Origin of the sequence: Brytella acorum, from assembly GCF_029309905.1 — a bacterium.
Classification (GTDB): Bacteria; Pseudomonadota; Alphaproteobacteria; order Acetobacterales; family Acetobacteraceae; genus Brytella; species Brytella acorum.
On sequence record NZ_JARBJP010000002.1, the window covers coordinates 632,259 to 676,945 of the forward strand.

42 protein-coding genes and 1 tRNA gene (1 of these 43 only partly in view) are annotated in these 44,687 nt (G+C 61.3%); 29 read left to right on the forward strand and 14 right to left on the reverse strand.

What is annotated here, in order from left to right:
* Both PWM43_RS06225 and PWM43_RS06230 read right to left on the reverse strand, forming a co-directional pair.
* Positions 1-1,210: the 5' portion of a pyridoxal phosphate-dependent decarboxylase family protein gene (locus PWM43_RS06225; protein ID WP_289841679.1), read on the reverse strand. Its footprint begins 215 nt before the window's first position; 1,210 of the gene's 1,425 nt are visible here — the first part of the coding sequence; its start codon is at positions 1,208-1,210; its stop codon lies off the left edge, out of view.
* A gap of 36 nt (positions 1,211-1,246) precedes the next feature.
* Positions 1,247-2,065, reverse strand: a complete 819-nt coding sequence (locus PWM43_RS06230) for a DUF1217 domain-containing protein (protein WP_289841680.1) — start codon at positions 2,063-2,065, stop codon at positions 1,247-1,249.
* 181 nt (positions 2,066-2,246) lie between these two features.
* On the opposite strand from PWM43_RS06230, the gene PWM43_RS06235 reads away from it, so the two are divergent.
* From PWM43_RS06235 to PWM43_RS06245, 3 genes are all read left to right on the forward strand, one after another.
* On the forward strand, positions 2,247-3,713 hold the full coding sequence (locus tag PWM43_RS06235; protein WP_289841681.1) for a circularly permuted type 2 ATP-grasp protein: 1,467 nt from the start codon (positions 2,247-2,249) through the stop codon (positions 3,711-3,713).
* A gap of 14 nt (positions 3,714-3,727) precedes the next feature.
* Entirely contained in the window at positions 3,728-4,684 is a 957-nt protein-coding gene (locus PWM43_RS06240; RefSeq protein ID WP_289841682.1) for an alpha-E domain-containing protein, read from the forward strand.
* A 123-nt stretch (positions 4,685-4,807) separates the two neighbouring features.
* On the forward strand, positions 4,808-5,656 hold the full coding sequence (locus PWM43_RS06245) for a hypothetical protein (protein WP_289841683.1): 849 nt from the start codon (positions 4,808-4,810) through the stop codon (positions 5,654-5,656).
* 66 nt (positions 5,657-5,722) lie between these two features.
* Here PWM43_RS06245 and mfd read toward each other — a convergent pair whose 3' ends face one another.
* Positions 5,723-9,184: a transcription-repair coupling factor gene (gene mfd / locus PWM43_RS06250; RefSeq protein WP_289841684.1), complete on the reverse strand. Its 3,462-nt coding sequence runs from the start codon at positions 9,182-9,184 to the stop codon at positions 5,723-5,725.
* 180 nt (positions 9,185-9,364) lie between these two features.
* Here mfd and recG point away from each other — a divergent pair, with 180 nt between their 5' ends.
* The gene (gene recG, locus PWM43_RS06255) at positions 9,365-11,476 is read left to right on the forward strand and encodes an ATP-dependent DNA helicase RecG (RefSeq protein ID WP_289841685.1); all 2,112 of its coding nucleotides are present in this window, start codon (positions 9,365-9,367) and stop codon (positions 11,474-11,476) included.
* A 191-nt stretch (positions 11,477-11,667) separates the two neighbouring features.
* Complete coding sequence (locus PWM43_RS06260; protein WP_289841686.1) at positions 11,668-13,353, forward strand: putative bifunctional diguanylate cyclase/phosphodiesterase; 1,686 nt, start codon at positions 11,668-11,670, stop codon at positions 13,351-13,353.
* 31 nt (positions 13,354-13,384) lie between these two features.
* On the opposite strand, the gene PWM43_RS06265 is transcribed toward PWM43_RS06260, so the two are convergent.
* Entirely contained in the window at positions 13,385-14,356 is a 972-nt protein-coding gene (locus tag PWM43_RS06265; RefSeq protein ID WP_289841761.1) for a lipid A deacylase LpxR family protein, read from the reverse strand.
* Positions 14,357-14,834: 478 nt separating this feature from the next.
* On the opposite strand from PWM43_RS06265, the gene PWM43_RS06270 reads away from it, so the two are divergent.
* On the forward strand, positions 14,835-15,515 hold the full coding sequence (locus PWM43_RS06270; protein WP_289841687.1) for a cold-shock protein: 681 nt from the start codon (positions 14,835-14,837) through the stop codon (positions 15,513-15,515).
* A gap of 63 nt (positions 15,516-15,578) precedes the next feature.
* Here the strand turns inward: PWM43_RS06270 and smpB are convergent, their stop codons facing one another.
* The 4 genes from smpB to PWM43_RS06290 form a co-directional block, all read right to left on the reverse strand.
* Positions 15,579-16,070: an SsrA-binding protein SmpB gene (gene smpB / locus PWM43_RS06275; RefSeq protein WP_289841688.1), complete on the reverse strand. Its 492-nt coding sequence runs from the start codon at positions 16,068-16,070 to the stop codon at positions 15,579-15,581.
* Positions 16,071-16,075: 5 nt separating this feature from the next.
* Positions 16,076-16,969, reverse strand: coding sequence for a 4-hydroxy-tetrahydrodipicolinate synthase (gene dapA, locus PWM43_RS06280; RefSeq protein WP_289841689.1), 894 nt, complete (start codon positions 16,967-16,969; stop codon positions 16,076-16,078).
* Positions 16,970-17,050: 81 nt separating this feature from the next.
* Positions 17,051-17,890: a prephenate dehydratase gene (locus PWM43_RS06285; protein WP_289841690.1), complete on the reverse strand. Its 840-nt coding sequence runs from the start codon at positions 17,888-17,890 to the stop codon at positions 17,051-17,053.
* Positions 17,881-18,636: a 3-deoxy-manno-octulosonate cytidylyltransferase gene (locus PWM43_RS06290; RefSeq protein ID WP_289841691.1), complete on the reverse strand. Its 756-nt coding sequence runs from the start codon at positions 18,634-18,636 to the stop codon at positions 17,881-17,883. The genes PWM43_RS06285 and PWM43_RS06290 overlap by 10 nt, the downstream gene beginning before the upstream one ends.
* A gap of 171 nt (positions 18,637-18,807) precedes the next feature.
* On the opposite strand from PWM43_RS06290, the gene PWM43_RS06295 reads away from it, so the two are divergent.
* Genes PWM43_RS06295 through PWM43_RS06305 form a run of 3 tightly spaced genes read left to right on the forward strand, consistent with a single transcriptional unit; the run spans position 18,808 to position 22,465 of the window.
* Positions 18,808-19,614 (forward strand): inositol monophosphatase family protein, encoded by an 807-nt coding sequence (locus PWM43_RS06295; protein ID WP_289841692.1) that lies wholly within the window; start codon positions 18,808-18,810, stop codon positions 19,612-19,614.
* 39 nt (positions 19,615-19,653) lie between these two features.
* Positions 19,654-20,907: a phosphoglycerate dehydrogenase gene (gene serA, locus PWM43_RS06300; RefSeq protein WP_289841693.1), complete on the forward strand. Its 1,254-nt coding sequence runs from the start codon at positions 19,654-19,656 to the stop codon at positions 20,905-20,907.
* A 49-nt stretch (positions 20,908-20,956) separates the two neighbouring features.
* On the forward strand, positions 20,957-22,465 hold the full coding sequence (locus PWM43_RS06305; RefSeq protein WP_289841694.1) for a YifB family Mg chelatase-like AAA ATPase: 1,509 nt from the start codon (positions 20,957-20,959) through the stop codon (positions 22,463-22,465).
* A 12-nt stretch (positions 22,466-22,477) separates the two neighbouring features.
* Here the strand turns inward: PWM43_RS06305 and metC are convergent, their stop codons facing one another.
* Positions 22,478-23,722 carry a cystathionine beta-lyase gene (gene metC / locus PWM43_RS06310; RefSeq protein ID WP_289841695.1) on the reverse strand — a complete coding sequence of 415 codons (1,245 nt, stop codon included), beginning with the start codon at positions 23,720-23,722 and terminating at the stop codon, positions 22,478-22,480.
* Positions 23,723-23,744: 22 nt separating this feature from the next.
* On the reverse strand, positions 23,745-24,590 hold the full coding sequence (locus PWM43_RS06315) for a sulfurtransferase (RefSeq protein ID WP_289841696.1): 846 nt from the start codon (positions 24,588-24,590) through the stop codon (positions 23,745-23,747).
* A gap of 142 nt (positions 24,591-24,732) precedes the next feature.
* On the opposite strand from PWM43_RS06315, the gene PWM43_RS06320 reads away from it, so the two are divergent.
* The gene (locus PWM43_RS06320; RefSeq protein ID WP_289841697.1) at positions 24,733-25,836 is read left to right on the forward strand and encodes an AI-2E family transporter; all 1,104 of its coding nucleotides are present in this window, start codon (positions 24,733-24,735) and stop codon (positions 25,834-25,836) included.
* Positions 25,833-26,552 carry an endonuclease/exonuclease/phosphatase family protein gene (locus tag PWM43_RS06325; RefSeq protein ID WP_289841698.1) on the forward strand — a complete coding sequence of 240 codons (720 nt, stop codon included), beginning with the start codon at positions 25,833-25,835 and terminating at the stop codon, positions 26,550-26,552. Before PWM43_RS06320 ends, PWM43_RS06325 begins: the two co-directional genes overlap by 4 nt.
* Here the strand turns inward: PWM43_RS06325 and PWM43_RS06330 are convergent.
* A complete protein-coding gene (locus tag PWM43_RS06330) occupies positions 26,536-27,954 on the reverse strand; it encodes a phospholipase D-like domain-containing protein (RefSeq protein WP_289841699.1) in 1,419 nt (472 codons plus the stop codon). The two genes, PWM43_RS06325 and PWM43_RS06330, sit on opposite strands and share 17 nt — an antisense overlap.
* Positions 27,955-28,069: 115 nt before the next feature.
* On the opposite strand from PWM43_RS06330, the gene PWM43_RS06335 reads away from it, so the two are divergent.
* The 7 genes from PWM43_RS06335 (at position 28,070) to PWM43_RS06365 (ending at position 33,488) form a co-directional block, all read left to right on the forward strand.
* Complete coding sequence (locus tag PWM43_RS06335; protein ID WP_289841700.1) at positions 28,070-28,801, forward strand: arginyltransferase; 732 nt, start codon at positions 28,070-28,072, stop codon at positions 28,799-28,801.
* Between the two features lie 89 nt (positions 28,802-28,890).
* Positions 28,891-30,405: an L-piperidine-6-carboxylate dehydrogenase gene (amaB, locus tag PWM43_RS06340; protein WP_289841701.1), complete on the forward strand. Its 1,515-nt coding sequence runs from the start codon at positions 28,891-28,893 to the stop codon at positions 30,403-30,405.
* A 69-nt stretch (positions 30,406-30,474) separates the two neighbouring features.
* The gene (locus PWM43_RS06345) at positions 30,475-30,828 is read left to right on the forward strand and encodes a hypothetical protein (protein WP_289841702.1); all 354 of its coding nucleotides are present in this window, start codon (positions 30,475-30,477) and stop codon (positions 30,826-30,828) included.
* 102 nt (positions 30,829-30,930) lie between these two features.
* On the forward strand, positions 30,931-31,572 hold the full coding sequence (gene queE, locus PWM43_RS06350; RefSeq protein ID WP_289841703.1) for a 7-carboxy-7-deazaguanine synthase: 642 nt from the start codon (positions 30,931-30,933) through the stop codon (positions 31,570-31,572).
* Positions 31,572-32,276: a 7-cyano-7-deazaguanine synthase QueC gene (queC, locus tag PWM43_RS06355; protein WP_289841704.1), complete on the forward strand. Its 705-nt coding sequence runs from the start codon at positions 31,572-31,574 to the stop codon at positions 32,274-32,276. The genes queE and queC overlap by 1 nt, the downstream gene beginning before the upstream one ends.
* Complete coding sequence (locus PWM43_RS06360) at positions 32,263-32,844, forward strand: 6-pyruvoyl trahydropterin synthase family protein (RefSeq protein ID WP_289841705.1); 582 nt, start codon at positions 32,263-32,265, stop codon at positions 32,842-32,844. The genes queC and PWM43_RS06360 overlap by 14 nt, the downstream gene beginning before the upstream one ends.
* Positions 32,841-33,488 carry a class I SAM-dependent methyltransferase gene (locus PWM43_RS06365; RefSeq protein ID WP_289841706.1) on the forward strand — a complete coding sequence of 216 codons (648 nt, stop codon included), beginning with the start codon at positions 32,841-32,843 and terminating at the stop codon, positions 33,486-33,488. The genes PWM43_RS06360 and PWM43_RS06365 overlap by 4 nt, the downstream gene beginning before the upstream one ends.
* 35 nt (positions 33,489-33,523) lie before the next feature.
* Here PWM43_RS06365 and PWM43_RS06370 read toward each other — a convergent pair whose 3' ends face one another.
* Positions 33,524-33,991: a hypothetical protein gene (locus PWM43_RS06370; RefSeq protein WP_289841707.1), complete on the reverse strand. Its 468-nt coding sequence runs from the start codon at positions 33,989-33,991 to the stop codon at positions 33,524-33,526.
* Between the two features lie 191 nt (positions 33,992-34,182).
* Here PWM43_RS06370 and gap point away from each other — a divergent pair, with 191 nt between their 5' ends.
* The 4 genes from gap to PWM43_RS06390 all read left to right on the forward strand — a co-directional run bounded on the left by gap (position 34,183) and on the right by PWM43_RS06390 (position 38,355).
* Positions 34,183-35,205, forward strand: a complete 1,023-nt coding sequence (gap, locus tag PWM43_RS06375; RefSeq protein ID WP_289841708.1) for a type I glyceraldehyde-3-phosphate dehydrogenase — start codon at positions 34,183-34,185, stop codon at positions 35,203-35,205.
* A gap of 14 nt (positions 35,206-35,219) precedes the next feature.
* The gene (locus PWM43_RS06380; RefSeq protein ID WP_289841709.1) at positions 35,220-36,437 is read left to right on the forward strand and encodes a phosphoglycerate kinase; all 1,218 of its coding nucleotides are present in this window, start codon (positions 35,220-35,222) and stop codon (positions 36,435-36,437) included.
* A gap of 182 nt (positions 36,438-36,619) precedes the next feature.
* Complete coding sequence (locus PWM43_RS06385) at positions 36,620-37,096, forward strand: hypothetical protein (RefSeq protein ID WP_289841710.1); 477 nt, start codon at positions 36,620-36,622, stop codon at positions 37,094-37,096.
* 179 nt (positions 37,097-37,275) lie between these two features.
* Positions 37,276-38,355: an aromatic ring-hydroxylating oxygenase subunit alpha gene (locus PWM43_RS06390; protein ID WP_289841711.1), complete on the forward strand. Its 1,080-nt coding sequence runs from the start codon at positions 37,276-37,278 to the stop codon at positions 38,353-38,355.
* Here the strand turns inward: PWM43_RS06390 and ubiM are convergent.
* Positions 38,341-39,543, reverse strand: coding sequence for a 5-demethoxyubiquinol-8 5-hydroxylase UbiM (gene ubiM / locus PWM43_RS06395; protein ID WP_289841712.1), 1,203 nt, complete (start codon positions 39,541-39,543; stop codon positions 38,341-38,343). The two genes, PWM43_RS06390 and ubiM, sit on opposite strands and share 15 nt — an antisense overlap.
* The gene (locus PWM43_RS06400; protein ID WP_289841713.1) at positions 39,540-40,151 is read right to left on the reverse strand and encodes a nitroreductase family protein; all 612 of its coding nucleotides are present in this window, start codon (positions 40,149-40,151) and stop codon (positions 39,540-39,542) included. Before PWM43_RS06400 ends, ubiM begins: the two co-directional genes overlap by 4 nt.
* Before the next feature lie 118 nt (positions 40,152-40,269).
* Between PWM43_RS06400 and hisB the strand changes: the two genes are divergently transcribed.
* The 7 genes from hisB to PWM43_RS06435 all read left to right on the forward strand — a co-directional run bounded on the left by hisB (position 40,270) and on the right by PWM43_RS06435 (position 44,643).
* Complete coding sequence (gene hisB / locus PWM43_RS06405; RefSeq protein ID WP_289841714.1) at positions 40,270-40,866, forward strand: imidazoleglycerol-phosphate dehydratase HisB; 597 nt, start codon at positions 40,270-40,272, stop codon at positions 40,864-40,866.
* Positions 40,863-41,531, forward strand: coding sequence for an imidazole glycerol phosphate synthase subunit HisH (hisH, locus tag PWM43_RS06410; protein WP_289841715.1), 669 nt, complete (start codon positions 40,863-40,865; stop codon positions 41,529-41,531). The genes hisB and hisH overlap by 4 nt, the downstream gene beginning before the upstream one ends.
* Positions 41,528-42,856, forward strand: a complete 1,329-nt coding sequence (hisA, locus tag PWM43_RS06415) for a 1-(5-phosphoribosyl)-5-[(5-phosphoribosylamino)methylideneamino]imidazole-4-carboxamide isomerase (protein ID WP_289841716.1) — start codon at positions 41,528-41,530, stop codon at positions 42,854-42,856. The genes hisH and hisA overlap by 4 nt, the downstream gene beginning before the upstream one ends.
* The gene (gene hisF, locus PWM43_RS06420) at positions 42,856-43,617 is read left to right on the forward strand and encodes an imidazole glycerol phosphate synthase subunit HisF (protein ID WP_289841717.1); all 762 of its coding nucleotides are present in this window, start codon (positions 42,856-42,858) and stop codon (positions 43,615-43,617) included. The genes hisA and hisF overlap by 1 nt, the downstream gene beginning before the upstream one ends.
* 156 nt (positions 43,618-43,773) lie before the next feature.
* Positions 43,774-44,136, forward strand: coding sequence for a phosphoribosyl-ATP diphosphatase (locus tag PWM43_RS06425; RefSeq protein ID WP_289841762.1), 363 nt, complete (start codon positions 43,774-43,776; stop codon positions 44,134-44,136).
* A 15-nt stretch (positions 44,137-44,151) separates the two neighbouring features.
* Positions 44,152-44,517, forward strand: a complete 366-nt coding sequence (locus PWM43_RS06430) for a histidine triad nucleotide-binding protein (RefSeq protein ID WP_289841718.1) — start codon at positions 44,152-44,154, stop codon at positions 44,515-44,517.
* Positions 44,518-44,567: 50 nt separating this feature from the next.
* Positions 44,568-44,643 (forward strand) — tRNA-Glu (locus PWM43_RS06435).
* Positions 44,644-44,687: the final 44 nt, after the last annotated feature.

Here is a 44,687-nt window from a genome sequence, read left to right on the forward strand (position 1 = left end):
AACATACGATGTTCAGACCGACCGGCGCGAGGAGTACGAACCGGCTGTCCTGCTCGACGCGCTCGGCAAGATAGGCCGCGACAGCACATGTGTTGTCGATCATGGCGCCCAGACGCTCGGTCCCATAATGAGCCAGCGTCATCCAAACTTTGAGCGCACGAAAGCCGCGGGAAAGATCGGGACCAAAGTCACAGAACCATGGTGCGTTGGCTGCCATTCCCCGGTCTTCGCGCTTGAGATAGTCGAGGCTCTGGGCAAACGCCTGAGCATGCAGATGGGGATGACGGACGATCGCGCAGCCAGCATCGTAAGGAACCTGTCCCCATTTGTGAAAGTCCACAGCTAGGCTATCGGCGCGCTCCATGCCGACGAGCAGCGGGTTCAGGCCTTTGCTGAGGCGGCCGAGCGCTCCGAACGCTCCGTCCACGTGAAACCAGAGACTTTCGCGCTGCGTCAGATCGGCAATGGCCGTGAGATCGTCAATGGCACCGCAATCCACTGTGCCGGCGGTTCCGACGACGAGAAAGGGCTGCATACCGCCTGCCCGGTCTTGCGAGATCTGTGCGGCAAGAAGGTCGACGCGCATGCGATGTTCGTCATCTGTCGGAATAAGGCGCAGGGCGTCGCTCCCCAGCCCAGCAAGATCAAACGCGCGGGAAACGCATCCATGGGCGCCCCTGGAGGCATATCCCACAAGCCGCCGTGAGCCGACGCCTTCGCGACGAAGGGCAAGCTTGTAGGCACGACTCGCTGTAATCACCCCGATGAAATTTGCCAGAGAGGAGCCTGTGACAAGCACGCCGGATGCTGTCGTCGGGAAGCCGACGATGTCCGCGGTCCAGCGAATGACCTGCCGCTCGACTTCGACAGCGGCATGATCCCGGCCGCCACAGTTATCGTTGATCCCGGCCGCCATCAGTTCCGCAAGAATACCGATCGGCGTTCCTGCTCCCTGAACCCATCCCATGAAGCCCGGATGCTGATTGCCGTTGTGATAAGGCAGAATTGATGACTGGAAGCGCTCGTAGAGCGCGCGGGCATCCGTTCCCTCTGATCCCAGGTCACCGGAGAACCGGGCACGTTCGGCTTCCGGCATTGGCCGCCATACGGGTCCCTCTCCCATATGTTCGGCACGGTCAAAGATATCATCGATGATCCGGTGCCCTAACGCCCTCAGATCTGAAAAGTCTTTAGGGTCCAGTCCCGCCATGCCTGCGCCTCCATTGCGAAGGCTGCGGATATTGCGTCAGGTCAACGCCGAGAACAATGATCCTGTCGACGAAGTGCTCGAAGATGTGAAAAGGCTGAGGATGCCCTGATTTTCGCCGTTCGCGCCGTAGAGGGACAGGAGCGTCGCGGGCTTCGTGGTGGTGTCGGGATGAATCTGCAACGTGGCGAGGTAGCGCTCCGCATACCGCTTGATCCCGTCCGCCGTCGAAAAATCTTTTAGATCGACTTTTGGCTGCAGCAGCCGGACCTGCTGATCATAATCGAGCGCTCCGAATTGCGTCGGATCAAAACCTGAGACCGTCTCGACCACCTTCAACAGCTTTGGATCCGACATGATGCCCGCAAGCGATGTTTTGGATGTCATGGACCGGGTGAAATAAAGAGCGGTGCCAAGACCTGGCGTTTCGTCGTCCGCATGAGTCTCGAACTGGCTGGTCAGATACGAGGTCGACATCGTATTGACGGTATCGGACGAAGACAGGGGCGATGGTGACCAACTGGAAAATGCGGTCGCGAGCTTGAGCCACGAGGCGTTGCCGGAACTTTTTGCCAGAGATTTGGGGGATGTCGGGTCCTGTGTCAGGAGTTGTTTGACGACAGCTTTCTGATCGATCAGCGAGGATAGTCCGAACGATCCCAGAACGACTTTGAGAGAGCCGTAATTGTTCAGAAGATCCTGTGCGGAGTTGATCGACCGCGCGGACTTCTGGAATGCGGCGATCTCGCGCTGAACGGTTGGCGTTTCCTTGACGTAGTTATCGACCGATGTGGTTTCGTCACGAACCATCGTCAGATACTGCGGTACCGCAGCCGACGCTATTCCGCTGATAGACATGGTCAGACCTCTCAAAACCCGATGCTACGAATACCATCATGCATCCAAAACCTTAATGTTACGTTAAACCCTCATAACCGGTTGACGCGTCTGATGCGTCGGCCCAGTCTTCGTTTCATCATCACAACATCAGGCGCTTGTGCTGACAGGAATTTGCGGGCGTTGGGGAGAACGTTGACGGATGAAAACAGATAAAGGTTCAGATACGGTCCCCTTGTTCGACGGCTACAGGCACGGCGGCTTTTTCTGTGAACTGACGAATGATCACGGAGCGAAAGATAACGATGCCGCAACCGTCATAAGGGACCGGCTGGCCGGGATGACATCCGGCGTCCTCACCGAGCGCGCGCGCTCCGCTGAAGCTGAACTCTATAATCTCGGCATTACCTTTACCGTCTATACCGAGCGGACCTCGATCGATCGTATCCTGCCCTTCGATCTTATCCCCCGTGTCATTTCGAATCCAGAATGGGTCTGCCTGGAACTCGGGTTACGACAGAGGGTTACGGCCCTCAACCGGTTTCTCTCTGATATCTATCAGGATCAGGAAATCATTCGCGACGGCGTTATCCCGGCGGATCTGGTTCTGAAAAATCCCAACTTCTGTCGCGCCATGATCGGTTTTCGACCGGCAAGCGGCACTTACATCCATATTTGCGGGACGGATATCGTCCGCGACGACAGTGGCCGCTTTCTAGTGCTCGAAGACAATGCGCGCACGCCGTCAGGCGTCAGTTACGTCATCGAGAACCGCCGCATGATGCGACGATGCATGCCCGATCTGATCGCGGATCTGGATGTCGCTCCTGTTGAGGAATACGGGGGCAATCTGCGCCGCATCCTGGCTGAAGTCGCGCCTGAGGGGATATCTGCCCCCCAGATCGTTCTCCTTTCCCCGGGGACATATAATTCGGCTTACTTCGAACATGTATTTCTCGCCCGGGAAATGGGCGTGCCTCTGGTGGAAGGACGCGATCTGCGCGTTCTGAACGACCGTGTCTATATGCGGACGACGGCAGGCCTGCAGCCCGTCCATACGATCTACCGCCGCATTGACGACGCGTTTCTCGACCCCGAGGCCTTCCGTCCTGAAAGCATGCTGGGTGTTCCGGGTCTCATGCGCGCCTATCAGGCCGGACACGTGACACTGGCGAACGCGGTCGGAACAGGCGTGGCGGACGACAAGGCGATCTACGCGTATGTGCCGCGCATGATCCGTTATTATCTCGGCGAGGAACCGGTTCTCGAGAACGTGGAAACGCATATCTGCGCGGAGCCGGAAGCGCTTGCGTTCACGCTCGACAATATTGAAAATCTCGTTGTCAAACCTGTCGGAGAGTCTGGCGGATACGGCATGATCATCGGGCCGCACGCCACAGCCGCCGAGAGAGACGCCTTTCGCGACAAGCTACGTGACGATCCGGCCAATTACATCAGCCAGCCTGTTCTGCGGCTCTCGACGAGCCCGACGCTCTGCGGTTCCAGAGTCGAAGCGCGGCATGTGGATCTGCGCCCGTTTACCCTGACCGGGAAGTCGAGCTGGGTTCTCCCCGGCGCCCTGTCGCGTGTCGCCATCCGGGAAGGATCGCTCGTGGTCAATTCCTCGCAGGGCGGCGGCTCCAAGGATACGTGGGTCATGGCATCATGAGCGGAGGCGAAACGATGAACGGACCCGTCCTGCTCTCACGCTATGCCGAGAACATGCTCTGGCTGGCCCGATACATGGAGCGGATTGAAAATCTGGCCCGGCTGATCGACGTGAACGAAACCTTCGTTCGCCTGCGGACCGTCATGAACGGGTGGCAGTGTATTCTCGACATCAATACGGATTCGGACACCTATTTCCTGCGGCATGAGAAGATCAACGGAAGAGAAGTTCTGTCGTTCTACGTTCTGGATCGTGACAATCCCAATTCCATCATCAGCATGGCGTTGGCGGCCCGCGAGAACGCCCGCGCGCTTCGGCCGATCATCCCGACGGAGATGTGGACGCATCTCAACGTTTTCACCAACTTCGTCCGCGACCTGACACTCGCCGATATCGCGATCAATCATGTCTCCTCCCTGTGCGCCCGTATCAAGGAAGGATGCCAGACCCATGCGGGGATCATGGAAGGCACGCTCTTCCGGGACCAAGCATGGCTCTTCCATCAGATCGGCAAACATATTGAGCGTGGGGACCAGATCACACGCCTCATCGATATCAAATATCAGGCGCTCCTGCCCGAACCCGCGATGACCGGTTCTGAAATCGATGCAAGCCAATGGACCGCCGTTCTGCGCTCGGCCGCCGGCTATCACGCTTTTCGGCGCCTTTTCCCCAACGATCTAACCCCGGCGAGCGTGGTCGGCTTTCTGCTCAAGAGCCACGGCTTTCCCCGCTCTCTCGCCACATCGCTGCGTCAGGCGCATCACGCGGTGCATCTGCTGCGCAGCGACTATGGTTTCCGGGACGCAAGCGAGGGGCTGGAGCACGTCGAAAACCTCCGGAATCTCGTCACGGGCGTACCCACGGAAGAGATCATCCTCGCGGGTCTTCATGAATTTCTCGATGGCGTGCAGGACGGTCTCGCCTCGACATATAACGCCATCGCCAGGACCTTCTGGCCATTCGACTGATCGAGATTGCAGTCGATCCTGAGAAGTCCCATCTTCACTGGCATGAAACGCGCATTTCTCATCAGTCCGATTCTTTTTGCCTCGTCTCTCTGTTTCTCCTTCGGGGCGCAAGGCGCCACCACTTTGCCGGAGTCATGCCTGACGAGTGCCGCCGGGCTTGAAACCGCAAGGCACGGCGCTCTGACGCTTGAGAATTATGCGGCTCGACTAAGCGCCGACGGATCGCAACTGAACGTCACCGACGCGACCCTGACGGACGGCAGGAAGATTCTCGACAACGCGGCTCTCAATGACGCCAATGCTTTCGGGGCTCTCGGCGCCCTCGTTCTGCTTCGCGGCAAAACGCCCGCCGCGTGCGACACAGACGGCTCACACGCGGCGCTTCGCTCCATTGCGAAGGAAATCGCGCATGGGGCGCAGCCCGAACTTGTCTGGCATGGCGCGAAACTGGCCCGAAGCGGACACGGCTATCTGGCCAAAACCGTTCACGTCCGCTTTGCCTCCGTCAGCGGGAAACCGGATCGCATCCGTATCACGATGGACGCTTCCGGTATCTCCGCGCTGGACGGAACTGCGGCCCCGCAGGATGCCTCCGCAGATATTGACCTGCCGCTTCGGGCGCTGTCCGACGCGGCTTCGGGTGCGACGAACGTGCCGCTCGTGGCGTCCGGAGAGACACTGACCGTCAACAAGGTGCATGCTGCTTACGGACAAAGCAGCCTGGACGGTCACGGTTATATCCAGTCCGGGTCGAGCTGGCGCGACTCCGTCAGTCGCATGCATCTCGAAATCGGACATATGGCCGATCTGTTATCCGCTGTCCGCGCCCATACCTCAGCCGGAGTGACGACGGCGCTGGCCATGGCCCAGTTCATGGCTCATCGGGATGGAGACAAGGTGAGCTGGGACGTCGGATTGAACAACGGCGTCGTGGACGTCAATAACGTTCCTCTGCCCGTGACCCTGCCCTGACCGCATGGGCGCTCGCCCGCCAATCCGCGAGCGGAAAACTTCACGAGCGCGGATGGTAGCCCCTCCTCAGTCGGCCGGGGTCTCCACCTTGTCGACGAGCTTTTTCAGAGCGCCCACGACCTTGCGCGCCATGGTGATGCGCTGCGCGTTCGTCATTTCGCGCACGACTGCCATCTTGTGATCAGGACGCAGCTTCACGCCCTGCTCCCGATGGCGCGCGACCCATGCGATCAGCCCTTCCGGATTGCGGAAAGCCCGGTTGCGGAACTGGACCACCATGCCCTTCGGCCCGGCTTCGAGCCGCTCCACACCCGCGGCGCGGCACAAACGCTTGATGATGACGACGTCCAGCAGATTTTCGACTTCGGCGGGAAGCGAGCCGAAGCGATCCACGAGTTCGGCGCGCATCGCATCGACTTCCGCTTCGTTTTCCAGCGCGGCGATACGGCGATACAGGCCGAGCCTGACGGGCAGATCCTGGACATACTTCTCGGGAATGAGGACCGGCAGCCCGAGGACGATATTCGGCGTCCAGTTTTCGTCCGCCGCGCGGCGCCTGCCCTTTTCGGCACGCAGATCGGCGACGGCGTCCTCGAGCATCTGCTGGTAAAGCTCGATGCCGACCTCCTTGATGTGACCGGACTGCTCGTCTCCCAGCAGATTGCCCGCCCCGCGCAGATCGAGATCATGCGACGCCAGCGTGAAGCCTGCGCCCAGCGTGTCGAGGGTCTGCATGATTTCCAGCCGTTTCTGCGAGGCCGCAGAAAGCACGCGCGTCTGCGGCCAGGTCAGATAGGCGTAGCCACGCTGCTTGCCGCGCCCGACCCGGCCGCGAAGCTGGTAGAGCTGCCCGAGGCCGAACATGTCGGCGCGATGGATGATCAGCGTATTGACGGCGGGCATATCGAGGCCGCTTTCGACGATATTGGTCGAGAGCAGGATATCGTATTTCCCATCGGAGAATTCGGTCATGACGCGTTCGAGTTCGGCGGGCGCCAGACGCCCATGGGCCTGCACGGTTTTCGCGTCCGGCACGATCTCGCGCAGACGGTCCGCCATCCTGTCCATGTCCTCGATGCGAGGCACGACGCAGAAGACCTGCCCGCCCCGGAATCGCTCCCGCTGGATGGCTTCGCGGATCATGACGCTGTCGAACGGCGTGATGAACGTGCGAACCGCGAGACGATCGGTCGGTGGGGTGGCGATCAGGCTCATTTCGCGCAGGCCGGAGAGCGAAAGCTGAAGGGTGCGGGGCAGCGGCGTGGCCGACAGCGTCAGCACATGCACGTCCTCGCGCAGCCCCTTGAGGCGTTCCTTATGTCCGACGCCGAAATGCTGTTCCTCATCGATAATGAGCAGTCCGAGATCCGAAAAGGCAACGCCCTTGGCCAGCAGGGCATGGGTGCCGATGACGATATCGACTTTGCCTTCCGCAAGTTCGCGCCGGGTTTCCGCGGCCTGCTTGGCGGTTACCAGCCGCGACAGCTGGGCCACGCGGACCGGAAAACCCTCGAAGCGGGTCATGAACCCGCGATAATGCTGGCGCGCCAGTAGCGTGGTCGGCACGACGACCGCGACCTGCACACCCGAGAGCGCCGCGACGAAGGCCGCCCGCAATGCGACTTCCGTTTTTCCGAAGCCCACGTCGCCGCAGACAAGCCGATCCATCGGACGACCGGCGCTCATATCTTCCAGCACATCCTCGATCGCACGGGACTGGTCTTCCGTTTCCACGAAGGGAAAACGCGCGCAGAACTCGTCCCATAGCCCTTCCGCCGGAGCGAGGGTGGGCGCTTCCTTGAGCGCGCGCCCGGCGGCGGTGCGGATCAGCTCGCCCGCCATGTCCCGGATGCGGGACTTCATCTTGGATTTGCGGACCTGCCAGGCCTGACCGCCGAGCTTGTCGAGCGCGACGCCCGCCTGCTCGGAACCAAAACGGCTCAGAAGTTCGATGTTCTCGACAGGCAGGAAGAGTTTCTGCGCGCCGTCATAGCCGAGACGCAGGCAGTCATGCGGCGCCACGCCATCGCTGACCGTTTCCAGCCCTTCGTAACGCCCGATGCCATAATCGGCATGGACCACGAGATCGCCTTCCGCAATCTCGGACGCTTCCGAAATGAATTGTTCCGCACGTTTTTTGCGACGGGGCGGTCTGGCTATGCGTTCTCCGAGCAGATCCTGCTCGGAGACGAGCGCCATGCGGTCCAGCACGAAGCCACGCTCGAGCCCCAGCGTGATGAGGCCGACGACTCCTTTCGCAATGCCCGCCGCCGTCGACCAGTCATCATGCTGCTCGGCGGCGATCCCATGTTCCCTGAGCAACGTGGCGATCCGCTCGCGCGAACCACGCGTCCATGCCGTGACATAGGTGCGTCGGCCGGCCCTGGTCCAGGTTTCAACCTGCTCGCGGAAGGCATCGAACACGCCGTCCCGGCCGCCCTCGGCGCTTTTCGCAAAGAGCGGCCCGGGGCGACCACCCATATCGATCCCATGGGCGAGATCGGGTTTGGCGAAGGGGCTGAGCATCGCGCATGGGACGCGACCGAGCATTGCGTCCCATGCGTGAAGATCGAGATAGAGACGATGCGGCGGCAACGGGCGGTAGATAAGTTCGCCCTCGCGCGAGGGCGCCCGACGCGCGTCGTAATGATCGGCGATCATATCCAGGCGGGCGCGCAGGATGTCCGGGACCTGATGGTCGAGACTGACGGACGCGTCGAGCATGTAGTCGATCAGCGTGTCCATACTCTCGTGAAAGAGCGGCACATAATGATCGAGGCCGGGATAGCGCCGCCCGTCGGACACGTTTTCGTAGATCGTATCGGAGGTGGCTGACGGGCCGAAGAGATCGCGCCATCCCGTGCGAAAGCGGCTGATGGCATCGGGGCCGAGGGCGTATTCCGAAACCGGTCGCAGATCGAACTGCCTGAGTTCGCCGGTCGAGCGCTGCGTGGCGACGTCGAAACGGCGGATGTTTTCGACCTCGTCTCCGAAGAGATCGAGTCGGATGGGCTCGCTTTCAGCAGCGGGATAGAGGTCGAAAATGCCGCCGCGCGTTGCGAATTCTCCGGCCTCCATGACCGTGTCGGTCCGGGTGTAGCCGCTGGCGACGAGCAGTTCGACCAACATGGCCGGATCGAGCGATTCGCCCGTCCGGATGCTGAGCGCCTGTCCCTCGAATGATGCGCGGGGCGGCACGCGCTGCAACAGGGCGTGCGCCGTCGTCAGGACGACGCGGCGGGATTTCGACTTTTCGAGCAGTCGGGTCAGCGTGCTGGCCCGCTCCGCGACGATGGCGGCGTTGGGAGACACCCGGTCGTAAGGAAGGCAATCCCATGCCGGGAAACGCAGTACGTCCACTTCGGGCATCATGTAAGCCATGACATCCGCGAGAGCGGCGACCGCGGCGTCGTCGCGCGCCACGTGCAGAAGCGGTCCGTCATGCTCGGCGAGACGGCTCCGGAGCAGGAAGGCGGTGGAGGCTTCGGGCACGCCCCATATGGTCGGCCAGGACGGAGCATCGGTCATATGCGGTTCCAACCTTCACGGTCCTTCGGCAGGGGATCGACGGTCGGAGCGTCCCGGATAACGCCGCGCGTCGGACCTGACCCTGCCGGATGGTTTCGTTTTGTTCCCGGGCGGGGTTGTCCTATAGCGTCGAGGTGATGACGTGTCAGCCCTCTTCGACCGGTTCCTGAAATGACAGCGATGTCCACGCCCGAACCATCCGGTCTGCTCGCGCTCTGCGAACCATTGCTCGCACCGATCGCCTCTCTCAAGGGCATTGGTCCGCGACATGCCGGGCTTCTGCGGAAAGTCGCGGGCGGCGGGCGGATCATTGATCTGCTTTTCACCATGCCGGACCATGTCATCGATCGCCGCGCGACCATGCCACTCTCGGAGGCCCGCACGCGTCTGGCTCCGGGCGGTATCCTGACTCTGGACGTGGAAATTCTCGGCATTGAGCGTCCTAAACGCGATCGGCAGCCTTTCCGGGTGCGGGCCTCCGATGGGAGCGATGAACTCGATATCGTGTTCTTTCACGCCTATCTCTTGCGGGACGTACATGTCGGCGATCGTCTCGCCATTTCGGGCAAGCTGGAACATTACGGTCTGAGCCTCAGCATGCCCCATCCGGATTTCATGCTGCCGCTCGATCGTCGGCACGAGATTCCGGCTCTCGAACCGGTTTGGCCTCTGACAGCGGGTCTGTTTCCCTCCACGATGCGCAAAGCCATGAACGCGGCGTTAAGTCGGCTGCCCGTCGATCTGCCGGAATGGCTCGACCCGGCTTTGCTGAAGGTGCACCACTGGCCGGGTTTTGTCGGAGCCTTGCGCGATGTCCACGCGCCCGTCCTCACCGGAGATGCGAAATGGGAGGAGCAGTTCGCGCGCGCAAGAGCGCGCCTGGCGTTCGACGAATTGCTTGCCGACCAGTTGTGCCTCGGCATTGCCCGCGCTCGCGCCCGGACCCGGGAAGGACGAAAACTGGTTGGCGATGGTTCGCTGCGTCGGGAAGCTCTTCGCCGCTTTGGGCATGAGCCGACCGGCGCCCAGAAACGCGCCTTCACGGAGATCGCCGCGGACCTGGAAGCCGCCTGCCCGATGACGAGACTGCTTCAGGGCGACGTTGGCGCGGGTAAAACGCTGGTCGCGACATTGGCCATGTTGCAGGCGGTTGAAGCAGGAACCCAGGCCGCGCTGATGGCGCCGACGGAGATCCTTGCGCGTCAGCATTTCGAGACACTCAGCCGTCTCTGTCCCGTTCCGTGCGTCTTTCTGTCCGGCAGCATCAAGGGACGGGCACGCAGAGAGGCGCTGGAGGCGATCAGCAGCGGCGCTGCGCCGATCGTCATCGGAACGCACGCGCTGTTTCAGGACAAAGTCGTGTTTCACGATCTCGGCGTGGCCGTCATTGACGAACAGCACCGCTTCGGGGTCGAGCAGCGCATGAAACTCGGTCATAAAGGTCGTGCGACGGACGTGCTCGTGATGACCGCCACGCCGATCCCGCGCACGCTTCTCCTGACCCAGTGGGGTGAACTCCAGGTCAGCCGTCTGGACGAAAAACCGCCGGGACGCCTGCCGATCGCAACCTCGGTCCATGCCCTCTCTTCACTTGATGACATCATCGCCGGCATCCGGCGTTCTCTGGCACGTGGCACCCAGGTCTATTGGGTGTGCCCACTGGTCGAGGAAAGCGAGGCCCTCGATCTGGCTGCCGCCGAAGCGCGCTGGGCCGATCTGGCCGAGCGTTTCAGCGAACCGGTCGGCCTCGCTCATGGCAAGCAGGACATCGTGCAACGCCAGGCCGCGCTTGACGCTTTCCGTCGCGGAGAAACGCGCCTGCTCGTTGCGACGACGGTGATCGAAGTGGGTGTGGATGTGCCCGATGCGTCGATCATGGTGATCGAGCATGCCGAACGGTTCGGTCTGGCCCAGCTTCATCAGTTGCGTGGTCGTGTCGGACGTGGCAGTGCGCGCTCCTTCTGCCTGCTGCTGTATGACGAAGCCTCCGGTCTGGGTGCGCGGTCACGACTGGGCCTGTTGAGGGAAACTGAAGACGGGTTTCGCATTGCCGATGAGGATTTTCGTCATCGCGGAGGCGGAGACCTCGCAGGGAGTCGGCAGTCTGGTCTTCCCGGTTTCCGGCTGGCGACCGGTTTTCCGTCGGATCGACTGATACACGCGGCCTGGCAGGAAAGTGCGCGACGGCTTTCCAGCGATACTGGCCTGGCGGCTGCTAGCAATGCTTCTCTTCACGTGCTTCTGCATCTGTTCGACCGTGATACACCAGAACGGATTCTGACATCTGGATGACAAAAAGACATAAGAATGTCTAAAGAGGATCTGGAGAGCCCAGATTTTGCCGAGCCGTCACGCACTCTGCCCTACGGCGCCGTGATACGCTTATGAGGCTTGAAAGGCCGAGAAATTACGGGCTCCTGAGTATTCTCCACATGTCATGAACCCAGTCATTGGCGGCCGCGAAACAGGGAGATATTTTAAGGATGTCAGAGCCGAACCTGACGGAAGCCACTCACGAAGCGACAATACGGCTCGCAGCCGCCGCGTGTGGTTGCCGTTCTGCCGCGCTTCTGCTGGTTCACGCCGACAGCACATTTTCCGTTCTTGCGTCTATCGGCTCAGCCCCATGGAGCACGCTGTGCGCTGGTCGCATGGACGCCGTGTTCAGGAGTTCGGCCCCTGTGCTCGTCATCCGTGAACAGGATGACACCATGACCTGGACCCTGGGCGGCATCGCCATGTCGTCCGTCGGAGCCCCCGGAGGGGTTAAGATAATGCTCGTCGTGGCGTCCGAGCCCGGCGATCCCCTCGAGGAGCCCTATCTCAAACCACTCAAAGATATCGCTCTGGCGATCTCACCCGTTTGGGGCGATGCTTTCACGATCGGGCCGCAGACCGGTGGAACGGATCGTTTCAAGACGCGAGCTTCCATGCTCTCGCATCTCGAACACATGATCATGTCCGACAATGCATCATCCGTGCATCCGCGACGATTGGCGTTTCTTCTCATGGATCTTGACCACCTCTCCCGGCTCAATGAGCGGAGTGGATGGGATCGTGCCGATCGGGTCATCGAAGAGATGATACGGCGCGTGAGCGTCGCCGTTCCCTCCGGATCAAGGATTGAGTATTTCGGGGGGGGACGCGTCGCGGTAGCTACGCCTTACGGCATCACGGCCGTGACGGCGCGTTCCATCATCGCCTCGATCATGCGAGCCATGCATGCACCCTTCGAGCTTGAAGGCGAAGCCTTGAACATCTCGGTGACGCTGGGGTGGTGCGTTTATCCTCAGGATGCCTCAAATGCCAAAGCCATGATGTCTGCGGCGCATGCCGCTCTCACCGAAGCGCGAAGGTCCGGCGCTGGGCATGACTGTCGAGCGACCGAGGCTGTCGTATCCCGGCACAATGAAATGACCGGGCTCGAAAGAAGCCTGATGCTCGCGCTGCAGGAAAATGAATTATCCCACCAGTGGATGCCGATCATCAATGTGGAAAGTCAGGAAATTGTTGCCGTGGAGGCCCTCCTGCGCTGGGAGAGGCCGGATCACGGACCGGTTTCGCCGGGTATTTTCATTCAATATGCCGAAGAGGCCGGACTCATCGAGCAGGTGGACACGTGGAGTTTGCGGCACGCCTGCCTCGCGGCGGCCGGATGGTCGAGTCCCCTGCGGGTCTGCGTCAATATCTCCCCTCTCTGGCTGGCAAATGGTCGACTCGCGCCGCTGATCTCCGCCACACTCGCGGAGAGCGGTCTGGCCGCCCATCGCTTGCAGATCGAGCTTTCGGAACTGCGCTCCTTCGGTCCGACGGATCTCGCACACCAGGAACTTTCCCGACTACGCGCTCTGGGCGTCAAGATAGCACTGGATGATTTTGGTTCCGGGTATTCCTGCCTGGAGCGCCTGTCCTCGTTCCCGCTGGACCAGATCAAGCTGGACCGTTTTTTCATGGGAAAGATGCAGGACGATCCGCGAGTCGGTGAGGTTCTGCGCTCCCTCCTTCGCCTCGCGACCGTCCTTGGGATCAGTTGCTGCGCCAAGGGCGTCGAAACCGAACGTCAGATGGCCTTTCTCGAAGCTTATGGCTGCACGGAAGTTCAAGGCTATCTTCTGGGACAGCCTGTCGACCACGCCCTGCCAGGCTTGTCACGACAAACAGACGTTTAGACCCGGGTCCGTGAAAGTCCCCGGGTGGATCTCAGAACTTGCCGGAGAGTTTCAGCGAGCCATAATTGAACAGGCCCCGGCGAGATGTCGAGAATTCCGCAGTCTGCCAGATCTGGCTATAGGACAGACGGACGCCGTGCCACATGACGGCGACACCCGCGTGAATCTCGCCCACGTCCCACAGCATGTTCGGCACATGGGGGGAGTTATGACGAATGGTGTTGCCTTCCAGTGTCGCATCATACGCGACAGCCTGCCCCTCGACCCCGCCGAATGCGTACCATGAAACCGGCCTCGCCATCGTGAAAGCGTCCGTTCCATCGAGGCCCGGACCGATGGTGGCATTTCCGAAATCGCTCTGAAGCCCCTGACCGAAACGTATGTTGGTCGCGAGATCGCCATACGTACGATAGTCGCCAATGGCCGCGGAGGCGGCCGGAAGGACATCGAGTCCGACGCCGTGCCGCCCTTCGCTGATGAGTGGCAGGCGCCAGATGCGTCCCATCTGCACTTGGAAAATGGGCTGGTTGGCGAGCTGGTGTCTCCAGCCCTTGTTCGGCGTATCGCTGATCAGATTATGGAACCCGTTCTGGACGTTCCGACCAAGACCTCCGGGGCCCATGATACCAAACTGGATGCCAAACACGCTGCGCGAAAGATCAGTATCGTTGATCAGATTGACCGTGCCTAGCAGAAGGCTCGAATACGGCCTGTCTGTCGCCGGAGGATTGGGGTTCTGTGTGGCGGAAGGCGTATAGATCAGCTGCTGAACGTCAAGGCTGATTCGCTGCACGCCTTCGCCCAGAATAAAACGGTTGAGGTCATGAAACGGCTTGGGGAGATTATCCGTGCCGGAGGTCCAGCCCGCGCGAAGACCCGAGGTATAATATTGGTCCGATGTCCCTTTCAGGGTTGAAACGGCGTCGTTTTCACCCTGAATGGTCCATGTTCCATAAGGATCCCGCTGGGGCGTTGCATACGCCGGAGCAACAAGGGCGCCCATCGCAACGCCGACCGACAGCGGACGGGCCGTCCAGCGCAGAATATCCACAAGCCGCACGTCCGGTACCTCTCAAATGTTTCCAGAATCGCAGCGGTATATGTCACGCCGCAGGACAAAAGGAAACCGCGTCGCCTCCCGTGGGGCTGAACTCTGACGACGAGCGTGCTCTTGGCGACACGGTTTTCGAACCTCTTCGGCACAGGGTAAAGCACATTCCGCGGCCTCCAGAAGTAACGTCAGGGAAAACGGGGATGTTCACAGACACGCGAACATACGCATAAACGCGCCCTTTAGCGGGCTTTCGATGCGTTTTCATGTGGAAGCCGCCGACGCAAGCATGCTAGGGTTCCCCTCGAGACCCTGCACGGCCCCATCAATGACGCGTTCTCGCGCCGGAGCCGCTCCAGTTGTTTCGTCTTACTCCACTAAGCGGCAAGATTATATTGTCGGCCGCCTTTTACATCCCGGGATTAAACCGTTGAGAAGCAACCGACCCGACCGCAGCTCTCGTTCCCCGCGCCGCGGCGGATTTGATGACGAGTTCATGTCGCCAGCCCCTTCATATGCCGATCGCGGCCCCTCGACCTTCCGTCGCCCTGCTGCCGGCGGCCCGCAGGTCGTCGCGTCCGGTCCGGAAATCAACGCAAGCGTCAAGTGGTTCAACAGCGAGAAGGGCTTTGGCTTTGTCGAGCTGGCTGACGGCTCGGGCGATGTGTTCCTTCATGCCAATGCCCTGTCCACGACGGGCCATAGCAGCGTTAATCCCGGCACGACGTTGAGCGTTCGTATCGGCCAGGGTCCCAAGGGCCGTCAGGTCGCGGAAGTGCTGACCGTTGATGAGAGCACGGCTGAAGCGCCGCGTCCCCGCGCCGCTTTCGGTGCTCCCCGCAGCGCTGGCCCGGCCGGTTTCGGCGCTCGCCCGTCGCGTCCCGCTCCCGACCTTTCCGGCGCTGACGACATGCGTGGCACGGTCAAATGGTACAACGGTACGAAGGGCTTCGGCTTCATCACGCCGGATAGCGGTGGCAAGGATATCTTCATCCACGCTTCTGCTCTCGAGCGTTCGGGCCTCTCCGCTCTTAACGAGGGTCAGGCTGTCGATGTGAAGGTTGTCCAGGGCCAGAAGGGTCCGGAAGCAGCGAGCGTCAATCTCGCCTGATTTCGCCTCATGCTTTCGAGTATGGGCAGCCGTCTGACTTTCCGGTCAGGCGGCTTTTTTATGTCAGTCGTAACGGCCCTTGTTGCGAAGCAGACGGGCCTTATCCCGCTGCCAGTCACGATCGGCGATATGCTGGCGCTTGTCTTCTTTCTTACGTCCACGCCCCAGGCCCAGTGTGACTTTGGCGACGCCGCGCTCATTGAAGTGAACGTCCAGAGGCACGATGGACGCGCCATCCCGTGAAACCGCGTCCAGATAGTGCACAACCTGTTTTTTGTGCAGAAGCAATTTGCGGGGTGCTCGCGTATCGAATCGCGACAATACGCCGCCCTGATATTCGGGGATATAAGCGTTCAGAAGCCAGATTTCGCCGTCGCGTTCGACCGCATAGGCCTCAGTGATCGTGGCCCGGCCCAATCTCAGGCTTTTGACCTCAGGTCCCTTCAGAACGATCCCGGCTTCGGTCGTCTCCAGAATTTCGTAATTGAAGCGACCCTTACGATTTTGCGCGGCCAGACCGTGCGAAATCATGCTGCTTTTTTTCTTCTCTGCCATTGGAACTATCCGATGATTCCCGCAAGGCGCAGGCCTTCATCAACCAGAGCACAGGCTCCCGCCGCAGGCTCCGTCATGGGCAGTCGAATGGCGGGTGAGCAGAGGCCCAGACGAGAAGCCGCGTATTTGACGGGGCCGGGATTGGTTTCACAGAACATGGCGTCATGAAGCGGCATGAGACGATCCTGAAGCGCCATGGCTTCCTGCACACGTCCTTCCTGCCAGGTCTTGTGCAACTCCGCGCAAAGAGCCGGTGCGACGTTTGAGGTCACGCTGATACAGCCATCTCCGCCCGCTGCGAGAAAAGAGACAATCGTTCCATCCTCGCCCGAGAGCTGGTTGAAAGGCTTCTGAACGAGGCGACGCACCTGCAAGGGACGTACGAGATTGGCGGTCGCATCCTTCACGCCCACGATGTTGGGATGCTGCGCGAGTCGCCCAATCGTCTCAGGCAGGACTTCAACCACCGTCCGGCCTGGCACGTTGTAGAGATAGAGCGGTAATTCGGTGGCATCGGCGACCGCCATGTAATGGCGATAAAGCCCCTCCTGCCCCGGTTTGTTATAGTACGGTGCCACGACCAGCAGCGCATCCACGCCCACGGACGCGGCATGGCGCGCCATCTCGATCGCTTCCTGAGTGCTGTTCGAACCGGCGCCGGCCATAACGCGCACGCGGCCCGCCGCCGTTTCCACCGCCTGCGCCACGATCTCGCCGTGCTCCTTGTGGCTCAGGGTCGGGCTTTCTCCGGTGGTACCGGCCGGGACGAGGCCCGAGACGCCGTTTTCGATCTGCCAGTCGATGAAGCGCCGGTACGCGGGGAAGTCGATCGCGCCGTCCGACTTCATCGGGGTGATCAGCGCGGTCAGAACGCCATGGAAAAAACCTGTATGTGTCATTGTCTGTTCACTCTCGCCCAGGCGCATTTTCTGCCGCATCCCTCGCGCACCACGTCGGGCAGCGTCAAGTCGATCTCGGGCTCAGGAAGCGAAATGGCGCGCCCGACTGGTCGGATAGACGCCCAGAATGGAAGAACTGTCACAGAATTGTGGCAATGCTGCGAGAGCCGCTCGCAGGGCCGCCTGCTCCGGGTGCCCTTCCACGTCGAGCAGAAACTGCGTTGCCGCGAAAGATCCGTCCAGCATGTAACTCTCCAGCCGCGTCATGTTGACGCCGTTTTCGGCAAATCCGCCCAACGCCCGATAAAGCGTTCCGGGCGCATTGCGAACGCGAAACAGCAGCGTGGTCATCACATGTGCGACTTCGGGCGACGGCCATCGGGACTCGCGGGACACGATATAGAAACGCGTCGTGTTATGGGGCGCGTCCTCGACGTTCCGTCTCAGAATCTTAAGACCATTGAGTTCGGCGGCCAGTTCGGACGCGACCACCCCATCTTCACGGGAGGCCGTGCTTTTGAGGATTTCCGCCGCTCCCGCCGTGTCGAAGGCTGCCACCCCCGAGACCTGCAATTCGTCAATGAGCTTGCGGATCTGTCCCAGCGCGACCGGATGTGTATGGATGCGCCGAATATCTTCGAGTTTCGCACCTGGAACGGCCATCAGGCAATGTTCGACCCGCTGGAACTGCTCCCCGACAATATGCAGCCCCGCCTCGGGCAAAAGGGAGTGAATATCAGGGACGCGGCCGGCCAGAGAATTCTCGCAGGCCAGCATGCCTTCATCCGCCCGGCCATCGTGTACCGCCTGTATGGCATCCGCGAAAGTCGCGCAGGGCAGCGTGGTCCAACCCGGTCTGGCCGTGCGGCACGCCAGATCGGAATAAGCGCCCGGACGTCCCTGAAACGCGATTATGGGCATCGGACATTCCCTTCTCTCTGAGCAACGATGGCACGAACCCGTGCCAGATCATGGGGCGTATCGACGCCATGCGGAGCGGCTTCAATACGCGTGCAGCCGATCGTCAGGCCGAGATCGAGCGCCCGGAGCTGTTCAAGAGACTCACGGCGCTCAAGCGGACTCTGCGGCGCATTGACGAAGCGCGCGAGCGCCTGCCGCCGCCAAGCATAGACGCCGATATGATGCCATAGTGGCCCCTCACCCCACGGAAGGACGGCGCGTGAGAAGTACAAACTGCGTGCGACGTCCTGGTCCGGCATGAAATCGCATGCGATCTTCACGACGGACGTTGCGTCCCGCTCCTGAGCGGAGGTCACCGGGGCCGCCAGCGTGCCGATATCGAATTGCGGATCTTCAAGGGGACGCAGCACGCGGCGCAGGTCGTCGGGAACAAACAAGGGCAGATCGCCCTGGAAATTCACGATCACGTCGTGTCGTCCGTCGGGATCCAGTTCATTGATCGCGGCGTGAACCCGATCGGAGCCGCTCGGCAGTTCAGGCGCCGTGAGGATGCAGGTGACCCCAAGAACCTTCACTGCTTCGACAATCTCCGCGTCGGGAGTCGCAACGGCGACGGGACCGATATTGGCTGCCAGAGCTCGCTCCACGACACGCAGGATCATCGGACGGCCACCGATCTCCGCCAGCGGTTTTCCGGGCAGTCGTGTCGAGGCCATGCGTGAAGGAATGATGACGATAGGCTTCATGGAAGGGGCAGCTCAGCGGTAATCAGGGGCAAAATCAGGACTTACGCACGAAATATACGACGTCAGGCCGGAACAGATGCCGCACCACTGACAGGGCGTCAATCGAGCCATTGCCACGCAAAGCAATGAACGACAGTGTTGGTGCCGTTTTCGACTGCAATGAGTGACGTCATGACCAATATCGTCTCACCAGCGTTCGTGGAAACCGCGAGGCTCTGCGCCGACGCGGCAGCCAGTCGGGTCGTGAGGCATTTCCGCATCGGCCTCGCCAGCGACGCCAAGGCCGATGACAGTCCGGTGACGGCGGCCGACCGGGAAGCGGAACAGGCCATGCGCGCGGTCATTGCCAGCAGACATCCCGATCATGCCATTCTGGGAGAGGAATTCGGAGGCGCACACGCCAGCGGGCCCTGGTGCTGGGTCATCGATCCGATAGACGGGACTCGCGCCTTCATTACGGGCCGACCCAGCTTCACGACGCTCGTTGCTCTTTTTCACAACGACGTGCCGGTGCTCGGGGTGGTCGATCAACCCGTCACCGGCGAACGCTGGGTCGGGGTGACCGGCCATAAGACCCTCTTCGAGTCACGCTCCCTGCCCGGTACGATCGGCACCCGACGCTGCGTGGCGCTGGCCGCGGCCGAGTTGTCCTGCACGTCCCCCGATATTTTCGTGCCGCCGTTCGGGGAGAAATTTAACATGTTGCGTGGTCTGGTCCGACGGACGAGCTGGGGCGGTGACGCTTATGCCTATGGACTGCTTGCCCTGGGTCAGATCGACATCGTCGCGGAATGCACGATGAAACCATGGGACTGGGGCGCGCTCGTCCCCGTCGTTCAGGGCGCGGGAGGGCGGGTGACGGACTGGTCCGGCGGCGCTCTCACGCTTGAAAGCGCCGGGGATGTTCTCGCCTGTGGAGATGCCGTTCTGCACGCGGCTGTGGTTCGGGAGCTTTCCCACGCTCCCTCATTCCGCTAGTCAGACTACCTCCTTTTGAACAGTCCCGGAGCCCGACCGATGGATGCGACGTTCTCTCTGCCCAAGGACAAGATCAAGATCCTGCTTCTGGAGGGTATCCACGAGAGCGCGGTCGCCCATTTCAACGCCCAGGGCTATAATCAGGTAACGCGTCTCAAGACCGCTCTTGAGGGCGACGCCCTTGTGCAGGCGTTGAGCGGGGTTCACATGGTGGGCATCCGCTCGCGCACGCAGTTGACGGCTCCCATCATCGAAAGCGCGGATCGGCTGATGGCCGTGGGGTGCTTCTGCATTGGCACCAACCAAGTCGATCTCGCGGCGGCGCGGATGGCCGGCATTCCGGTATTCAATGCGCCGTTCAGCAACACGCGCTCTGTCGCGGAACTGGTGATCGGCGAGATCATCATGCTGATGCGCCGTATTCCGAGCCGTTCGGAAGCCTGCCATCAGGGTGGTTGGGACAAATCGGCGACCAATGCCTGGGAGGTGCGCGGCAAAACTCTTGGGATCGTCGGCTATGGCTCCATCGGTTCCCAGCTTTCGGTGCTTGCCGAAGCCATGGGCATGACGGTGCTGTACTACGACACGCAGGACAAGCTGCCTCATGGCAACGCCCGGCCGGTCGGAAGCCTCCATGAGCTTCTCGGGCAATCCGATGTCGTGAGTCTGCACGTCCCCCAGACGGAACAGACCCGCAACCTGATGGGCGAAGCCGAAATCCGCGCCATGAAACCAAATTCCATTCTGCTGAACAACGCGCGCGGCACCGTGGTGGATCTGGCCGAATTGGCCGCCGCCCTCAGGGATGGTCACCTCATGGGTGCGGGAATCGACGTGTTTCCTGTCGAACCCAAAAACAATGACGACCGCTTCGTCAGCCCGCTGCAAGGCATACCGAACGTGTTGCTGACACCGCATATCGGCGGTTCCACCATGGAAGCGCAGGAGCGCATCGGTGTCGAGGTCGCCCGTAAACTGGTCGAATATTCAGACGTGGGTTCGACATTCGGTGCCGTAAATTTTCCTCCTGTTCAGCTCCCCGAGCGCCCCAACGGCACGCGCTTCATGCATGTGCACGAGAACCGACCGGGCATCATGCGGCAGATCAATGAGGTTTTCTCACGCGAAGGCTGCAATATTGTCGCCCAGTTTCTCCAGACGGATGGCGAAGTCGGATACGTCGTTGTCGAGACGGACGCCAACCCGGATGCCGCGCAGGACCACCGTTTGCTTGAGGCGCTCAGAACGCTGGACGGCACATTGCGTGCCAGATTGCTTTATCAGCGCGGTTAATGGTCTTCAGTTAACCGATTATAAAGGATGATTGCGGCAATTTCGACGTATGTCGCATCCATCCACCTTCAGCCCAGGCCCTGCCGTCGCTCGCATACGCAGTTTCGCGTTCATCGGGATTGACGCCATTCCCGTCACCGTCGAAGTCCAGATCACGAGCGGACTTCCGGCCTTCCTGATCGTGGGGCTGGCTGACAAGGCCGTGGGCGAGTCCCGCGAACGCGTACGCGCCGCCCTGGCGGCCATAGGCCTCGCGCTTCCGCCGAAGCGCATTCTGGTCAATCTCACGCCAGCCGACCTGCCGAAGGAAGGCGCTCATCTCGACCTTCCCATCGCCATCGCGCTTCTCGTCGCGATGGGTGTCATTCCTCATGAAACGGCCTATGCCTACGCGGCGCTCGGCGAGTTGTCCCTGGACGGTCAGGTCAACAGGGTCACGGGCGTTCTGGCCGCCGCACTCGGCGCGGTCGAAAGCGAACTGGGCCTGATCTGTCCTGCCAGCCAGTCGCGTGAAGCACGATGGGCGAATACCAGCCTCGATATTCTTGCGCCGCAGGACCTGATGGCGCTCATCAGTCATTTCCGCGGTGAACAGATACTCTGTGCGGTCCCCGACAATGCGCCGCCAGACAGGCCGCAACTGCCGGACATGGCCGATATCCGCGGCATGATACGCGGGCGGCGCGCCCTCGAGATCGCCGCGGCGGGGGCTCATTCGCTTCTGCTATGCGGCGCGCCAGGGGCGGGAAAATCAATGCTCGCGTCGCGCCTGCCCTCCATATTGCCGGATCTGACTTCTGCCCAGGTGCTTGAGACGACCCGTATCCACAGCGTCAGCGGGCATCTGGAAACGACAGGACTTGTGATCCGGCCTCCGTTTCGCGAACCACATCATTCCGCGAGCCTGCCCGCTCTCGTCGGTGGAGGAAGCCAGGCGCGACCCGGAGAAGTGAGTCTGGCGCATAATGGCGTTCTGTTTCTCGACGAACTGCCGGAATTTTCTCGCCAGTGCATCGAATCCCTGCGTCAGCCCATCGAAACGGGGAGCATCACGATCGCCCGCGCCACACGGCATATCACCTATCCGGCCCGCTTCCAGCTTGTCGCGGCGATGAACCCATGCCGGTGCGGCTATCTCGGCGACGCCGAGCGGAGTTGCCGGAAAGCACCGCGATGCGGAGAGGATTACACCGCAAAGATTTCGGGACCGATGCTGGATCGCATCGATATCCGGCTCGATGTCCAGCCGGTCTCGCCGATCGACATCAGCCGCGGACCTGCGGGGGAACCGAGCGACGTCATTCGTGCGCGCGTTACTGCAGCGCGAGACCGCCAGATCAGGAGGCAGAACAGCCCGAACGCCCAGGCGGACACGAGGCAGTTCGCTCTGTCCCAAGGGGCGCGGGATCTTGCCGAACAGGCCAGTGAGCGCCTGAAGCTTTCAGGGCGCGGCATGACGAGACTGATGCGCGTCGCCATGACGATCGCGGACCTCGAAGGCGTCGATGAGATCGCGCGCCCGCACATGGCCGAAGCCCTGGGTTTACGGCAAAAATAAGTCCGATAACGTTCAGCCCGCCGACGACGCACGCAGAACTTCGAAGCCGCCTTCGAGATCAGCGATCAGATCATCCACATTTTCCAGTCCGATATGTATCCGGAACGTGGCCCCTTTGGGAATTCCGCCGGGAATGTTTCTCCGGATTCCGCCAGTGGTGGGCAGCACGAGACTTTCATAGCCACCCCACGAAGCGCCGAGACCGAACAGGCCGAGCGCATCGATCATGTCCTCCATCGCCGAGACCGGAAAATCCTCGCGCAGTTCGACACCGAACAAGCCGCAGGCGCCGGTGAAATCCCGCAGCCAGAACGGATGGCCGGGGCATTCCTCGAAGGCGGGATGAAGGACCCGCGCGACTTCCGGGCGTCCCCGCAGCCATTCCGCGACGCGCAGGGCGGAGAGCGACTGGCGCTCAAGTCTCACGGCCATGGTACGCAGACCACGCAATGTCAGCCAGCAATCGTCGGGTCCGGCCACCTGTCCGAGCTGGATGGCCGCATCGCGGAGAATGCGCCAGTCCTCGTTTTCGGCAACGGTCACAGCGCCGATGATCACATCGGAGTGGCCGCCCGGATATTTGGTCAAAGCCTGGATCGAAATATCCACGCCATGCTCGAACGGCTGGAAAACACCGATGCCCCAGGTATTGTCGAGCATCAGGCGCGCCCCATGCGCATGGGCGACGCGCGCCAGCATCGGGATATCCTGCACTTCGAACGTATGGCTTCCGGGACTCTCGGCAAATACCACGCGCGTCGTATCGCGCACCAGGGCGCGTAGCCCGGCTTCATCGATCGTCGGGGCATAATAGGTCGTCTCGACGCCCATCCGCGCCAGCATGGTGCTGGCGAAACGTCGGGTGGGCGAATACACGGAGTCCGGAAGAAGGAGATGATCGCCAGCACTCAGGAATGCGAGCAGCGGCATCGTGCAGGCCGCGAGACCCGAAGAGACGACCTGACAATGCACGCCTCCCTCGATGGCGGCCACGAGCTGCTCCAGATCATGCTGGATCGGGGTGCCCATCGCGCCATATACCAGTTCATGGTCATGGCTGCGGGTTCCGGTTTCACGCATGGCCGCCAGATCAGGAAACAGAACGGTTGAGCCTCGCGTCACCGGCGGATTTACGAAGGCTCCCCGCCGAGGCACGTCTTCCGCTCTCCCTCCCTGCACGAGAAGCGAAGCCAGACGCCGCCACCCCTGCGACACTCTGTAGGCGGAAGAGTTCGGGTCCGGTTGTTCCATTGGCATGTCCTTCACTTTTCCATCCACCTCAGGCTTCATGTGTCGCGATGGGAAGAGAGTCATCCCGTCCCCACTCAGCCCAGGATCCGTCGTAAAGACGCCCCATCGGCAGTCCGGCCACCGCCAGCGCGACCGTCAACGTCGCCGCGGTCATACCGGAGCCGCAGGTCGTGATCACGTCCCTTCCCGCGATCCCGAGCGTTTCAAATGCTGTCCGCAGCGTTTCGGGAGCAAGAAATGAGCCGGTTTCATCGAGTACCCGCGCATAGGGCAGACTGATCGAGCCCGGGATATGACCGCCTCGAACGCCGGGACGCGGTTCAGCGAGCGTCGCATGGAACCGGCCGCTGGACCGGGCGTCCAGAATGGCCGAATTTTTCGTTCCCAGGGACGCCAGAACATCCCCCGAACCTGCCACGCGATCATAACGTGGATAGGGACGATAAGAGGCCTGTGCCCCTGGATGCGACACCCGAAGCGGCCCCTCTTCCAGCACACATCCGCGCGCCGTCCATGCTCTAAGACCCCCATCCAGGATCGCGGCGTGCTCATGACCGAAAGTTTTCGCCATCCACCACGCGCGACAGGCTCCGACGCTTCCCTTTTGATCGTAGAAGACGATCCTGTCATGGGTGCCTATGCCCAGCGTTTCCATGCCGCGCGCGAATGAAGCGGATGTTGGCAACATATGTGGAAGGTCCGCCTGGGGATCGGAAAACCGTTCGACGTCGAACCGCCGCGCGGCGGGTATGCGACGTTGGGAAAAATCCGCTGCCGGATCGCCTTTCTGCCCGGGCAGAACGACGCTGGCATCGAGAAAAATAACACCGTCCCTCTCGATTTTCGCGAATTCGTCGGCCCTGAACAATGACATAATCGGCATCCGGTTGGCCCTTGCGTGAACGAAAACGTGGACGCACGATAGCAGTCTCTTTGCACGTTCCGGTCAATCCCGAACGGAGCGCCAGAGGAACATACGGTCCACATGTGACGGACATTGCGGAAGACAGAGGCGGTTGACCACAGAACGCATCATACTCGGCCTGCTTCTCGTGGGCGTCGCCTATGGATGCGGGGTCATTCTCTGGCCGTTTCTCTCCGCCATTCTATGGGCAGGCATCCTGACCTTCACGACCTGGCCACTTTACACCCGCCTTCGCCGCCATGTGAGCCCGACGATCGCCGCCGCAATCATGATGGGGGGGAGCGCGGTCGCGATCGTGCTGCCCATCGCCTATCTCAGTTCGACGGGCATATCGGACATACCGGGGCTGATCGGATCTATCGAAGCGGAACTCGCCAACATCTCGACCGACGGACGGGCGCCTTCATGGCTCGCGCATATTCCGCATTTCGGCCCGGAGCTCCAGAAAACCTATGCGGAATGGACTCACGACATTCATGCCATGGGGGACTCGCTCCAGCCTTATGCCGGGCAGATCGCACATTACGTGCTCTCGGGGCTCGTCCTTCTGGCCGGAGGGATCGCGGAACTGCTGATGGCGCTGTTCGTCGCGCTGTTTTTCTGGATCAATGGCGATACGCTGGGCCTTGTCATAACCGGAGCCCTGACGCGGATCTGCGGCGATTACGCCGACCGGCTGATCCTGATCATCGGCAGGACGATCCGCGGCACCGTCTACGGCGTTATCGGCACGGCCATCGTGCAGGGCGTTCTGACATCTATCGGACTGTTTCTCAGCGGCGTGCCCGAATCCGTCCTGTTCGGCGGACTGGCGGCGTTTCTGGCGGTCTTTCCCATCGGCGCGCCCCTTGTCTGGATACCAGCGGCCCTGTGGCTCGTTTCCACCCATCACGTCGCATCGGGCATTTTCCTTGCCGCCTACGGCGTTCTGATCATTTCGGGCGCCGATCACCTTCTGCGCCCGGCGCTGATTTCACGGGGCGCACAGCAACCCTATCTTCTCGCGGTCCTCGGCGTTCTCGGCGGCGTCGTCACCCTTGGGGGCCTGGGCATCTTTCTGGGGCCGGTGCTGCTCGGCGTCGGTTATACGCTCACCGTGGAGTTCGCGCGCGGTCGGCCGCCGGAAACGCTCGGCTCCCCGACAACGACGAACGAGACAATGGATATCCGGCCGGAGATCACGGACTCTCTATGACACATATCGTTCTGAACACGCCGGATCGACCGGGCGCGCACAATCCGCATGGACATGTACCGCTACCCGGACAGTCCTTCAGGATCATAAGCTGGAACCTGCTCCGGCGCACCGGCGCGTCCTTGGATGACGTCGTGGCTGTCGCGACGCGCTACCGTCCGGACATTTTTCTGATGCAGGAAGCGACGGACGAGATCGATCGCCTGCCCGACGTCTTGCCGGGGTATTATGCGCGGCTTCCCCTTCCCGGACGCATTCATGGAACCGCCTGCTGGAGCCGTTTCCCGTTTGCGCGGCCCCCCGTCTCCTGTCTGCTCCCTTCCGGCCTTATCGTACGCCGGACTGCCCTGATGGTCGATTTCGGCAGCTTCTCGGTGGCCAACGTCCATCTGTCCCACGGCCAGATCCTGAATCGTCGGCAGTTGCGCCGGATCGCGGCGATGCTGCGCCCGCGAGCGCTCGTCATGGGGGATTTCAACCTTGTCGGACCGACGATGGTTCCCGGCTTTCACGATGTCGGCCCTCGTGAAGCCACTCATCGCATGGCCGATTTCCTGCCCATCCGCCTGGACCGCTGTCTCGTACGCGGCATGCATCCCGCCGATACCGAGGTCCTGCCGAACCTCAGCTCGGATCACCACCCGATCCTGGTGGACCTGCGTCTTGGGAAGGTTCAGGGGCCGTCATGGCGTGAGAGATTTATAAATAGGGCATGAGAAGCCGGACGCTGGCATTTCTCAATTTCACGATCTTAGGCAATTTTTCCAGATCGGCGCGCCCGACCCGCCGCCCCTTCAGGCCATCGACGAACTCTGCCAGGCTGTCGGCCAGTTCGCGGCTGTAAATGCCCATATTGATCTCGAAGTTCAGGCGCAAACTGCGGGCATCGACGTTTGCACTTCCGACGAAGCACCACTGGCGATCCACGACCATCAGCTTCGCATGATTGAAAGGCGGCGCCGCCAGCCAGATCCGGCATCCCGCGTCACAAAAAGGCATGAGCGTCGCGTCGCGCGCATAGTCGATCAGGCGATGGTTGCTGCGGCTCGGCACGATGATGTCCACCGTGACGCCCCGTAGGGCGGCGAGGCACAGAACGGTCAGCAGGCGTTCATCCGGCAGAAAATAGGGCGTCACGATGCGAACGCTTTCACGCGCCAGCGTGATGCCCTGCAGCATCGCGTATTCGATTTTCTCGAAATCATTGTCCGGCCCCGAGGGTACCGCGCGCAGCAGTGTTGATCCGACTGGCGCACAATGCTTTGGAAAGAACACTTCGCTTTCCAGTTCTTCTCCGCAGGCGAAGAACCAGTCTCGGGCAAAAATCTCTGTCAACTGGGCGACAATCGGTCCCTCGAGTTGAAAATGCATATCGGCGACCGGATGTCTTGGTCTGGATCGCAGTCGGTTCTCGGCTCCGATATTCAGTCCCCCCATGAAGCCAATCCGTCCGTCCACCGCCAGGATCTTGCGGTGATTGCGCAGATTGATGAACGGCATGCGCCAGGGCCAGAAGGAATGCATGAAGCGCCGACAGACAATGCCACGCTGCCTGAGTGCGCGCTGGATACCGCAGTGGAAATACCCGCTCCCCACGCCATCGACGAGAACACGGACGGCGACTCCTCTTGCGCGAGCTTCATCGAGCGCCTCGACGAAGGCCATGCCCACTTCGTCGCGCCTGAAGATATAAGAACACAGCACGACGGATCGCCGCGCCTCCGCAATGGCGCAGAGCATGGCTGGATAGGCGTTGTCACCATCCTGCAGACAGGTGACGGCATTGCCCGATACGAGCGGATATTCCGTCAGGGCGTCGAGCATCCGCGAAAGACGCCGGAATTCCCCTTCGGCTTCGGTGCCCGTATCACGTTGCGCCGTCCGAAGATCCCGGCGATGGCGACGTGCGACCCGACGGGCGCGCCGCCGCACCCGGTTGACTCCAAACATAAGATAAAGCGCGCCGCCGCAGAGCGGCATGAGCCAGACGACCCCGATCCAGCCGATGGCTGCGGCGGTATCGCGCTTCGTGCGAAGAACGTGCAGGGTGACGGCCAATGCCACCAGACCGCGGAAAATCGCGAGACAGAACTCGAATGGCTGGAAAGCAGGCATCATGCGAGACGAGCTTATCGTAACTCTCGCGAGAGGCCAGCCGGAGACATGCAAAACATTCTTGCGGTACGCCAACCATTAAGGGCTAAAATGACAGGACGGAAGGAGAGCAGAGCGCATGACCGTTTCAACGTCTCCCCGTCTGTTCTACACGACCTCTCCCATGCCCTGTCCCTATCTTCCGGGGAGGCAGGAGCGGAAGGTCATGACCGAACTGACCGGGCCGGACGCCGTGGCGTTGCACGATCGCCTCTCCCAGGCGGGGTTTCGACGCAGCCACGCGATTGCCTATGCGCCCGTCTGCGCCGGGTGCCGGGCCTGCGTGCCCATCCGTATTCCCGTCCGACAGTTCGTTCCCGATCGGACGCAGCGTCGTCTGTTACGACGACAGGCCGGAATCACGATCATGGAAGTGCCACCGCAGGCGACGGCGGAGCAGTACGAACTTTTCCGGCGCTATCAGGCAAGCCGCCATGAGAGCGGCGACATGGCACAGATGAGCGCGAGCGATTATCGGGCGATGGTGGAAGACAGTCCGGTCGCAACCTCACTGCTTGAATATCGTGATGCGGGCGGCACGCTCGTATGTGTTTCGCTCGTGGACGAGCTGAGCGACGGCCTCTCCGCCGTCTATACGTTTTTTGAAACCGCGGATCCGCGCGCATCTTTCGGTACGTTCTCGATCCTGACGCTGATCGAAGAAACCAGACGCCGTAATCTCGCGCATCTCTATCTTGGTTACTGGGTGCGGGGGAGCGACAAGATGGCCTACAAGTCCCGCTTCCGGCCAGCTGAAATCATGCGCGGAGGACATTGGATGCCTCTTTCCATGACGGCGGGACAAAGCTGAAGCGCCGTCGCGCTTTCTTGTCGCTCCCACTGGCGCTTCCCTCGGGGGGGCACTAGAAATGGCGCTTTAGACGGTCGGAAGGGCAGATCATGGCGACGTTACGCGACACCGCACGGCAGACACTCGAACAACTCGGCGTCGCGGCCTCGATGCTCGATGGCGGCGGCCTCGCCGTCCGCTCTCCCGTCAACGGCGAAACGATCGCCCATGTCGCGGAAACGCCGGCGTCTGGCGCGAGTGCGGCTGTGGCGGTGGCCCATCAGGCGGCCTCAGCCTGGCGGAACGTTCCGGCTCCTCATCGAGGCGAACTCGTGCGTCTGCTGGGAGATGAACTTCGGGCCGCGAAGGACGCGTTGGGTCGGCTGGTGTCGATCGAGGCTGGCAAGTCTCCCTCCGAAGGTCTGGGGGAAGTCCAGGAGATGATCGATATCTGCGATTTCGCGGTCGGCCTCTCCCGTCAGCTCTATGGCAAAACGATTGCGACCGAGCGCGCGGAACATCGCATGATGGAAACGTGGCATCCCCTTGGTGTGGTCGGGATCATTTCGGCTTTCAATTTTCCCGTCGCCGTCTGGGCGTGGAACGCGGCGCTCGCCCTGGTGTGCGGCAACGCGATCGTCTGGAAACCGTCGGAAAAAACGCCTCTCACGGCCATGGCTTCGCACGCTGTCCTGGAGCGCGCGCTGGAACGCTTTGCGAGTGCGCCGAAAGGACTCTCCCAACTCCTGATCGGCGGTCGCGAGATCGGTGAAGCCATGGTGGACGATCCCAGAGTCGCCGCTGTTTCCGCCACGGGCTCCACAGCCATGGGTCGTGTTGTCGGCCAGCGTCTCGCCGCCCGTTTTGCCCGATCCATTCTCGAGCTTGGCGGCAATAACGCCGCCATCGTCACGCCCTCCGCCGATCTGGATCTGGCGTTGCGTGGCGTGGCCTTCGCGGCAATGGGAACGGCGGGACAGCGTTGCACGACGCTGCGTCGTCTTTTCGTCCACCGATCGATCCACGACAGTTTCGTGACACGCCTGAAGGCAGCCTATGATTCCGTCACGGTGGGTAACCCCCTGGACGGCCATCTCGTCGGGCCGCTGATCGATTCAGACTCTTATCACCGGATGCGCTCGGCTCTCGATTCGGCGGCCACGTGCGGTGGCAGGGTGCATGGCGGCACACGGGTCGTCGTCGAGGGCTGCGAGGGCGGCTACTATGTCCGTCCGGCACTGGTCGAAATGACATCGCAGATCGGCCCTGTGCGCGAAGAAACCTTCGCACCGATTCTGTATGTGATGGCCTACGATAATTTTGCCGACGCGATCGCTCTTCAGAATGATGTGCCTCAGGGTCTCTCGTCATCCGTCTTCACGAACGACATGCGTGAAGCCGAACTGTTCGTTTCCGCCTCGGGGTCGGATTGCGGGATCGCCAACGTGAATATCGGCACTTCCGGCGCGGAAATCGGCGGCGCTTTCGGCGGTGAGAAAGAAACGGGTGGCGGCCGTGAGTCCGGTTCGGATGCCTGGCAGGGTTATATGCGCCGCGCCACGAACACCATCAATTATGGCCGTAACCTGCCCCTCGCACAGGGCGTGACATTCGATGTCGGTTGAAGACTGAAAAAAACTTCATGGAAGGTCGCACGTTTGAGACCCGTCATTATTCTCAATAGGTGACCTTCCATGACTACAGTTTTCTCCCGCCCCTCTTCCACACGTCGCGCGCGCTATGCCCTTCTGGCATTACCTCTCGTTTTCGCCGCCTGCGGGAAGATCGGCGCGCCCACGAATGCCGATATTCAGCATGTGGTGCACAGCTACATGATGGCCGCCAATCAGCGGGCTTCGGACCGTTCACTGGGCCTGTTCGACGGCCCTTATGATCCGGCCCATGTGAAAATCACCAATTCCGACTGCACGGCGCGCGACAACGGCGTCTACCATTGCACCGTCACGTCCATGACCAACACGGGCAATCATACGGCCGATCTGAACCTCAAAAAGGTGAACGGCGACTGGACGATCGTCGAAAACTGACGGTCTTCCGTCAGACGTCTCACCGGCGGCGTCCACCTTCATGCGCTGGTGAGACCCAGAAAATGCTTGCATCGGGACGCATCCTCGTTGACATGCGGGATCATGTCGTATGCCATCAAGGAGATGTTCGCGACCCTTCAGGGTGAAGGGGCGCAAACGGGCCGTGCTTCGGTTTTCTGCCGTTTCGCGGGGTGCAATCTATGGTCCGGGCGCGAGCAGGACCGCGTCGATGCCGCCTGCACGTTCTGCGACACGGACTTCGTCGGCACGGACGGAGAAGGTGGCGGCCGCTTTCAGACCGCCGCAACATTGGCCCATGCAATCGAGCGCGTATGGCAGGCCCATGCGGGGCAGTCCGGTCCGCGCTATGTGGTCTTCACCGGCGGCGAGCCTCTTCTGCAGATGGACGCGGCACTGATTGACGCCGTTCATTCCTATGGCTTTGAAATCGCCGTGGAGACAAACGGCACCATCGCCGCACCGCAGGGAATCGACTGGATCTGCGTGAGTCCCAAGGGCGGACAGGCCCTTGCGCAGACGCATGGCAATGAACTGAAGCTGGTATTTCCCCAGGCCACACACCCTCCGGAAAACTTCTCCGGCCTCTCGTTTTCCCATTTCTGGTTGCAGCCCATGGACGGCCCCGAGCGCGCGGAAAATACGCAGGCTGCGGTAGCGTACTGTCTCGCCCATCCGCGCTGGCGGCTCTCCCTGCAGACCCATAAGCTGATCGGAATTCCCTGATGGCTCTCTCGGACAAGAACGCTCTCGTGTTGTTTTCTGGTGGCCAGGACTCCGCGACATGCCTCGCCTGGGCTCTGGAGCGGTTCGAGCATGTCGAGACGCTGGGTTTCGACTATGGGCAGCGGCATGCGGTGGAACTGGAATGCCGCGAGACGCTGCGCGCCGATATCGTCGCGAAGTGCCCCCAATGGCGCGACAGGCTTGGACCCGATCACACCCTGGCCCTACCGGTTCTTGGAGCGATCTCCGAGACGGCCCTGACGCGCGAGGCTGCCATCGAGTTGAGCGAAAGCGGCCTGCCCTCGACGTTCGTGCCGGGCCGGAACCTGATTTTTCTGAGCTTCGCCGCGGCTCTGGGCGTGCGACGCGACGCGCGTCACATCGTTACAGGCGTCTGTGAAACGGACTATTCCGGCTATCCGGACTGTCGCGACGATACCATCAAGGCGCTTCAGGTCGCGCTCAATCTCGGCATGGAGCAACGCTTCGTGCTGCATACGCCATTGATGTGGCTGGACAAGGCCCAGACATGGGCTCTGGCGGACGGTCTCGGCGGGAAACCTCTCGTGGAGACCATCCGGCAGGAAAGCCATAGCTGCTATCTCGGAGATCGTACGCATCACCACCCCTGGGGCTATGGATGCGGGACATGTCCCGCCTGCGAACTCAGGGCCAAAGGATGGGCTGCTTATGTCGGGCGCTGAACTGATTTTCACACGACGATTTTCAATGGGCCATCGGTTGATCGACGGGGCATCGGAAACCTGCGCCCTTCCCCATGGTCACAACGAATACGTGACGGTCACGCTATATCCGACGCGCGACCGGGCGCTGGATGGCCGGGGCAATATGGTCGTGCCGTTTCGACAGGCCAAGGATCGCTGGCATGCGTTCGTCGATACACGGCTCGATCATGGTCTTCAGCTTTCGGAGACCGACCCCCTGCTGAACTGGTTTCGTCTCAACGAGCCCGAGCGCGCGGCGCGGATCGTCGTCACGCCGGGCGATCCCACCACAGAACTGATGGCCGCTCTCCTGATGGCGAAGATCACGGCGATCCTGCGCTCCGAAGGCGATCTTCTGCGGTGCAGGAGCATCGAACTCAAGGAAACTCCGACCAACACCGTCCGGCTGACTGGAGAAGCCATGGATTTCCTACCCGTCGTCAAGCGCACGGCGGCCGCATGCTGGTGGCACCGCCCGGACTTCAGTATTGCGGATGTCCCGGCCCCGTCCGACTCTTCCACGCCGGTCGCGATGGCCCCTCGATGACGGATGATCTTAAGGGTTTTCACCCTCGTGCGTTCGCACGCGCCAATAACGAGCCGGATGCGATCTACTTCGCCAAGCGAGGACAGGACACGCTCATGGATGTCGGCGCGCGCACGGCCGTCTCCGCGCTCTATCAGACGACGCTCCCCGCGATGGGTGACGTGCTTGATCTTATGTGCGGTTCCCTGAGTCATATTCCGCCCGAAGCGAACCATGATCGCGTCGTGGGCCTGGATGTCAGTCGCAGCGCGCTGGACGCCAACGCGTCCCTGACCGAGCGTGTGGTTCAGGATCTCAATACCGATACGGTCCTGCCTTTCGAAGACGAAACGATGGATGCGGTCTGCCTGTGTGATGGACTGGCTTACCTGACACAGCCTGTTTCGGTTCTGCGGGAAGTCTGGCGCGTACTGAAACCGGGCGCGCCGCTCATCATCACGTTTTCAGACAATTTTCACGTCGCCAAGGCGGTCGCCCTCTGGCAGGCTCTGGAGTCGGAGGATCGTTCGCGTTTCATCAGTCTCCTGCTCGGTCGCGCGGGCTTCATGGAGATCGATACGGGCGAAGTCGTACCGCCGGAGGACCTGACCGCGTGGCACGATACCGTTCACGCACTGATTGCCCGCAAAACCGCCAACGCCTGACGTTGGGCACTCAGATGTGCCCTGACACGCATGCCCTACCGGACGTCGACCCGGATGTGTGGCTTCGCACCGTCTTCAACCCGCGCATCCATTTCGATCTGCCCTCCCGACGCGCCCGCATCAACCATTGCCTGCGCAACCGCCCGCTCGTCGCCCTGCACCAGAGCCGCCAGAGCATCGGCTTGAGCAGGCGGAGAACCGTCGCGAGGCACGATGGCTGTCAGAACAAAAAGAATGTTCGGTTTGCGCTGAAGCGCGAGGCGCGTCACCTTCTCGACATCCGGCTGCCAGACGCTTTCGGGCGTTCCAGCCATGATCTGAACGAATGGCGGCTTTGCAGGCGGCGCAGGGGGCGGCAGCGGCACGTGAACCTTCGGCGGTCGACCCGCTGACGGATCGAAGGTGCGCTGGTCCAGCGGCGCACAGGCATTGAGAGCCAGAGCGGCCGCGATGGCGCCCGTGCTCACGGAAAAACGAAAAACAGATCGGTACAGACGTGCCATAATGGCGCGACCGTCGCAGGAACCGCGTCATACGGCAAGAGAGCCGTGGGCGATATTCGTGCGAAGATCTGGCGAAAAGTGGTCGCTACACGAGCCCCCTCTCGTCAGTACATCACACGGTGCTATGGATGATATCCCGTAAGGCGAACATCCCGGTGTTTCGGGTGCGCGCCGTCAATGGAGAATGAACAGTGGCAGTTAAGATCGCTATCAACGGCTTCGGGCGCATCGGTCGCCTCGTGTTGCGCGGCATCATCGAAAGTGGCCGGACGGACGTCGTGCCGGTCGCCATCAACGATCTCGGCTCGCCGGAAGCCAGTGCTCACCTTCTTGCCTATGACAGCGTCCATGGACCGCTGAAAGCGGACATCCGTGTCGAGGGCGATCTGCTGTTCATTTCCGCCAACGGCCGCGCCTATGATCCGATCCGTATTTCCGCCGAGCGCGACCCGACCAAAGTGCCGTTCGAGGGCGTTGACGTGGCGATGGAATGCACGGGTCTCTTCACGTCCAAAGAGAAGGCCGAGGCGCTTATCAAGGCGGGCGCACGCAAGGTTCTGGTATCGGCTCCCGCTTCGGACGTCGATGCGACGATCGTATACGGCGTGAACAACGCCATGCTGACGCCCGACATGACGGTGATCTCGAACGCGTCCTGCACGACGAACTGTCTCGCCCCCGTCGCCAAGGTCCTGGATGACAAGTTCGGCATCAAGTGCGGCTATATGCTGACGATCCATTCCTTCACGGGCGATCAGCGTACCGTCGACACCCACCATAAAGATCCCCGTCGCGCGCGCGCCGCGTCGCTGAACATGATTCCGACTTCGACCGGCGCCGCCAAAGCCATCGGTCTCGTGCTGCCGCACCTCAAGGGACGCCTGGACGGCACATCTATCCGCGTACCGACGCCGAATGTTTCGGTCGTCTCTCTGGATTTCATCCCTGAGCGGCCCGTGGAATCCGTCGAAGCCATCAACGAAGCGATGAAGGCCGCGGCGTCGGAGGGGCCCCTCAAGGGTGTTCTGGCCTATAACACGGCGCCCCTCGTGAGCAGCGACTTCAACCACAACCCGGCGTCTTCCACCTTCGATGCGACGCAGACCGCTCTCATCAACGGTGGCGAGATGGTCCGCGTCTGTACGTGGTACGATAACGAATGGGGCTTCTCGAACCGCATGTCCGACACGGCGGCTCTTTTCGGAAGTCTGTAAGCGGAGTTTTGACGATGCCTGCTTTCCGCACGCTCGATGATCTGTCCCCCCTGGGCAAGCGCGTTCTCCTGCGCGCCGACCTGAACGTCCCGGTTCGTGATGGCGCGATCACCGATACCACACGTATCGACCGCGTCATTCCCACCATCTGCGAGCTTGCCGGCAAAGGGGCGCGGGTCATCGTGCTGAGTCATTTCGACCGTCCGAAAGGACGGGTCGTGCCGAGCATGTCCCTCGCCCCCGTCGCCGAGATGCTCGAGGCCAAGGTGCAGCATCCTGTACGGTTCGTGCATGATTGCATCGGCCCGGAGGCAGAGCAGGCCGTCGCTTCGATGAAGGACGGTGACGTCCTCGTCCTCGAGAACACGCGTTTCCATGGTGGTGAAGAGGCCAACGACGCCGAATTTACAAAGATGCTTGCCGGACTGGGCGACTTCTATGTGAACGACGCGTTTTCAGCGGCTCACCGCGCTCACGCTTCGACCGAAGGGCTGGCCCGTTTTCTGCCGTCTTTCGCCGGACGTCTGATGGAAGCCGAACTCAACGCGCTTTCGGCCGCGCTTGAAAAGCCCGATCGTCCGGTGGGCGCGATCGTCGGAGGCGCCAAAATTTCGACCAAGCTCGACCTGATCGGCAATATCCTCGGCAAGGTGGATACGCTCTTCATCGTCGGCGCGATGGCGAACACCTTTCTGGCGGCCGAAGGCATCGCAGTCGGCAAGTCGCTTCAGGAAGCCGATATGCATGAGACGGCGCGGCGCATTGTCGTCGAAGCGCGCGAAAAGGGTTGCGAGATCGTTCTTCCGGTGGATGCCGTTGTCGCGCGCGAATTCAAGGCTGGCGCGCCGTCGGAAGTCTGCCTGATCGGCGAGGTTCCGGCGGATACCATGATCCTCGATGCCGGTCCGAGGACCGTCGAGCTGATCATCGAAAGACTCGGGCAGCTTCGCACGCTCGTCTGGAATGGCCCGCTCGGCGCGTTCGAGATCGAGCCGTTCGATACGGCGACAGTCGAAGTGGCGCGTGGCGCGGCAGCACTGACAGAACAGGGTAAGCTGAAGACCATTGCCGGTGGTGGCGACACCGTCTCGGCCCTGCGACATGCGGGCGTCGCCGACAAGATGAGCTATGTCTCGACAGCCGGAGGCGCCTTCCTGGAGTGGCTCGAAGGGAAGCTGCTGCCGGGGATCTCGGTTCTCACGGACGCAGCGCAGCACGCGGCACCTCTCTAGGGTGTGGCGACAGGCGAGAAAGTTCCTTTCCGGAATGTATCTCGCTTTTCACGTTTTGCTACGCCGCGATACAAAAAGACTTTATATGTTGCGGCGAGCAAATCGGCCTGTCTAACTGGTGGCAGGGTCTGGGAACCGGTGCGGTCTTCGTTCCGGTCGGTACCCGACGCAGGAACCCTGCCATGCTTCGACGGGCCCTTATGTGCGCCATGACTGTCGCTACAATAGTAGGCGGTGCTGTATCAAGTGTTCCGGCGCAGGCGCAGGCGACCGACCATGCGAATACGGTTGCGGTGCATTTCGGGGGTAAGGCCCATCCGTCATCATCGGCTTTTTCCACTATAGTCGCGGACGGTTCATCGAACCTGAAAACGGATACCGCCGGGATCACGTCTCTATCCACGGATCTTGTGGCGCATTCGGATGCACGCGCCGTTGCCGCAAGCGGGCCGACTTACACGGATGCGCCGGTTCCCGATGAAGACGTGACAGAGCCGCTGGTTATCTCAGACCCGAGCACGCATGTCCGTCCGGATTTCTTTCATCGTGATTCCCACCAGATCAATGCGGCTCAGGACGAGAGCACAAGCGTGAACGAACATCGGCGCGGACATGGAAGTGCCGCAGCGGGCCTCGCCCTGGCTGTTCCTCTTTACTGAGGGTTCTGGTTCGCCGAGACCCATGACACCACGCGCTTTTTCCCATGCCCGTTAGATGACGCCTTCGTAACTGGCGGAAATGTTCGTTCGGCTGTTTTTTTCAGGAATGACGAACCGGTCCGGGATACAAGGACCGTGATACTGGAACAGAGAGCGAGTATACGCACGTGGACGCAGGCTTGGACACCACCGCTACGACCCTTCCTTCGATCGATCTCCGCCGCGTCGATATCAACCCGGATTTCTGGTACCCCATAGCGTGGTCCAAAGACCTCAGGCGGGGCAAGACGATCGGCCGCCGCTTCGGCAGGCATCCCGTTGCTCTCGTCAGGCCGCAGGATGGGACTGTTTTCGCGCTCGAAGATCGATGCGCCCACCGCCAGGTCCCGCTCAGCAAAGGAGTCGTCGAAGGCGAAGCCGTCAAATGCTGCTATCATGGCTGGGCGTACGGGCGTTCCGGCCGCTGCATCGACGTGCCTTATCTTGGCAAGGGCAAGCTGCCCAATGGTGTTAAGACCTACCCCTGCCGCGAAGCCGGGGGCCTCATCTTCATATTTCCCGGCGATGCCGAAAAAGCCGATGCGATTCCCCTGCCCCCGCTGGCCCAGGTCGATAACCCAGCCTTCAAGACGCGTCATTTTAGCCCCGCGGTCGGGTGTCACTACACGTTCATGCATGAGAACCTGATGGATATGAACCATCAGTTCCTGCACCGTCGCCAGATGGGGCAGATCCGTGCGCGATTCCTGGGTCAGGACGAAGGCGAGAATTTCGTCGAGGCGCGCTACAGCTTCGCGCGCAGCGGAAACCAGCAGCCGCTTGCCGAACGCCTGATCTTCGGCAAGCACGTCGACGATCCGAACCGGGTGCAACCCATCGAGGAGGTTGTCACGATCCGCACGACCTATCCTTATCAGTCACTGAAAATCCACGATAAGGACGGCGATCTCATCATGGAGCTGTTCGCCGCTTATGTCCCGTCCAACGCGGATGGATCAAGCTGTCAGACATTCGGCCTGCTTTCCGTGCTTCGACCCAAGACGCCACTGCTGATCGACATCATCTGGCCGGCTCTGGGGGTCTTCACCAACCGTATCTTCCTCGAAGACAAGGCTGTCGTCGAGATGGAGCAGCAGGCGTGGCGCGAACTGGGCGGCGACCACAACGTCGAGGTTTTCCCCATCGTAAACAAGCTTCGCCGTCTTCTGGCGCGTCATGGCGTGCCGCACGAGGACGCGCCGCGATCACACCGCGCCTGAACGGTCCATCAGCAGGCCGGTGACGAACTGGTGAAACGGCGTCAGGCGCTGGGCAACACCCAGTCCCGCGCGCCGCAACGCCAGAAGCGGCGCGACATCGCGGGTATAAACCGTCGCGATCCCGTTCGTGGCCGCGAAAAGAGGCGCCGTCGCGAGACGATGGCGACGTTCGAAGCCGCGCAGGGCCGCGGGGTCCCCGGCGTCGCCGTTGCCGTTATCGATCATGCGGGCGAGCGTCTCCTGTCCCTTCAGGCCAAGATTGAATCCATGCGCGGTAATCGGGTGCATGCCGACGGCGGCATCCCCGAGAAGCGCGAACCGTTCCGCCTGAAAACGATGCGCGTAAACAGCCTTCAGCGGATAGACGCAACGGGCGCTTTCCACCGTCATGGGCCCGACACGTCCTTGCGTCCGCTCTGTTATATCGGCGTTGAAGGCGTCCTCGTCCATGGCCTGTAGACGTGCGATCTCCTCGGGAGGGAGCGTCAGGACCAGGGACGAGCGATCGCCGGGGCATCCATCGGGAGCCACCGGCAGGAGGGCGATCGTCTGCCCCTCATCGAACCACTGAAGGGCGGTGGCGTCATGCGCGATCGGATGGCGCATACGGCAGACCAGAATACTGCGCCTGAAGTCGTGAACGATCGCGCCGATGCCCTTCATGGCCCGCAACCGCGAGAAGCGTCCGTCCGCCGCCACCAGAAGATCACTTTCGAGCACCGCTCCGCTTTCCAGAGTGACCTTTGCGCGCTGGCGATTCGTGTGAAGCGTCGAGATCCCCTGCCCCGAGAGCAGCTGAATTCTCGGCTGTTGCCGGACGGCCTCATACAAGGCCCGGCGGATCAGGTGGTTGGCGACGAGATGCCCGAGCGCGTCCGGCCCGTTTTCGGGCGCGTGGAACAGCAGTCCTCCGGCTTTCATGCCGTCACGACCGGTTTCAATTCTGGCTGTGCGCAGGGGCGAAATCGCTGTCGCGGGAATATGGTCCCAGGCGCCAAAGCTCCTGAGCCAGTTCGACGCATGGTGCGTCAGCGCGATTTCGCGCCCGTCGAAGGCCGGACGCGCAAGCGCCGATGGCGGCATGCGCTCCACGATGCTGACCGAGCGACCATCGGCGGCGAAGGACAGTGCCGCAGCGAGTCCGACGGGGCCTCCTCCCGCAACGATGATTTCGGACGAACGTGTCATTTGTCGGCCCCGAAACTGACGGGCTCACCCTTCCATATGGCCATGTAATCCTCCACGTCCGGGCGATGCGTCTGCGAAGGGCCTTTTTCCGGTGTTCCGACGAAGAGGAACCCGGCGATCCGGTGGGGGGAGGCGAACCCGAGTGCAGCGAGAAATTGCGGGTCGTCGCTATATTCGCCCGTGACCCACATCGCCCCGAAACCCTCCGCGTGAAGTGCGTTCAGCACGTTCATTGCGGCGGCGCCCACAGCCAGCTCCTGCTCGGCGACCGGTATCTTTCCATCGGGCTGGATATGCATCCCCAGAGCGATGGTCATGGGCATTTCCGAGAAACGCTGAAAGCGCTTTTCGATCTTTTTCTGGGGCACGTCAGGCGTCGTGCGCCGCATGGCCGCCACCACGAGTTCGGCGAATTCCTGACGGCGTTTGCCTTTGATCACCACATATCGCCACGGCCTGAGCTTGCCATGATCAGGCGCCCGCAACGCGGCGGACAGAATGACGGCGAGCTGCGCCTTCTCAGGTGCAGGTTCAATGAGATGGTCAGTCGAAGCTCGCGAAAGCAGGAAATCCAGTTCACGCGTATGCTTTGTGTCAGAGTCGCCCATGATAACCTCCAGGTCGGAGCCGATTTATATCATAGCCGTCCCGCACGGTGCACCCTAACGACCGTCACACCCGCTTAGAGAGTATCGCGAAACGCCCTCATGCATTATGGAATGAGGCATGAGCACGCCCCGTATCGCCCGGCAGCACCGGGTCACGAGTGAAACCGACGTCATGCTGACGCTCTGCCTGGACGGCAACGGCTCGGCGGAAATCGACAGTGGCATCGGGTTTTTCGACCATATGCTGACAGCCCTGACCAAACACGGCAGTTTCGATCTCGAACTGCGTTGCGTGGGCGATCTGCACATTGACGGTCACCATACCGTCGAGGATATCGGCATCGCGCTGGGCAAGGCGTTTGCGCTGGCCCTTGGCGACAAACGCGGGATCACCCGTTTCGGCCATGCGCTGGTGCCGCTGGATGAAGCATTATGTGAAGCTGTGGTTGACGTTTCGGGCCGCCCTTATCTCGCTTGGAACGTTGAATTTCCGCGCGAAAAGATCGGCGAGATGGATACCGAGCTGTTCGAGGAGTTCTACCGGGCATTCGCCATGGCATCGTCACTGACGGTGCACATGACATGCAAGGCTGGCCGCAACGCCCATCACATCGCCGAAAGCGGCTTCAAGGCCTTCGCGCGTGCCTTGCGCATGGCGGTATCGGCCGATCCCCGGGCAGGCAACATGATACCTTCGACGAAAGGCGTCCTGTGAGTCTCACGCCCACCCACTCCCGCAACAGGCCCGTCGTCGTCATCGATTACAATGGCGGAAATCTGGCGTCGGCTGCCCAGACCGCACGTCGCGCCGTGGCGGATCTCGGGCTTGAGCAGGACGTCGTCATCAGCGCGGACCCCGAGGTGGTTCGCGCCGCAGACCGTATCATTCTCCCCGGACAGGGCGCTTTCGCTCACTGCGCCGAGGGGCTGGGGTCCGGTCTTCGTCTTGCGCTGGAAGAGGCGACATCCGCGGGAACGCCTTTTCTCGGCATTTGTGTCGGCATGCAGTTGATGGCGCATTGGGGTTTGGAACACGGTCGGACAGCGGGGCTTGGGTGGATAAAAGGTGAAATCGCCCCCATGGAGGAGGCCGCGGCGCAAGGGCTGCGTCTGCCGCATATGGGGTGGAACGAGCTTGATTTCGTTCCCGGCGCACATCCTCTTACCGAGGGTCTCAAACCCGGCTGCCACGGCTATTTTGTTCATTCCTATGCCCTGCGCGCCGGAGATCCGGCCGATCTCGTGGCAAGCGCCGTCTATGGTGGAAATGTTCCGGCCATCGTCGCGCGGCGCAATCGCTGTGGAACGCAGTTCCATGTCGAGAAAAGCCAGCGCGTCGGTCTGCGCATCATGGCGAACTTCCTTCGCTGGCAGCCATGAATATCACCGCCAATCGCGTCACCAGACTGTCCGAAGATGATCTCGGCGCCCTGTGCGAGGCCGCGACGGCGGCGATCCTGGGCGGTGGAGGTTTCGGGTGGCTGGAACCGCCGCCGCGCAATGTGCTGGAGCGCTACTTCCAGGGGCTTCTCCTCGTTCCGGAAGCGAGTCTGTTCATCGTGCGTGAAAGTGGCGTCATCCAGGGCGCGGCCGTCCTGACGCGCCCTTCCCGGCATAACGAAGTTCAGGCCATGAGTGCGCATATTTCGGGCTTTCACGTTGCGCCCTACATGCGCGGACGGGGGCTCGGACATGCGCTGCTGGCAGATGTCGTGGATTACGCGCGCGGTACCGGATGCCGCGTTCTGAATTGCGATATTCGCGAGACGCAGAGCCAGGCCATTGCGTTGTTTCGTACCTTCGGCTTCGAGGAATGGGGAACGCATCCCTATTATGCGCGGGTGCATGGTGAGACGGTTCGAGGGCTTTATCTCGTGAAGCTTCTCGATGCTGATGGCGCCCTGAACCGCGAGACTCATGCAACGACAGGAAAGGATACGGCCTCCGTGACCCAGCTTCGACGCGATGGGCTCATGCTCTATCCGGCCATCGATCTCAAAGGGGGCGCGTGCGTGCGCCTGCGTCGTGGCGATATGGAAGACGCGACGCATTACTCGGACGATCCGGCGGCGCAGGCGCGCAGCTTCGTGGATGCGGGATGCCGCCATCTGCATGTCGTGGACCTGGATGGCGCCTTTGCCGGGCAATCCGCCAATATCGATGCGGTCAAGGCGATCGTGAAAGCCTCGAGCGTTCCGGTTCAGCTCGGCGGCGGGATTCGGGATATCGCGGCGATCGAGCGGTGGCTGGATGCCGGCGTCGCGCGGGTCATTCTTGGTTCCGTCGCGGTCAAGAATCCGGATCTTGTCCGTCAGGCCTCGCGCGCGTTTCCGGGCAGGATCGTTGCGGGCATCGATGCCCGTGATGGCAGGGTCGCCACTGAAGGATGGGCGGAAATCTCGGATATCACCGCGATCGATCTGGCGTGCCGGATGGAAGATGCCGGTGTAGCGGCCATCATCTTCACGGAAATCTCGCGTGACGGCATGCTGGAAGGGCTGGATCTCGAACAGACGTCGGCGCTCGCCGATGCCGTTTCTCTTCCGGTGATTGCAAGTGGCGGCGTGGGAAGCGTGACGCATCTTCAGGCATTGCGTTCGGTCGCGCGACGCTCGCCCGGCATAAGGGGGGTTATCGTCGGACGAGCGCTTTATGACGGGCGCGTGTCCGTGCAGGAAGCGCTCGCCGCGCTGGAAGTGGCCTGATGTTGAAACTGCGTGTCATTCCCTGCCTGGACGTCAAGGACGGTCGCGTCGTCAAGGGAGTCAACTTCGTCTCGTTGCGCGATGCCGGTGACCCGGTCGAGCAGGCCGCGCTCTATGACGCCGCTGGCGCGGACGAACTGACCTTCCTTGATATTACCGCCAGCGTGGAAAACCGCGACACCATTCTGGATGTCGTTCGACGTACCGCCGAAAGGGTATTTCTTCCCTTGACGGTTGGTGGGGGCGTTCGCAGCCCCGAAGACATGCGTCGCCTGCTTCTTGCCGGTGCGGATAAATGCGCGATCAACTCCGCCGCCGTCACGAACCCTGACCTTGTCAATCAGTCCGCCGACCGCTTTGGCAGCCAGTGCATCGTGGTCGCCATAGATGCGCGTTCGGACGGCCGTGGAGGCTGGGAGGTCTATACCAAAGGCGGTCGCAAGCCGACCGGCCTCGATGTGATCTCATGGGCCCGGCAGGTTCAGGAACGCGGCGCTGGTGAAATCCTGCTCACCAGTATGGATCGGGATGGGACCGGTGACGGCTTCGATCTTGCTCTGCTGAAAGAGGTTTGCTCTCACGTCCAGATCCCGGTGGTCGCATCCGGCGGTGTCGGCACGATCGATCATTTCGTGGAAGGCGCACGCGCGGGCGCAACGGGCCTTCTGGCAGCCAGCGTCTTTCATTTTGGAACCTTCCGCATCGATGTCGTCAAACGAACCCTGGCAGACGCCGGTTTGCCCGTGCGGGTTGGGGACTGATATTCCAGCTTTGACGTTCAGGGCGACTTCATCGACACTGATTTGTTCATACGCCCCAGCAGGAGATTGACGTTGGCCAAAGCCGCCCCCAAGCATGTCGCGCCCAAAGTTGAAAAGCCGAAGCTTCGCAAGCCAAAGACCGTCAAGAAACTCGCCATCAAGAAGTCGCCCACCGATGCTTTATTGATTGACGCCCATGTGCTGGATCGCCTTTTCAGCACAGTCGTGGCGCGTCGGACCGCGGACCCGGCTCACAGTCATTCCGCCCGGTTGCTTTCCAGAGGCACGCGCAAGGTCGCGCAAAAATTTGGGGAAGAGGCCGTCGAATGTTTGATCGAGGCGGTTGCGGGTAATAAGCGGGAACTCGTCGGAGAAAGCGCGGACGTTCTCTACCATCTTATCGTGATGTGGGTTGACGCTGGCCTTCAACCCATGGAGATCTGGCAGGAGCTTCAACGTCGTGAGGGTGTCAGCGGCGTCGCAGAAAAAGCGTCTCGTCCAGCAACTTCCGGCATTTGATTGTAAGGACGGGCTATGAGCGCTTACGACAAGAGCAACGTTTTCGCGCGCATCCTTCGTGGCGAAATTCCGGCAAAGATCATCTACGAAGATGATTATGCCCTCGCGTTCCCAGATATTGCACCACAAGCGCCGGTGCATGTCCTGATCATTCCCAAAGGCCCCTATACCTCCTTTGACGACTTTAGTACCAGTGCCACGGACGCAGAGATCATCGGCTTCAACCGGGCCATTGTCGCTGTCGCGCGCAAGCTGGGTGTCCATGAGTCCGGCTACCGTGTCCTCAGCAATGTAGGTGTTCACTCGGGTCAGGAAGTGCCGCACTACCATGTCCATCTTTGCGGCGGCGCGCCTTTGGGACCTCTTTTATCGAAATCGTAAAAAATCCTCTTGTCAGCGAAAGAACGTTCCCGTATCAACCCCCTCGCCTCGTCCCATTCGTCTAGAGGCCTAGGACGCCGCCCTCTCACGGCGGCAACAGGGGTTCGAATCCCCTATGGGACGCCAGTCGCTCTAAGTGACTGATATTATTTCCATAAAATCTTGGGTTC

Coding starts and splice junctions, on each gene's coding strand:
- PWM43_RS06360 (WP_289841705.1), top strand. CDS start 32,263: ATGTCGGGCGCTGAACTGATTTTCACACGACGATTTTCAATGGGCCAT.
- PWM43_RS06325 (WP_289841698.1), top strand. CDS start 25,833: ATGACACATATCGTTCTGAACACGCCGGATCGACCGGGCGCGCACAAT.
- PWM43_RS06335 (WP_289841700.1), top strand. CDS start 28,070: ATGACCGTTTCAACGTCTCCCCGTCTGTTCTACACGACCTCTCCCATG.
- PWM43_RS06315 (WP_289841696.1), bottom strand. CDS start 24,590: ATGTCATTGTTCAGGGCCGACGAATTCGCGAAAATCGAGAGGGACGGT.
- serA (WP_289841693.1), top strand. CDS start 19,654: ATGGATGCGACGTTCTCTCTGCCCAAGGACAAGATCAAGATCCTGCTT.
- PWM43_RS06430 (WP_289841718.1), top strand. CDS start 44,152: ATGAGCGCTTACGACAAGAGCAACGTTTTCGCGCGCATCCTTCGTGGC.
- queC (WP_289841704.1), top strand. CDS start 31,572: ATGGCTCTCTCGGACAAGAACGCTCTCGTGTTGTTTTCTGGTGGCCAG.
- PWM43_RS06370 (WP_289841707.1), bottom strand. CDS start 33,991: ATGGCACGTCTGTACCGATCTGTTTTTCGTTTTTCCGTGAGCACGGGC.
- PWM43_RS06295 (WP_289841692.1), top strand. CDS start 18,808: ATGACCAATATCGTCTCACCAGCGTTCGTGGAAACCGCGAGGCTCTGC.
- PWM43_RS06365 (WP_289841706.1), top strand. CDS start 32,841: ATGACGGATGATCTTAAGGGTTTTCACCCTCGTGCGTTCGCACGCGCC.
- dapA (WP_289841689.1), bottom strand. CDS start 16,969: ATGACACATACAGGTTTTTTCCATGGCGTTCTGACCGCGCTGATCACC.
- PWM43_RS06400 (WP_289841713.1), bottom strand. CDS start 40,151: ATGGGCGACTCTGACACAAAGCATACGCGTGAACTGGATTTCCTGCTT.
- ubiM (WP_289841712.1), bottom strand. CDS start 39,543: ATGACACGTTCGTCCGAAATCATCGTTGCGGGAGGAGGCCCCGTCGGA.
- PWM43_RS06240 (WP_289841682.1), top strand. CDS start 3,728: ATGAACGGACCCGTCCTGCTCTCACGCTATGCCGAGAACATGCTCTGG.
- hisA (WP_289841716.1), top strand. CDS start 41,528: ATGAATATCACCGCCAATCGCGTCACCAGACTGTCCGAAGATGATCTC.
- PWM43_RS06385 (WP_289841710.1), top strand. CDS start 36,620: ATGCTTCGACGGGCCCTTATGTGCGCCATGACTGTCGCTACAATAGTA.
- PWM43_RS06230 (WP_289841680.1), bottom strand. CDS start 2,065: ATGTCTATCAGCGGAATAGCGTCGGCTGCGGTACCGCAGTATCTGACG.
- PWM43_RS06345 (WP_289841702.1), top strand. CDS start 30,475: ATGACTACAGTTTTCTCCCGCCCCTCTTCCACACGTCGCGCGCGCTAT.
- PWM43_RS06330 (WP_289841699.1), bottom strand. CDS start 27,954: ATGATGCCTGCTTTCCAGCCATTCGAGTTCTGTCTCGCGATTTTCCGC.
- PWM43_RS06380 (WP_289841709.1), top strand. CDS start 35,220: ATGCCTGCTTTCCGCACGCTCGATGATCTGTCCCCCCTGGGCAAGCGC.
- PWM43_RS06235 (WP_289841681.1), top strand. CDS start 2,247: ATGAAAACAGATAAAGGTTCAGATACGGTCCCCTTGTTCGACGGCTAC.
- recG (WP_289841685.1), top strand. CDS start 9,365: ATGTCCACGCCCGAACCATCCGGTCTGCTCGCGCTCTGCGAACCATTG.
- PWM43_RS06265 (WP_289841761.1), bottom strand. CDS start 14,356: ATGGGCGCCCTTGTTGCTCCGGCGTATGCAACGCCCCAGCGGGATCCT.
- metC (WP_289841695.1), bottom strand. CDS start 23,722: ATGCCAATGGAACAACCGGACCCGAACTCTTCCGCCTACAGAGTGTCG.
- smpB (WP_289841688.1), bottom strand. CDS start 16,070: ATGGCAGAGAAGAAAAAAAGCAGCATGATTTCGCACGGTCTGGCCGCG.
- amaB (WP_289841701.1), top strand. CDS start 28,891: ATGGCGACGTTACGCGACACCGCACGGCAGACACTCGAACAACTCGGC.
- mfd (WP_289841684.1), bottom strand. CDS start 9,184: ATGACCGATGCTCCGTCCTGGCCGACCATATGGGGCGTGCCCGAAGCC.
- queE (WP_289841703.1), top strand. CDS start 30,931: ATGTCGTATGCCATCAAGGAGATGTTCGCGACCCTTCAGGGTGAAGGG.
- PWM43_RS06290 (WP_289841691.1), bottom strand. CDS start 18,636: ATGAAGCCTATCGTCATCATTCCTTCACGCATGGCCTCGACACGACTG.
- PWM43_RS06285 (WP_289841690.1), bottom strand. CDS start 17,890: ATGCCCATAATCGCGTTTCAGGGACGTCCGGGCGCTTATTCCGATCTG.
- PWM43_RS06305 (WP_289841694.1), top strand. CDS start 20,957: ATGTCGCATCCATCCACCTTCAGCCCAGGCCCTGCCGTCGCTCGCATA.
- hisB (WP_289841714.1), top strand. CDS start 40,270: ATGAGCACGCCCCGTATCGCCCGGCAGCACCGGGTCACGAGTGAAACC.
- PWM43_RS06260 (WP_289841686.1), top strand. CDS start 11,668: ATGTCAGAGCCGAACCTGACGGAAGCCACTCACGAAGCGACAATACGG.
- hisF (WP_289841717.1), top strand. CDS start 42,856: ATGTTGAAACTGCGTGTCATTCCCTGCCTGGACGTCAAGGACGGTCGC.